The sequence below is a fragment of the Spirosoma endbachense genome (genome assembly GCF_010233585.1).
In the GTDB taxonomy this organism is placed as follows: Bacteria; Bacteroidota; Bacteroidia; order Cytophagales; family Spirosomataceae; genus Spirosoma; species Spirosoma endbachense.
Genome location: NZ_CP045997.1, coordinates 2,218,250 through 2,270,658, shown reverse-complemented (window position 1 = coordinate 2,270,658; position 52,409 = coordinate 2,218,250). Strand labels below are relative to the sequence as shown.

Below are 52,409 nucleotides of genomic sequence, written 5' to 3'. Positions count from 1 at the left end.
TGGTTATCAACTTGTTAGGGCGAAAAAAGCCCAAAAATATGGTTGCTCAACTAGAAGACTTTGCCGACAAATTCCTAACATTGATTCAGTTCATGAATCAAGAACTGGTTTTATAAGAAAGCCCTGCCTAAACGTATACAGATACAGGGTTAGTGATCACGATTTAATCGACCGTTCTTCTTGGGGCAAGATAGTCCAGATTTATAGTAGAGCGAAGCTTAGAAATACGCGCGTAAGCGGGTTCTGCTACTAAATCAGGCGCAACAGCTCTTTTGTTCTTGAATAGGCGGGCATTTTGCCGATCCATACGAACAGAATACGCAACAGTCGCCCGCAAGCGGCTTTAAAAGCATTTGGCAGGATGTGCATTCATAAAAATAGGTACAAGCGTCAGTCGGCATTACCTCCGCTGCCTGGTGACCACAATTCGGGCATGTAATCACTGATTCAGTTATTACGGTCATAGCTTAGAGTCCTAATTGAAAAGGTATAGGTCTACATGCTTTATTTAGGTAGGTTGCGTATGAAAATAACGATCAAGCCATTCTCCCTTTGAAACTGTTCCCCATTCTTGTCATTGATGATGATCCATTGCTTACTGATGTTGTAGTCCGAAGTGCCAAAAAAGGATTCCCGGAAGCAACTTTCACGCATATGCTTACAGCCACAGAAGCTATAAGTTATATCAAAAACCTGAATGGACAGGGGCCTAAGTTAATTATTCTGGATTTAAACCTCAGCGATACGCTGAGTGGATTTGACTTTCTAACTTTTTTGCAAGGCCATTCGCAAGCTCGGTTGGTGCCCGTAATTGTCCTTACCGTCAGTCAGGCATCTGAGGATATAGAAGAAGCCTATCAACTCGGGGGGACGTCCTTTACCAACAAACCCTTTAGTTCTCAGGAGTGGATCATCTATTTTGATGTCTTACGGAACTACTGGTATAAGACGGCAAAGATGCCTGATATCGTATTCCATAAAGTCGAGTAAGTATAGGTAAGAACAAGCTTATAATTCACTTTAGTAGCTCTAAGGACGTTTCATCCGAAATACCAACGGTCGGTTACTGCTGGCTGTGTTGCAAAACAAACCGAACGCCGTCGCTACGTCGATGCATCCTATTGACAAAACCATGACAATCAAAGTTGCCATTGTAACCGGAGCAGCCCGAGGGATCGGCCTAGCAACAACCAAATTATTTTTGGAGGATAGTTGGCGTGTTGCTATGGTCGATTGTGATGACGAAGAATTACAAAAAGCATCGAATGCACTGCCAGGAACAGTACCAATCTATTGTGACGTGTCTAAGCCGGATATGGTTCAGGAAATGGTGTCAAGGGTACTCGATGCCTTCGGGCGCATTGATGCCCTTATCAATAATGCCGGGGTCGCTATGTTCACACCGCTTGAAAAAACGGATTTTGACACGTGGCGAACGATTATGGCAACCAATTTAGATGGTGTTTTTCTTTGTACACAGACCGCTATACCGGCTTTGAAAGAAAGCCGGGGAGCGGTGGTCAATATAGCCTCCATTTCCGGGCTCCGAGCCAGTACTCTACGAGTCGCCTATGGCACCTCAAAAGCTGCCGTTATTCATCTGACCAAGCAACTGGCCGTCGAACTGGGGGATTATGGCGTACGGGTAAACTGCGTATCACCGGGTCCTGTAAAAACTAAGTTAGCGGAAGCGGTCCATTCCCCTGAAATTATTAAAGCTTATTACGACGGTATTCCATTGAATCGCTCGGCGACTGAACAGGATATTGCCGAAACGGTCGTCTTTCTGTGTTCTACAAAGGCTTCCTATATTACCGGACAGATGATTGCCGTTGACGGAGGGTTCGATGCTTCGGGTATTGGTCTACCAGCCCTTCGAATATCAAGACAATAACTGATTGACAATGAAGTAAGTGGGAGCTTAAGCAACGTTAATAGTTCTGGATAGTTACGTTAAATTAGCCGCTTGTTCAGTGAGCAGGCAATGCGTCATGCCCCACGTATGAAGCGTTTCCAGAACAGGCCGTAATGGCTGCCCATACGCACTTAGGCTATACTCCACACATTTGGGAACTTCGGCGTATACCTGCCGCAGGATGAGGCCATCCTTTTCCAATTCTCTCAATTGCTGGGTTAGTACTTTTGAGAGATCTCAATGGCTCGCTGCAATTGGCTAAAGCGCATCGCCCGATCACGCGGGTTCAACAGTATACTTGTCTTCCATTTCCCGCCAATTAGTTCAACACTTGCCTCTATGGCACACGTATACTGTTTCTTTGGTTTCGACCCCTTCATAACTCATTGATTGTTAGTGCTGGTTACCTTTAGGGAACAATATAACAAAAGGGGGCCTATTTGGCTATATGATACCCAATTACTCACCTTTGTCATCGACCAAATCCTTGAAACCAGTTGAGCAAATGAAAGCGAAAATAAAAATAAGAGTGACTTTTTTTCTCGTTGGGTTCATCGCCTGTACCCTCCTGAGTTCCTATTTAACGATAGCTCAAACTAAAAAAAATCACTGACAACATAGGCAAACGACCCCGCCAATGACCTGTTGAAAAATGCCCATTTCGCCGGATTTAGTAGTCATTATTTTCTCACATCGGATGGGGTAAAACTGCATTATATTCATAAAGGAGCGGGTAAGCCGCTGATTATGGTTCATGGATGGAGCGGAACCGTGAAGGATTTCGCTATGTATGCGCTGCCGTTAAGTAAACACTTTTCGGTCTACATGATTGAGATGCGCGGGCATGGGTATTCCGATGCCCCTACATACGGGGCCAGGATGTCCCGTCTGTCTGCCGATTTACATGAATTTATCACTACCCTGAATCTCAAAAAAACCAAATTGATGGGCTTTTCCATGGGGCCAGTGTACTCTGGGGTTATCTGGAACTGTTTGGAGAAAACACCGTTGACAAACTGATTTTTGTTGATGAGGCCCCAATGTTAGCCGCCAATCCTAAAGACTCTCCTGAGGAAGTACTTGCCTATGGTGGCAATCGAATGGACACCTGGGATTTAGCTAATTCCTTTGCGCCTGGAGGATCAGGCGGTAAATTCGGGAAGTATTTTACTCGTGGTAAATTTACTGTCAATGAGGCCGTTAGTAAACAATTGGCTACAATTCCAGAACCGTCAAAACACTATGCGTTTTTAGCGCCCCTGGTACGGGATCATCTGAATCAGTATTGGCGCAGTGTGTTTCCCCGGATCACGGTTCCCGTACTCATGCTAAGTGGCGATATCTCTCTTGCAACGACCGTAGAGAGCAATGAATGGATGAAACGTACTATCAAAAACGGCACCTGGGTTCGCTTCTCGGAGCAGGAATATGGCACACATTTTCTGCTTCAAAATGCATCCCCAAAGGCGAACGATGCCATTATCAAATTTTTAGAGACTCGCTAAGCGCTTTGGATCGAACGACTGTTGGCCACTCATAACAAATCCTACATGGATCAGTTAAATCCATAGGCAGAGCACTTTCCAAAGTGTTCTTCTTATTCGCCCAGGTGCCCAGTTGGGATGACAACTTGTTGACGGACCCGTGACAACCGGTTGTTGTGATCCGATCCAGGGGGTGGGGAGATAACCATACCTTCGGCAGCCAACGCGTTTATGAATAAGAACGGACCCGTCATCGTCATCGAAGATGATGAAGATGACCAACTGTTATTACAGCTGGTCTTCCAGAAACTGAACTACCCCAACAAAGTCGTTTATTTCCCCGATGGCCAGCAAGCCCTGGAGTTTTTAGAAACAACCCCTGAAGTACCCTTTCTGATCTTATCCGACATAAACATGCCTAAATTGGATGGGTTTGCACTCCGGGAAAAACTTCATTCCGATGCTCAACTAAGCTTAAAGTGCATCCCTTATCTTTTTTTCTCAACGGCGGTTGATCAACGGATGGTAATTGATGCTTACAGCCTATCGGTGCAAGGTTTCTTTATCAAGCAGTCGAGTCTGGCCGAGTTAGAAAAAACGATTACGGCCATTATGGAGTATTGGAAGCGTTGTGCGGCCCCGAATAACTTTTGACAACATGGTTTTGACTGTTTTCTGATCAGAGGTATATGATACAGTAGGGCTGTTGGGGATTAAACCGATAATCTCCCTTTCTTAATCAAAAGTCGTTCGTTTTTTTTATTTGCAACAGTGGTTTCCGAACATTATTGTATAAGTATAGGCCTTCATGCCTTATTAGGTTGCGTAGGCAGAATAATGATTAAACTACTCTCCCTTTTCATGAGACAGTTCCCTATTCTTGTCATTGATGATGATCCATTGCTGATTCATTAAACGGTACTTTGTTCATTCTTTCGAATGTATACCCTAGAACAAGATCAGCCAAAGCTAATGCTTTTGTCCTAACACATTGGGCCGTTTGTATTGTGACAAGTCATCCAGAATAAAGCATGTTCAATCTGCCACAGACAACGTGTCGTTTAAAATCGCAGTGATTTTGCAATGGTCGGGGCAATCGGCGGAAAACTAAAATAGATTTTACAACGGTTATCAGTATCACTTTTTAAACTAGGAAGTCTTTGGGATGAAGTTAGGGAAACCGCAAAGTAGTTACTCTTTTTCTGAGTTACTAGGGTCGAATCTTCTACAATTCGGCAATACTGATCAATGTTGAACCTAATCTTACAAACGTACCACCCAGGTCATACGTTTGTAAGATTAGATTGCGCGTGTCTCGTGAAAGGAGATTCTTATGCCCTAATTACTTATTCTTTCCACTCTGCAATTATTCGCTATTTACTAATCAAATCTCTATAAGCTGGAAAGGTCATTTTTGACCTCTAGCAAGACCACAGTAAGCAAAACACTAGAAAAATAAGCGTCGTACTCTGCCAGCAATTCACTTGATAAATTTAGAAATTTATAAACATCTTTCGGAGATTTCCCCAGGAAGCCGAAACGAGAATCGATTGGGTCGCGAATCGGTTGAGTTAAGCAATTAATACTTGGTACAACATCAGAAACCCTCCAGCAATGGGCGGGCTTTGTTTTTGTGTAACAGGCATTTACGACCCCAAATGCTACCGTTTAGTTATTTCGCTAACCGGCTTTAGGAAGATCTTAAACTCCCTAGTACTTTACAACTTATAAAAAGGTTCGCCAAACAAATTACGGAACTACCAATAGCTGATAAATTGAGCTTTATCGATCCATGATGTTACATACAATACGATGTTGGGTGGAATGCCCAGGTAGAAAAAGGCGCGTGTTTATTCGTGCTTTGGCAACCGGTTGCGACAGGGCGGTTTAGGATCGTTGGGCAGTTTCCGGAAGGCGAACGCCCTGATTAGTCAGGATTCAGTCGGTTAATAAGCGTTTAATCTTATTCTTCTTTTTATGAAACTACCTTCACGACGTTCGTTCCTAAAACAGGGCACCACCGCCTGCGCTCTTTCGCCCTTTCTGGTAGCAGAACTACCCCCGTCTGCTCTGGATGATGAATTTTCCCTCAAAGAGGTCCACTTACTTCAAGGTATGAGTGGCTGGGAGTATAAATCGCTTTGGGGAAATTTAAAAGGAATTACAGAAAAGGAAGCCGACTGGAAGCCCAATCCTGAATCAAATTCTGTGCGGTGGGTAGTGGGACATCTGTGCTGGTTTGAAGAATGGGTAGCTGATGCCATCGAAAACAAGGGCCGTTACCTGACTGATAAAAAGCCTGTGTCAATCGTAGAGCCGACTATGGAAGCGATGAAAGCGCGGTTTGATGCGGCCAAAGCCCGCTCAACACGGCTGATCGAAGGCTTGACTGCGGAGACGTGGACTCGGAAAGTTATTTTCGTTGGTCGTGTTGAGGTACCTATTTTTAATTTGATTCAGTCCCTTGTTTCGCATACAGCTGGACACCGGTATCAGGTTCGGTATATTCGCGGAACCTACAGTCGGGTTTTCCACATCACCAATAAAGCCGATTTTGACCCTTGGTGAGCCTTATTTTGGTTATGCCATGTCACGGCGACAGAGTACACGTACCGAAGGCAGGGCGCTTTGGGCTCGTTAGTTAGTTGCCTGCCAACAAGGCAAACGCTCTGGAAGATAAGCGGATTTCGACACCAGATGATTAGTTAAAAGATAGGGTATTCTATGAAAGATCTCCTTAAATGCGTTGGTGCTTTGTTTCTCTCCTTAATCTTCGCCGGACACAGTTGGGGGCAGGTCAAACCTTATACGGCTTCGTTCATCGGAACTATGGGACCCGACACGGTTTTTGTGGAAACCTACAACCTCATTAACAACCACCTTTACGGGAAAGTACTATTCCGGATGTTTGAAAACCACGTTGGTGTGTTCAACGTGCATTTTTATCCGGACGGTACCATCCGGGAATTCAACATGATGGCGATGGACCCTATCAATAGTTCACTCCCTTATGAGGCCAAAGTAGCCTGGCGATTCCCGTACAACCGTACGATGATTTGTACCAATGATACCTGCACGATTTTAATTTCCAGAAGAGATAGTCCGCAGGAAGTCGTTGTTAAGCAAGCTACCAGCAGCATGGATTTTTATGGTGGCACCAATCCGCTATTCTCCCTGATCGAATGGAATTGCATGCGGCTGGCTAAATCCGGTAAACAAGTACTCGGACCGCTTACCATGACCAATACCAGTGCAGTAAGTAACATTAGTGTTCGTTATACCGGAGAGAACGCAATGGTTTTTGGAGGGCCTTTTATTGAATATACAAAAATCAAGGTAGACGCTAATGGTAGAATTATCAACACAGATGGCACAGGTACCGCCTATAATTTCCTGGTGACGAAGCATGCACCTATTGATATTGACGAATTAGCTAAACGCATGGTCAAAACGATTGGCATTGGAGATCCTTCGCCCAGAGATACCGTGACGGCAAGCATTCAGAAAAGCAATATAAGTATTGATTACAGCAGACCCTCCAGGCGAGGACGCAAAATCTTTGGCGGTGTGGTCCCGTATGATTCGGTTTGGCGTACGGGGGCAAGTAATGCCACTGTTTTAAGCTTACAGCATCCCATTCAGATTGGAAAAACAGTACTCCCCGCCGGAAAATATAGTCTTTACACCATACCTGGTCCTCAGTCTTGGCGCTTAATCTTCAATACAAACACAACAAAATGGCCTACTGACCCTGATAGAAGCAAGGATTTCGCCCAGATCGCTCTCCAGGTGAAAAGTCTGGACACGCCCAAAGATCAGTTTACGATTGATATTCAGGAGACCAAAGTAGGTGGCGTACTAAAATTTCAGTGGGACAATGTAGAAGCTTATACCGACTTTAAAATAATCAGGAATTAGCGTTTACCTGTCACTGAAAGATCAAGCCAACATCAACAAAGCCTGTTCAGCAATGGACGGGCTTTGTTGATTAATGGGGTAGGGGTTTACTGCTCCAGGGTAGCCAGCCTTAAGGCCGTTTGGGGTGTTTCAGCCGACAGACGAACTGCCCGACAAGGCAAAATAATTTTTCATGAGCTGTCACCTCGGCAGGTTCTGAAGGGATGAAGACATAGTTAGACTAAAGTATGGGTGTTATTGGCCGCTCGGCATGGACCGGTCGATGTGAACGCTCCGGTTCAATGAGTTCAACTAAATAATCAATCCATATCAAACTCATGAAAAATAGCACACACGAGATAGGAATAATGCTGATGTGGGCTCTGTTGCTCACGTTGTCATCTTGTGGTCCTTCTGAAGAACAACTAAGGCACGAACGTCAGCAGGCTGAGCAACAGCGCATCGAACAGGAACAGGCTGAACAACAGCGTATTGAGGAGGAACAGGCTGAACAACGGCGGATCGAACAGGAGCAAGCCGAGCAAAGACAAAAAATTGCTTACATGAGTGCAATCAATTCGGTTTTACAATTAGACGCTAATACGTCGAATATTAGTGACTATACAAGTCGAGCGGCTGCTATGAGAAACATAGAAATAACACAATGTCCACAAGACTTTGCCGTCGCTTATCTGGATCATGTTCATGCCTGGGAAGACAGAGCTAAAATTAAAAGCGCACAAAATGAATTAAAAGAATATGGTGGATTAGCGGCTGCGGCTGGGCTGATAGCAACACTAACTGATTCTGATAGTACACCTTTCAGTGATTATGTTGAAGCAGAAAATAAATTACAAGCGCTTGCGAATGAGAAAATAGATGAAATACATCGGACTTGGCAACTTGTTGAACGCACTGCTGTAAGTTATGGTGCAACCCTTCCTCATTAAATCAAAAGATGAAATCACTACTAATAGTCGTCCTGTTTGGGGGAATTATCTGCTGTTCTATGACCCGAGTAGGTCTAACAGTTGACAATATTCATACTACTATTTCAAGACCCGTACTGACAAAATATATTCTGACAGGGACAGTCACTAACGCAACTGTGAATAAGACGGGCAGTGTAGAAATGGAACTTACCGAGATAAGCGATAAAACCTACCGGTGTTCAGGGAAATTTGATGAAAAAATACTCTTTGGTCGTTTCGATCTATATGGCAGAGCATTTGTCGATTTAAATGCACCATCTGCTTTAAGTATCAAATTTGAAGGCGTGTTGAAGTTTGGGAATGGCGATGGGTCAGGTTTTGCCCCTGATACAAAAGCCGCTTTCTTAACTACATTGAACATATTCTCTGACAACGTCACCGGGAGTTACCTAATTGGTGAAATTCCAAATAGTAGCTACAGCAAACTAAAACAAAACGGCCTGTATAACTTAAGGATTAAATCAAAAGTCAGACTCAACCCCAATTAGCCCTGACAGCTCCATCGTAAGATCCATTCATGTTTCGCTTCGCGTGGGTTGCTATTGATTCTGGTCTTTGGTTGCCAACCAGGAGAAACTATTGTGTCAGTAGAAAGGTATTGCCTGGTTCAACCCGTTCAATGATAAACGCCCGACCATTGGCCGGGCGTTTATCATTGAACGGGTTGAGGTTATCGCTTTAAAATACCGTTGAAAAGAACAATTTGCCGTTCCAGTTTGCCCGACAACGAATTCTCTTTAATAAGATTCAGCGAGATAGCCTTTTAAAAAAATCGACCATTTTCATGTATACTTTATTAGAGCCAATAAATAAGATTACGTATCAGTTTTTTTAAGTGTAAATTTTTTCGAAAAACAGTAAGCAAATAAAATGGGTTAATAGTCAGCACTTTATGCGTTTTTAGCTGTATGTAGAAGCTTGCTAGCGGGTCGTATAGCTTACGGAGATGGGTGTAGGAAAAATACAGTTTCCTCCTTATTCATTACATTATTCCCCAAAAACTATCGTTTACTTTGTAGCGTATATGACACAAACAATCAACCAAATCAATTTCACCATCATGAAAAATCTGATTGCAGTCTTTAGTCTCCTGTTTGCCCTGGTATCACTGGCGCAGGCACAGGACAAAAAGCCGCCAGTAAGTCCGAAGTTAACTGTAGAAAGCCCCGATAAGAATATCAAAATTGTATATGGCCAGCCTTCTAAAAAAGGCCGGGTTATTTTCGGACCAGAAGGATCGGCTAGTTTAGAGAAATACGGTAAAGTCTGGCGGACTGGTGCCAATGAAGCTACCGAAATTACGTTCAAAAGCGACGTCATGTTCGGTGACAAAATGGTGAAGGCAGGTACCTACACACTCTTCACCATTCCCGGCGAAAAAGAGTGGAGTGTTTTGCTGAATAGCACACTGGGTCAGTGGGGTGCTTACGACTACGAAAAAATCAAAGGTAACGATGTGGCAATGATAAAGGTACCTGTATCGATGGCTAAAACGCCCATCGAAAAACTGACCATTACGCCCTCTAACAGCAGCATTGCCATTGCCTGGGATAACATGACGATATCAGTGCCGGTAATGAAACACGGCTCGTAAGTTTAACATTGGTAGGTCAGCAACCTGGTAATTTCCCGAATAAAGAATTCCCGGCTTGCTTGGTTTACCTAAATAATTACTTAGCCCGACCTCCGACTCAGGGGTCGGGCTAACTTTTTTTGAGTAATTAATGGGTAAATTCCACCTTTTTTGGTGTGGATTGGGTCTATCTTGCAACAAACGCATTAAAATTTGCGTAAAAAGTTAACAGACAATCAATTAAGTGTGTTATTTTGGGTGACAAAACCAGCTATATTGAATGATGAAACGCTACTTTGTTTTTTTGCTTGTAGTATTGGCCAGCTTGCCTGCTTTGGGGCAGGAATCGGCCGACTACTACCAAATTCCAGACCAGCGTCATCAATATGACCGGTTACTGGCTCGCTATGGTGGTGCGTATACCCGCGATCGCTGGTATGTTTCCCTGAACGGTTTTGTTCGCACAGACCGTGCTAAACTCGATAACTCATTTAATGACCTGATCGGAAGCAATCGGGTAACAAAATTGGGGTGGAGTGCGCTCATTGGCTGGGCTTATCGGGAGCGGTGGGCCGTAGAAGCAGGTTATGTTAGTTCGCCTACTCATACCGAAGTGCTTGTAAATAGCGGTGTTTACCCCTATACCTTCCGATTTTCCAATGACAAACAGGGGCTTGTGCTACGTGGTAAACGGATGATCCTGTCAACCAGCGGCCCCTGGAACAGGTCAGGCTTTTGGCTGACTGGCGGGTTATGGATAACCCCGAACAGCACTCAGGATAAGGGTAAGTTTGCGCTTTCGGGATATGGCTATCGCGATTGGCGTAGAGAGAAGTTAGACACACTCCGATTGAGTGGTCAGACAATTACGAATGCGGTTCCAACAGCCATGGCCGAACTCGGAGTAGAATACAACGTTCGCCTGAACAATCAATTCGATATGGGCTTTTCAGTGCGTAAGCTCTGGGGTTTAGGAAGCTCCATTAAAACGGACGTTACGTACAACATTAATGGCCGGGAAGCGCACCATGCGCAATTTGATGGGACCGGCAGCGGTATGACCTATGGACTAACCCTGCGTTATACCTTTGCACTCCGGCAGACATTGTCGAATGTTCTTGATATTCAGGGGAAGAAGCCCACAGGAAGGAGTAAATTAACGCCGTTTAAGGAACAAATCAAGTATTAGTCTATCGGGATTAGGGGTTGATCTTCAGGGGATTACTAGTAAAAATAATGCAGTTTTTTGCTTAAAAAATTTGCGTAATAAAAAAATACTTTCCACCTTTGCCTATGAACTTAGTCGACTGATCCGTCAGGCAGTTATTTACACTCATGAATAAGCAAGCATCCCAACCGGCTCTCTCTCTCGAAACACCTGTTTCCCGGTTCCGAATGCGCACCATGTCAATGCTGACGATGGCCTGCTGTTGTTGAGGTTAAGTTCTTCTTCTTTTACAAATGCCGTCGTTGAACGGCAAGCAACTAACCCATTAAACATTAACCCGCTGTCGATACTGACTAAGGGATGTAATCGACTCACTGATTTGTCGTGACTCGTTACAAAACAAAACAAGTAATTCATTTATATTATTACCCTATTTAGTATATAGGATAAATATTTTAAAGAATAATCATTTCGGTTTAACACGACATAAACGCAACTACTCATGACACTTGAATTTCAAAATGAACTCGGCGATTTCCGCACATTCACCACAAAGCCACGCCAAAAGAACGTCGATATTCAACCGTTAAAAACAGGAGATACGGCTCCATTTTTCAGTCTGGCGGGCGGTTCGGGCGATTGGCGGGCTTCCATCTTCAATTACCCGAAATCAGGATCCGGTCAATCCGTATCGCTTCTGGATTTAGTGGCCGAAAAGCCGGTAGTCATTAGCTTTTATTGCCCATGCTGGGGGCGTTATGCCGGTCCTTACTTGGATTCGCTGATCCGCCTGAACGATGCCCTTCAGCAAGTTGGCGCTGAATTAGTTGTACTCTCCATCGAATCACCAAAAGTCCTCGCCAAACAGGGTAAAAATCTGGATTTTCTGTTCGCTCATGATGCTGATCAACAAGTGTCGCGTCAATTCGGAGTTTACAACGAAGACAGTCCGGTTTGGGATCGGGTATCAGGCATTTCCGATGAAGCCTTTATTCCGGCCGTGTATGTAGTCGGTCCAGATCGGCAGATCGAATACCATTTTCTGGATGAAAACTTCGATACACCAATCGACATCGATACGATTGTTTCGCATGTTTGGGCCCTGAGCCCGGTGGATACTGACTTTATCGATAAGCCGGTTGGCCGACAGAATGTGTATGCGCAGGGCTTTTTTGCGCTTTGGCTGTTGGGCTTTCTGGCTGCTGCCGGTTCACAATTCATCAATCCCTAAAAACACGTTTTATGAAACTCAATCAGGTCGCCGGCACGGCATTCCTCACGGCACTCACCAGTACCAGCCTTTTTGCTCAAACGCCAGCTCCATTACGTGAGGGCGTGTGGCGGGGTGTTTTTCAGGCTGGCCAGGAAACTGTTCCGTTCAATTTTGAAGTGAAAGCTGGTAATTCGGTGGCTACAACAAAGCTTTATCTGCTTAATGCCCGTGAGCGTGAAGAGTTGACCGACCTGACGCAACAGGGAGACTCGGTGTTCGTTCCGATCCCGCTGTATGACGCTACGCTTCGTTTTAAACGAGAAGGAGCGGATAAACTGACGGGCGTATACCGCAGTAACTCAAGTGGCCGTGACCTTCCGTTAACGGCTGAATATGGCAAAACCTACCGGTTTGAACCGGGTGTGGCTCCTGCCGTCAATTTGTCGGGCAAATGGGATGTCAATATTGAGCGGGCCCCCGGTGATGTCAATAAAACGGTTGGTGTATTCGAACAGAATGGTAGCCGAGTTACAGGTACTATTCTAACCGTAACGGGCGATTACCGCTATCTAGACGGTCAGGTATCGGGTAACGAATTTGTGTTGTCTTCGTTTAGTGGCTCGTCGCCGTCCGTTTTTCGGGGAAAGTTTACCGAGGATGGGAAATTCGCGGGTGAATTTCGTTACGTGCGGGGCGGTTTTACCGCAACAGGTGTAAAGAACGAAAAAGCCGCATTGCCGGATCTATATTCTTTGACGAATCTGAAGCCTGGTTATGCTAAACTTGATTTCACATTTCCAGACCTCAACGGTAAATCTGTTTCGCTCAATGATCCGAAATACAAAAATAAAGTCGTGATCGTAACGATTTTAGGTAGCTGGTGTCCAAACTGTATCGATGAAACTGCTTTTCTGGCTCCCTGGTACAAAGCCAACCGAAAGCGGGGAGTTGAAATAATCGGTCTGGCCTTCGAGCGAAAGAATGATCTGACTTTTGCCAAAACCGCCTTATCACGACTGCTTAAGCGGTACGATGTTCAGTACGATATTTTGTTTGCTGGAATAGCGGATAAGAAAGTGGCCTCCGAAGCGCTTCCGGCGCTGAATAAAGTACTCGCTTTCCCCACCACCATTATCATTGATAAAAAAGGCAATGTTAGTCAGATTCATACGGGTTATACGGGCCCGGCTACAGGTGCCTATTACGATGAATATGTGCAGGAGTTCAATAGTCACATCAGCCAGTTGCTTGGCGACACCCCTGCTCCTCAAGCATCCCGGCAAACGGGTAAGTAATCAAGTTTCGTGAATTGACCTTTCTTCAGATTTCGTTGCCTGCCCGTTTTTTGACGAAAGGAAATGCTATTAAAAACCATGATTAACAGTAAAGCAAGAAAGACGGTATCCGAATTCGGTGGATTACCGTTTGCCGAGCAGGCGGCAATTATCTGGCAGAAAGGCCAACCGGTTGCTACCCGGCATTTACCCGATTTTCGGCTACACTTATACGCCGTTGACCATTTTTTTGTTGAAATGTGGGTGTGTCGACGCCGATTTATCGTTACGCTGTTCCGGCCAATAACGGATACCGACGATTTACTGCCTTACGTCAATCTGGGATTGCCAGTTCAGAACAGTATATGTTAAGTGCCTGACAGTTGGCCTGTCGTGACTGAAGGATTATCGCAAAAACGCTATGGAGCATAAATCTAGATACTAAGATGCTGTGGGTATAGAATCAGGGTTATTCGCCTTATCTTTAAATCCCGTTAGGCTGCGTGTTTGAGGGCATTTATTTGTCCTGAATTGTCCGAAAACACACCATTCTGACGAACTGATTTAACAACCTAAAAAACGCATGAAAAAGCAATTCAGTATTCTCCTCTTTTTTGCCCTAAGTTCCCTGTTGAGCAACGCGCAGACTCAACCCAAAACCGTTGGCCCCGAAAAAGGCGCACTCGTTATTGTAGGGGGTGGCAGCATGGCTCCCGAACTCTGGAGTCGTTTCGTTGAATTAGCGGGTGGACCCGCCAATGCCAACATCGTTATCGTGCCTACGGCAGGCGAAGATTCTTCGGCTACCAAAGCGCCCCGCGAAACCGAAAGACTCCAGAGCCTGGGTGTGAAAAACATAACCATTCTGCATACCCGTGATCCGAAGGTTGCCAATCAGGAATCATTCGTTGCTCCGTTGAAAAAAGCAACGGGCGTCTGGTTCGTGGGCGGCCGTCACTGGCGGCTAACCGACTCCTATCTGAACACGTTGGCGCATAAGGAATTCAATGCTGTACTGAGCCGGGGTGGGGTCATTGGTGGCACATCAGCCGGGGCTACCATTCAGGGGTCATTCATGGTGCGGGGTGACACGAAAGGGAACTCGATCATGATCGGTGATCACACGGAGGGGCTCGATTTCATCCATAACGTGACTATCGACCAGCACGTTCTGCGCCGGAATCGCCAGTTTGACCTCATTGATGTCATTAAAGCACGGCCCGAACTGCTCGGTGTCGGCATTGACGAAGGGACCGCTATTGTCGTTCAGAAAAACACGTTTGAGGTGATGGGCGCATCGTATGTTGCTGTATATACCGCCGACCAGATTGCCAATAATGCCAAATACCCATCGGGTCAGAACAGCACAGGTGGTCCGTTTTTTTTCCTGGGAAAAGGACAGAAATTCGATTTGCAGACGCGTAAGGTACTGAACCAGCAGCCATCGCGACCGAACGAACCCGCTAAATAAGTCGATTTATTGAATGCATCGCTTCTGATTTACTCAACGCTTACATTTACCTATCAACCCCTTAACAAACCAATAACGCAAGATGAAATTTGAAACACTTCAACTGCACGCCGGTCAACAGATCGACCCGGCAACCAATGCCCGTGCGGTCCCGATTTATCAAACGACTTCCTATGCCTTTAACAGCACCGAACACGGCGCAAATCTGTTTGCGCTGAAAGAGTTTGGCAACATCTATACCCGCATCATGAACCCGACCGGCGATGTCTTTGAGAAGCGCATTGCAGCTCTGGAAGGGGGCGTCGCGGCTCTGGCCGTTGCGTCGGGTCATGCGGCTCAGTTTATTGCCATCAACAACATTACGACGGTTGGCGACAATTTCGTAACCACGACCTATCTGTACGGCGGATCGTATAACCAGTTCAAAAATTCGTTCAAAAACATTGGTGTTGAAGCCCGGTTTGCCGACGGCGACAAGGTCGAAAGCTTTGAACGACTGATCGATGAACGGACCAAGTTCCTGTATCTGGAAACCATCGGAAACCCTGGCTTCAACGTTCCCGACTTTGACGCCTTTGCTCAGCTGGCCGAAAAATACGACCTCCCGCTGATCGTAGACAATACCTTCGGAGCAGCCGGTGCAATTTGTAAACCCTTCGACTACGGTGCTCATATTATTGTCGAATCGGCTACCAAGTGGATTGGCGGACATGGGACAACCATCGGGGGTGTAATTGTCGATTCGGGTAAGTTCAATTGGGGGAATGGTAAATACCCGCAATTCACGCAGCCATCGCCGAGTTATCACGGTCTGGTATTGAACGATGTGTTCGGTGTAGGCGGCCCATTCGGCAATATCCAGTTTATTATCCGGGCCAGAGTGGAAGGCTTACGGGATTGGGGGCCATCGCAAGGGCCGTTTAACTCGTTTTTGCTGTTGCAGGGTCTGGAAACACTCACGTTGCGCATTGAGCGGACATCCGAAAATGCACTGGCGCTGGCTCAGTGGCTTGAGCGGCATCCAGAAGTAGCATCCGTAAATTACCTGGGCTTGGAAAGCAGTCCCTATCACGAATTAGCCAAAAAATACCTGCAACGGGGTTTTGGTGGCGTCCTTTCCTTTGAACTGAAAGGAGATAAGGCCCGCGCTGAAAAATTTGTAAACAGCCTGAAACTGATAAGCCACCTGGCCAATGTCGGTGATTCGAAAACCCTGATCATTCATCCCGCTTCAACTACGCACTCTCAACTGAACGAAGAAGAGCAATCGGGAGCCGGTGTTGCGCCTACAGGCCTGCGGATTTCACTCGGTATCGAACACATTGACGATATCAAAGAAGACATCGAACAGGCAATTGCCCAATTGTAATCAGAGTACTGTTTACGGGAGCCAGAATTCTAGTATCTGGCTCTCGTAAACCAAAAACAAAGTTCAATTTTGAGTAAGCCAGATTATGATGCCGTTGTGGTTGGCTCTGGACCGAATGGCCTGAGCGCAGCGATCACGTTGCAACAAGCCGGTCTATCGGTACTGGTGCTGGAAGCCAAAGCCGAAATTGGGGGTGGATTGCGTTCGGCAGAACTGACATTGCCTGGCTTCATGCATGATGTCTGCTCGGCAGTTCATCCGTTGGCGGCAGGTTCCCCATTTTTTCAGAGCCTTCCGTTGGCCGAACATGGGCTGGAGTTTATTTACCCGCCCTTGTCTGCTGCGCATCCCTTCGACGACGGCACAGCGGCCTCACTGCGGCCGTCGGTTAGCGAAACGGCCCATGCTCTGGGCATCGATGAGCGGGCCTATCTGGATTTGCTGGAACCACTGGTGCGCCATTGGCCAACAATGGCTGCGGATGTGCTGGGGCCGTTACGCTTTCCAAAGCATCCATTCGACATGGCTCAATTTGGTTTGGATGCATTGCCATCTGCGGTGCAATTGGTTAAACGATTCAGGACAAAAGAAGCCCGTGGTTTGTTTGCCGGAATGGCTGCCCATGCCATTCAGCCGTTATCGAATCTGACAACGTCGGCCATTGCGCTGGTCCTGATGACGGCGGGGCATCTGCGGGGCTGGCCAGTTCCTAAGGGTGGTTCACGAGCTATTGCCAATGCGCTGGCGTCGTATTTTCGGTCGATTGGAGGCAAAATTGAAACGAATACACCGATTCGGTCAATGAGTCAGTTGCCGTCGGCGAAGGTTGCCGTATTTGATGTGACACCGAAACAATTGCTTTCTATAGCGGGTGATCGATTCTCTTCCGGAACCGCAAACCGGCTGTATCGCTGGCAGTTGGAGAACTACCGCTACGGCATGGGCGTGTTTAAAGTCGATTGGGCGCTGGACGGGCCAATTCCGTTTACGGCTCCGGAATGCCGACAGGCTGGCACAATCCACCTGGGTAGTACATTCGAAGAAATCGCTGAAGCAGAACGGCTTACATCGCAGGGGCAGCACCCAGATCGACCTTATGTGTTGCTGGCGCAGCAAAGTGTATTTGACTCGACACGTGCACCGGAAGGGAAACATACGGCCTGGGCGTACTGTCACGTTCCAAATGGCTCGACGGTCGACCGAACGGAGGTTATTGAACGCCAGATCGAGCGGTATGCGCCCGGTTTCAGGGACCGGATTCTGGCGCGGCATACCATGAACACCGCTCAACTGGAGATGTACAATCCAAATTACGTAGGGGGCGACATTAACGGCGGGATCATTGACATCCGTCAGTTGTATACCCGGCCAGTTGTTACGCTATCGCCTTACCGGACATCAGTTCCCGGAATATACATCTGCTCATCATCTACGCCACCCGGTGGCGGGGTGCATGGTATGTGTGGGTATCATGCGGCCCGCGTTGCCCTACGCGAAGGATTTGCTCTGCCCATAACAGTGTCACTCGCAACAGGTTAAGGTGTAGCCCTGCTCATGCAGAAGACTGTAGATAGTTTCTGCTTCGGTAGTTTATAAACTACAAATACTATAGAATATATTGGTTTTAGGATTTCCTGGAAAATTGGCGGACCATACCCATTAAACGCACTTTTCATTTGTTCAAGCCTACTCGTTTGTATTATGTTGACAGCAAGTATAGTTTCGGAAATAACCACAAGCGATTTTCTCACAGAGCAGCAGATTACGTTTTTCAATAAAAACGGCTATCTACACATAAAGGGCTTCGTCAGTCGCCAGGATGTGCAGCTTTTTCTGGTCGAAATGCAGCGTATAGAAGCACATTTCATTGCCGAAAACGTGGATAAAATAAATGGAACCCCCATCAAATATGGGAATGATGAAACGGGTCAGCGTATCGTTCAGCGGTTTGCCTTTTCGTCGTTGTTTAGCCCGGTTCTGCATGAATTTCTACAGGATAGCCGCTTTCAGGATCTGACGCAACTGTTACAACCTTACGAAGGACGTATCGGTGAAGAAGAAAAGGATGGTCTGGTTATCAATCATTATGTACGAACGCCCGAGAGCAACTTCTCCCGCATGGGCTGGCATACCGATAGCCCGCGCGATCTGTTTCTGGGGCAACGTATTCGGCCAATGCTCAACGTAGGTCTGCACCTGGACGACTGCCCGATGACAAACGGTGGTCTGCGCGTTTTGCCCGGTACCCACAAACAGAGCACTTTATTGACCCTGTTCCGCAAGCGGCAGTTTGTCGATCATCGCCCAGACCCGCGTGAGGTTGGATTTGATATTGAAGCAGGCGATCTCACGATCCATAATGGTAGTTTATGGCATCGGGTGCAGCAGTCACCACACGTCGGTGCGTTGAGCCGTCGTCGGGTAATGTACATTCCGCTCGTAACGGGTGAGTATCAGCGGAAAACGGCCGACAGTAAAACCCCATTTTACCACCGGTTCGCCAGTAAAGTAATTGGGTAAAAGCATTTAATTCGCAGGCAGCATGAACAGTTGGCTAGTTGTACATGCTTTAAAAATAGAAGTCTTTCGTCCAGGTAACTTTTTGTGTTGACTGGGCAAAAGACTTCTATTCTGACTGTCTACTGCTGTTCGTTATCTGAACAACATGGGCGTGTATTCATTGAGGTATTGCCGCCAGTTAACCCATGTGTGGCCGCCGGAACTTTCTTTGTATTGGTATTTAATGTTGTGTTTATCGAGCAGAGCCAGCGTTTTTTTATTGGCTTCCATCACGAAATCATCTTTACCAATGCTCACCCAGAATAGCTTCTTTCCCTTGTTGAACGATGGATCGTTCAACACCTTCGCATATTTTGTGTCGGCTTCATCGGCGGTTGCGCCAAAGAAACCTGAACTAAATACCCCAACGTAATTAAATAATTCAGGATGGGTCAGAGTCACGTCCAGTGTTTGAAAACCCCCCATCGACAGACCCGCAATGGCCCGGTTGTCGGGGGTAGTCAGGGTGCGGTAATTTTTCTCGACGGTAGGCATTATCTCTTTCAATAGTTCGGTGGCAAACAGATCCCGCAACCGGTTCATTGTTTGCGCATCGGGCGTACCTGTTTGAGGAGGCAGTGGCATACTGCCATTGGGCATTACGACAATCATCGGTTTTGCTTTTCCTGCCGCAATCAGGTTATCGAGAATGAAGCCCGATCGACCGATGGTATTCCAGCCGGAATCATCATCTCCTCCGCCATGCAGTAAATAAAAGACCGGATATTTACCAGTACCTTTTTCGTAACCTGGTGGCGTATAAACGTGCATCCGGCGCATCATGCCCAATGTGTTCGATGAATACCAGACGGCCCGCACCTCGCCGTGGGGCACCGCCCGATTATCCTCAAAAGCCGTTTCGGGACCTGGCACTGCCATCATATTTTCCAGGCTGCTAATCCCCTGTTTGACAACCGGGTTCTTAGGGTCCATTGTTCGCACACCATCCACGGTTAAGGTATACGAATAATAATCGGGTTTCAACGGGCCAATCGCTACCGACCAGACGCCCTGCTCGTTTTTGGTCAGGCTAAGGGGTTTCTGGCCGGACAGGAAGTCTCCACCTATCGTTACCTCACTCGCTTTAGGCGCATAAATCTGAATGATTACCCGCTTATCGCCCAATACCTTAGGCGAATTGAGGGTGTCGTTGGGGGTTGGTGTCCGCTGGGGCATTTGAGCCATGGCTCCCACTGAAATCAGGGTAGCACATAGAAGCAGAAAACTGCGGGCATTGATCGACTTTTTCATCTGTTTAGGAACTGGTTTAGAAGGAATGACTGACGAATGGGAAAGGGTAGAGAAAAGCACCCGATACTCCGGAATTACCACGTAAAGGTTACTTAAATTTGCTGGCATCCAACCGGAAAAAGCGAACGGCATTATTGAATAAAATGTCGCGTTTCTGGTCGAATGACAAGTAATCTGCATTCTCAATTACGCTGAGTGACGTTTCAAATAATTTGGGCCAGATCATAAAATCCGTGCCATACATAATCCGTTTACCGAATCCAGCCTGTACCAGCCGTTTGAGGTAGGCATGGATTTCGGCCTGTGGATAGCTCCAGATGAAACCGGCCAGATCTACATACACATAGGCATTTGCACCCATAAGGGCAATCATTTCATCGATCATGGGATAACCTGCATGCATAACCCATATTTTCAGTTTGGGATGGCGAGCCAATAAATCTTCAAGCAGAAACGGTCGGCCGAGTGAGGCCCGGTACGAAGCCTGCGTAAGATTGGCCATGCCGTTGCCGCCCGTACCCATGTGAATACCCACCGGAACATTTTGCTTTTCAGCTACGGCAAAATAGGCATCAAGCGACATATCGCTGGGCGAAAGACCCTGATATTGAGGAGCCACTTCGCCCATTACCTGATAAAAGCCCGAGGACATTGAATCCGTAAACGCCTGTACGGTCATCTGATTGGGCGAGCTAACGCCAATGCCTGCAATTACCCGGTCTGGGGCCGCTTTTTTCCATTGCCGTAAAATCTGAGGATCACCATACGCAACAATGGTCATGTTGAGTCGCTTCATGGTTTCCAGCACGGATGCCTGCATTTCCGCGTCGGATTTGGCCGGTTGCAGAGGATCGACACATTGGGCATTCAGGAAAGCCCTCATCTGTTGATTTGGGTCGCCCCCCGGCATATCTCTCAGAAACCAGGGGCACATCTCAACCGCGAAGCTGGTGTTAACTTTCATGGCGTGTACGTGCACGTCGATGATGGGTAGTGGTTGGCCGGGGGGAGTCGTTTGCGCTTTTGAGCGAGCGGCTACCAGTAAAAAGAGCAGGAGTACTAATCGTGTTTTCATCAATAAAAGAGTAAGGAAATGTAGGATTCAAATAACAGTAAGTGGAGCAGTCTCGCGTGAATAGAGTTATTTACCCATCCATTCTTTGAAACTGGTCACCCGATCAACGCTGACAAATACTTCCTGACGGGGTGGAGGAACAAGTTCTACCTTGAGTTTGCTACCGGTGTAGGCATAAACAGATTTGATGGCCGATGCGCTGACCAGAAACGACCGATTGACACGATAGAAGCGATCCGGATCGACGAGTTGCCCCAATCGGTCCAGACTATAATCGATCGATACGGGAATGCCTGAATGGGGTGTCACATACGTTGCTTTATCTTCGAAAAAGAAATAAGCGATTTCGTCGGTTCGAATCGTTCGAAGCCGAGGCCCGATACTCACCAGAAACCGATCGCGGTAGGCGGGCGGGTCCAGTTTTTTCATCAACTGATTTAATGCCGTCGTATCCAGCAGGGTCATCGACGGGTTTTGCCGAACCAGCTTAAACTTGTCAATAGCAGCAGCCAGCTCTTCAGTCTCAATCGGTTTAAGTAAGTAGTCGATACTGTTAGCCTTAAAAGCCTGTAGGGCATACTGGTCAAATGCCGTAGTGAATATGATTGGGATCGTCAGATTCAGCTCTTTAATTAAACTGAAGCCCAGGTCATCTTCCAGGTGAATATCCAGAAAAATCAAGTCCGGCTGAAGAGGCTGCGGAGCTTTAAACCATTGGACCGATTTGCTGACTGATGGTAGCTGAGCGAGCACACGAATCTGGGGATCATACTCATACAGAAGTAGTTCCAGATTCTGGGCTGTCAGGGGCTCATCTTCAATAATTAATACATTCATTCGAGCAGGGGGATTTTTATCAGAAACACATTCGCCTGATCCTCAATTAGTACGGGCCGATCCGTCAGCAGTTGATAGCGTTTGATGATGTTTTTTAAACCCAGCCCCGTCGATACTTCGGTTTTGGGCCGAAGTCGAATCAAATTGGTGACCAGTAAATAATCCTGCTCCATATCGATCGTGACCAGCAAGGGCACTTCACTCGACATTTGATTGTGTTTTACGGCATTCTCAATCAATAACTGTAGGGTCAGTGGAGCGATGCTATATTGATCCACTTTTTCCTGCGGAATATTCGTTATGACCCGAAACTTGTCGCTGAAGCGAATATGGAGCAAAAACGTATACGCTTTCACGAAGTCTAATTCATCCCGGAGTTTAACACATTTGGCATCATGTTGCTCTAAAACATAGCGGTATGATTTGGCCAATTGCCCCACAAACTGGATAGAAAGTTTGGGGTTTACCGCAATGAGCGAAGAAAGAATACTGAAGCTATTGAACAGGAAATGCGGATTGACCTGATTCTTCAGGGCAACAAACTGAGCCTGCGCGGCCTCCTGTTTCATTTGCTCCGCTTTCACACGGATGTCTTCTAACTGCTTGTAGCCTCTACGGTTAGCCGCCAGGTAAAAGGCAGCGAGCATGGCCATGATCGTCAGTCCATTATCAACTTTTTGGTGCTGGCCACCGTCCGCAAATCGGTTCGCTCGGCGTAGGTTTGCTGGCGACTGAATCGAAGTTGAATTCTGGATGGGCTCCAGCCGGGCCATGACTAACCACAAGCGATAGAACCCCATGTTAAACAAAACCGCTAGTCCAACCGCAATAAGTAACGTAGCCAGTTGAGCAGGTAAATTGAATTCAATGAGAAAACCTTTATTGAACAGCCTGAAAATCCGTTGATGAAACCAGTCGGTTACGGTAATCCAGAGGTAAAAGAAAAGAATCGTAACGATAATTTCCATGATCCAGAAAGGCCATACCTTTCTGAAAAGCGTGAGTGAGAACTGATTGATGGCTACATACAGTCGAATGGGCCAGTAAATAGCGAAAACGGTCGTTGCCAGTTGCCACCGTTGCCGATTCGTTAGGTAGCTCCCCGCGATTTCTGCCATTGTTGATGACCTGTTTATGGCTGATAAATACCAACCGTCCGAAAAATAGTCATTTCGACCAGTTGGTATAAAGAACTCTATAAGACAATTGATTACTACGCTGTAATCTAAATCTTTTCGTGTCTGCCAGGCAGATGTGTTTGTGGTGTCGGGTTCTTCAACCCGACACATGCATTGCTGACGCGAATTTATCGGGTTTGAGAACCCGACATCACAAACAGAACATAAATTACCTAAGGCAGGCGGGGAGAGGAACTGGTTGCCAGGGCCTGAATCTCTTTGTCGGGATGGTTTTTGATCACGCACTGATTGTCGAATAACATCGTTGTGCCGGTTGCTTCCGTATAGGGTTGCCAGTTGGGTAGCTCTTTGTAGTTTGGATTACCGGTACGGGCGAAACTCACCCACGATTGACTCATTTTATGGGCCAGATCATATGCCTCCTTACCACCGCCCGTCATTTCTTCGCAACGGGCAATGTTGTTGAACACAAACGGAATCTCCATGCAGTGAACAGCTTTATAAGCCCCGTCCATCACCGGAGATTGCCAGGTGAACAGATAGACGTAAACCGGTGCGGTGGTATGAGCCGATTTTAAATTAGCCAGCTTGAGCGTATTACCTCGGAATCGATCATCGATATCTATCAGATCACTGGCTCTGGTGTCTTTGGGATACGTCTTTTTAACGGCGTCAATATAGGCGTCTGTTTTATCGCCAAAGCGTTTTTGCAGTTGCGCTTTCGCCTGCTCGGGCGTGGCATCCCGCAGGTTGCCACTGAGCGAAGCCATGAATTCGTTCTTGGTCGATCCTACCAGAAGTGGTACGTCACTGGAGAGTGCCAGCGCTTCGGGCTGAGTGGGTTGGTAGGGTAAAAACGTACCATCACGGGATGGGCCCCAGCCCAGTCCCAGGGCCGATTTACCTTCAGCAGCCAGTTGTTGCCGAACTTTCTGAACGGCACGATTGCCAGCCGCGGCCAGTTTTTCGTAAGGAACCGTCTGAATCGAATCAATCTGGCTGGCAGTCAGGCCAAGTTCTGCCAGAACGGCCGCACCCACCCGGTGCGTCATATCGCGTTCCTGGAATTGTGGGGCAGTTCCACTCTCTGCTATGGCTTTATGAATCAGCCCTTTAGCCGAGGGGGTGTACATGAGCGTCGATACCTTGCCACCTCCACCCGATTGACCAAAAATAGTAACGTTGGATGGATCACCCCCAAACTGATCGATATTGGCATGAACCCATTGCAGAGCGGCTACCAGATCCATCATGCCCACATTGGCTGATGCTTTATAGTTAGCACCATAATCGGATAGGTCCAGAAACCCCAGCACATTGAGTCGGTGGTTGACCGACACCAGTACCACATCGCCCGTACGGCTCAAATTTTCCCCGTCATAGGATGGTAATTCCTGAGACGAACCCGCAGAATAGCCACCTCCGTGCAACCAGACCATAACCGGGCGTTTACGGGCAACGGCACTTCCGGAGGTGGCTACCTGGGGCGACCAGACGTTTAGCCGCAGGCAATCTTCATTGCTATAACCCCAGTCGTGGTGATAGACAAATTCGCTCTCGTCGTTAACCTGACTGGTCGGGGTCATTAAAGGGCAAACCGGGCCGTAAGCCAACGACGAGCGGACTCCTGTCCAGGAGTCAGGTTTCGTAGGTGCCATAAACCGTTTGGCTTTGGCGTACGGAATGCCTTTATAGGTGTAAATGCCATTGTGAATGAAGCCTCTGACAGAACCGGATTCAGTTGTGACAACGGCCGTCTTGCTGCCCGTAACCAAAGGCAACCCGGCCGGAGCCGTTTTTTGAGCGGTAACTGGTAAAGAACCAACCAGTAAAATGGCTAGTAAACGGGTAGGGTTTAAGTTCATGGATTTAGGTATTTGTTTAGAAGTCAGGTGTTTGCTTTGGTCAGGCTGCTATAAATGCTATTCTAGCTGCCAGAAACGTTGTGGTGAAGTTGATAAACAGTCATTGGCAACGAAAAAAAAAGATGACCAATGACGTGTTTGTGAGGTTGGAGGAAGGATTTTGTGGGTTAAATCCAATTCTTAACTCCTTTAATGAAAAAATAGACGATAAACGGACCTTTTTAGCTGGTCAAAATGGGGGAGCGTACTATTGATCACGCATCCAAACCGAACGATTATCGGTGGCAAACTGCCTGAATGTGATCGGAGGACGGCCCAGCAATTGTTCGGTCTCGGTCATGAGCCCGGCAGCCTTTTCTGTTCGGGCCACGGTATACAGGGATGTCATGATCAAGACGTAATTCAGAGGCAGCTTTTCCCTACGCCATTTTCGCCAGATGAATTGCAGCACTGATGGTTTTCGATAAACGATTGGGTGTCCCAATGAATCGGTGAGTATCTGAGCGATCTCATAGTAGGTCAGGGCTTCGGAGCCTGTCAATTCATACCCTCGGTTGAAGTGTTCACTGCTTTGGCTGGTAAGGGCCCGTGCGGCTATGGCTGCTACATCGCGTGCATCGATAAAACTAGTACGACTATTTCCAGCTGGGATAAATAATTCGTTTCGCAGCCGGATTTCGTCCCGATGGGTCGTGCACAGGTTCTGCATGAAAAAACCGGGCCGAAGAAATGTAAACTCCAGGTCGGCTTCAACAATGAGCTTTTCGATCTTGTGATGCGGAGTTACGGGATTATTTTCTACGCCCTGCAACGACAGAAAAGTTACCTGCCGAACACCAGCATGCTTCGTGGCCTCGATGAACGGTTTAAAGTATTTGTCCACATCGGCCAGTTCGGGTGGCCGTACCAACAGCATCCGGCTAACACCAGTCAGGGCAGTGGCAAAGGTACGGGTATCGGCAAAATCCAGCTTTACAAACTTATCCGGCTGAACCTTCAGAAGAGGTCTTGATTTAACCGGGTCGCGCACACCGGCTATAACCTCGAACTGAGATTTTTCGGAATGATTTAGTAGTTCATGCAGAGTTTCTGCTCCCACATTTCCCGTCGCGCCGGTAATCAGAATTCGTTCGCCTGTCACATTCGTTGAGAAAAAAACTGGATAAATAAGGAAAAAAGATAAGTTAGGGCTTTTATTAAGTACGGAGAATTCGATTGGCGATGGTTAATACGGGGTTTGGTGAAAGGCCTTCATGACTTTGCTGATAAACGTTGGTAACACACGTCTGTTAGTTACAGCCTGAATCCAATGCCTGACTTTTAGTACCCATTGCTTAAAATCGAATGCTCAACAGCCACGTTTAATCAACTAAATCCTGAATACGAATGAAAGGTTTTAAATGGAGCGCTTTATTGCTGAGTCTGATGGCGATTCAGACGGCTTTGGCCGATGTACGGGTGTCGAACGTATTCGGTTCGCACATGGTACTGCAACGCCGGAAGCCTGTTCCGGTTTGGGGATGGGCTGATCCAGGCGAGAAAGTGACCGTCTCGTTCAATAGCCAGACGAAAGCCATAAAGGCGGGCAAGGACGGAAAATGGACTATTTCGCTCGATCCAATGGAAGCTGGCGGTCCGTATCAGATGACTGTGGCCGGTAAAAAGAACAGTGTTTCGTTCGACGACGTGTTGCTGGGCGAAGTCTGGGTTTGTTCTGGTCAGTCGAATATGGAATGGCAACTTCAATCGGCTATCAACGGAAAAGAGGAAGTGAAGGCTGCCAATTATCCAAACATCCGTCATTTGATGGTCAAGAAAGCAATCAGCCTTACGCCAAAGGATGACATAGAAGGCACCTGGACTGTCTGTAGTCCACAAACGGCTTCGGTTTACACGGCTGTTGGCTACTACTTTGCCCGGCAACTGCAAAAACATCTGAATGTACCGATTGGTCTGATCAACACGACCTGGGGGGGAACTCATTCCGAAACCTGGACCAGCCGTGATGCGCTCAGTCAAACGGATGAATTTCGAACGGTGGCCAGTAAGCTACCCGCAAGCTATGAAGAAGTGATCCAGGCAGGTAAGGAACGTACCCGGCTGTTAATGGAGAAACAGCAGGGAGGCTTACCGACGGCGGCTGAAGAACGCACATGGTCAGATCCGGCGCTGAACACCGACCAGTGGAAATCAATGGGAATGCCCGGCGACTGGGAGTGGGGCGGACTGCCTACGCTGGATGGGGTTGTCTGGTTCCGGCGTGAGGTGGTGATTCCAGATGATGCTACGCTCAAAAAAATGACACTCCGCTTCGGGTCGGTCGACGATAAGGATTCGACTTTTGTCAATGGTCAATTGGTAGGAAGTTCGAAAGGATTACTTCCACGCGCGTATGCCATTCCCGATGGTTTGCTGAAACCGGGCCGTAATATTATTGCCGTACGGGTTGTGGATGAAGCGGGAGCAGGGGGCTTAGCTGGAAAACCAGAAGACGTAAAACTTTCGGGCGAGAATCTGGATATTCCGCTCGCTGGCCAATGGAAATATCGGGTAGCCACGGTGTTTCCATCGTCGTTCAATCCGGGCCCCAATACGTATGCCACGCAGTTGTTCAATGCCATGCTGAATCCACTAATTCCGTATGCTATTGAGGGGGCAATCTGGTACCAGGGCGAATCGAACGCGGGCCGGGCTTACCAATACCGCAAAGCGTTTCCGCTCATGATTCAGGACTGGCGGAAACGCTGGGGTAGTGATTTTCCATTCCTGTTTGTTCAATTAGCCAGCTATAATTCGGCTAATGGTGATAGTAAGCATGGCAGTAGCTGGGCCGAACTTCGTGAAGCACAGACCCTGACCCTCCAGCTCCCCAATACGGGCATGGCTGTAACGTCGGACATTGGTGAGTCAAAGGATATTCACCCCAAAAACAAACTGGACGTTGGGAATCGCCTTGCCGCCGAAGCCATGCGGGTGGCCTATGCCGGAACTGCCAGGGGAGAGACTGCCTTGGGTGATGCTTCGCGCGGACCCATGTTTGGTAGTATGCGCATTGACGGAAATCGGGCCATTGTGACCTTCCAGAATGTCGGTACTGGCCTGATGGTGAAGGATCGATATGGCTATCTGAAAGGATTTGAAGTTGCAGGGGCCGATCAGAAGTTTTATTACGCGAAAGCCGATATACAGGGTAATGCGGTAGTCGTTCACGCTGATTCAGTCAGCAATCCCGTTGCTGTCCGGTATGGTTGGGCCGACGATAACGGCGACGTGAATCTCTATAACAAAGAGTCCTTCCCGGCCGTACCGTTCCGTACCGATTCCTGGAAAGGCATTACCGAAGCGACTAAATTTGGTGATCAATAACCTGAATTATCCGGCTCTTTCCAGCTTATGGGAGAAAGTTTCTTAGGCTAATGATAGCACAACAGCCGGACCAATTGGCCCGGCTGTTGTGCTATGTTTCCTACGTTAGCAGGATGAATTTTATATTGCTCCCGCCCTGATCTCGTCAACTACAGCCGGATCGAGCAGTGTCGATGTATCACCCAGGTTGCCCGTATCGCCCTCGGCAATCTTGCGCAGAATCCGGCGCATGATCTTACCGGAGCGCGTTTTTGGCAAGCCCGTTACGAACTGAATTTTATCGGGTTTGGCAATAGGGCCAATAACCCGGCTTACGGTAGCCAGAATGTCGCGCTTGGTCAGGTCGGCATCGTGGTCAGCTGGCATTTGATCGGTGATGACATAGGCGTAAATTCCCTGACCTTTGATGTCGTGCGGGTAACCGACCACTGCGCTCTCTACCACGCCTGTGTGCATGTTGATTGCATTCTCGACCTCTGCCGTACCGATGCGGTGGCCCGACACATTCAGGACATCGTCTACCCGGCCTGTAATGCGATAATAGCCGTCTTCGTCGCGAAGGCAACCGTCGCCAGTGAAATACAGACCCGGATAGGTCGCAAAGTACGTTTGACGGCATCGTTCGTGATCACCGTACGTGGTGCGCAGAATACCCGGCCAGGGAAACTTCATGCACAGATTTCCGCTTACGCCATTGCCCTCGATTTCCTTGCCGTTCTCGTCCACCAGAATCGGCTGAATACCGGGTAGTGGTAGTGTCGCAAAGGTCGGTTTCGTTTTGGTTATACCAGCCAGTGGCGAAATCAGAATGCCACCGGTTTCGGTTTGCCACCACGTATCGACAATCGGGCAGCGATTCTTGCCAATATTGTCATCGTACCAGTGCCAGGCTTCTTCGTTGATAGGCTCACCCACGGAACCCAATACCTTCAAACTACTCAGGTCATGGTTTTCGACTTTTTCCAGCCCAAATCCCATCAGCGAGCGAATCGCCGTAGGAGCCGTATAAAGAATATTGACTTTATGCTTGTCCGTAATGTCCCAGAATCGACCGCAGTCAGGGTAGGTGGGGACTCCTTCAAAAATGAGCGAAGTTGCTCCGGAAGCTAGCGGACCATAGACGATATAACTATGCCCCGTGATCCAGCCGATGTCAGCCGTGCAGAAAAATACCTGGGCAGCCGTGTCCCCGGCTCCTTCATACTGAAATACATTCTGGAACGTATAGGCTGCATAGACCATGTACCCTCCACAGGTATGAACAACGCCTTTCGGTTTACCCGTAGAGCCGGACGTGTAGAGAATGAACAGCATGTCTTCCGCATCCATTTCCTCGGCCGGGCAGTCGGCAGTGACTTGTTTGAGTTCCTGTTCCCACCATACATCGCGGCCTTTCAGCATCGAAACCGGCGTGCGGGTACGAGTCAGCACAATTACTTTCTCAACGCTTGGGCAACCGATCAGCGCATCATCGACGGTACTTTTCAGTGGAATTTCCTTGTTGCCGCGATACGCGCCATCGGCCGTGATAACCACTTTGCATTGGGCGTCATTGATCCTGTCGGCAATACTCTGGGCTGAGAACCCTCCAAAAACGACCGAATGAATAGCACCAATACGAGCACAGGCCAACACGGAAATGGCCAGTTCGGGCACCATGGGCATGTAAATACAGACACGATCGCCTTTAACGACGCCATTCCGTTTCAATACATTGGCAAACCGGCAAACCTGATCATGAAGCATCCGGTACGTTAGTGTTACCCCGGCCTCATTTGGATCATTAGGTTCCCAGATGATGGCAGGCTGGTCGCCCCGTTCAGCAAGGTGTCGGTCAAGACAGTTTTCCGTAATGTTGAGTTTTCCGCCAATAAACCACTTGACGTTTGGTTCGGTGAAGTTCCATTGCAGCGTTTTGGTCCAGGGTTTGCGCCATTGAAAATTCTGAGCAACCTCAGCCCAGAAGGCCTCGGGATCTTCGACACTTTTTTGGTATGCAGTTTTGTATTCGTCAAAGGTTCGGATACGCATAATCAAATAGTAAAATAGTGAAAGAACGAATAGCGCCGTAAAAGTAAAGTTTATATAGGCAAAGGCAATTCAACAAAACTATCAAGCTTAACGAATCGTGATGTTCGAAAGTGCTTTCAGGCCTGTTGAACCCACGCAATGCCGGTAAAATTAAAATTTTATATATTAAAATATTTTAAAATATGATTAAGTAATTTTTTTGTGCTCAGTTCCTGTAGTTTTTCCTCTTAGGGTTTCGCTCGGAAGCGTGCCACCGCCCACTTGTGGTATAACCAAACGGTACAACTGGTTTTCGGACGATCAGAGCAAACGGAACAATCATACTAAAACACCTACGACTGTCCTTAAGGCTTCAGGTAAAGCTTTGCAGACAGTCGTAGGTGAATGAATAAAAAGTGCGTCGGAAGGCTGAGCAACCGACTTATTCGTCGTATTCCTCTTGCCAGGCATATGTGCCAAATAGAATTAGCCCGCCAACGACAATGGGTACGAGCACACAGAGTACCACCCAGCCGAAAACACGGTCTTCGAGTTTGTCACTGGCGATTTTTGTCAGACTATCGGTGATTCGGTCGTAGCCTGCATATACACCAAGAAGAATCCAGACTATGCCCAGGTATTTTTTGATTGCATCCATAAGAGTGTGAAAATGGAAAATACAGAATGAAAAGGAGTATGAATAAGGCTAGTGCTCGATAAAATGATTCGTTATTGAGGAGCCTGTGTTCAGTCCGAAAGTCAATCGTCCGCAGTCGTGTACCGTTTGTTATTCAGGTATAATAGCCCAATCACAAAACAAACGCCAGCTACCAAAATTGGATACCAGAGCCCTTCCAGGTATGGTTTTTCGACTGATCCTGGTGCCACTTCGTTCGCTTTCGTTGCCGTTGCAACAAGGGCCGTTGCAATAAAAGGTGTAAGTCCGCCAAAAATGCCATTGCCAATGTGGTAGGGCAACGACATCGATGTATAGCGAATTCGGGTCGGAAATAACTCGACCAGAAAAGCCGCAATTGGTCCGTAGACCATCGTTACGTAGAGCACCTGAATAAATACCAGGAATATCATCAGCCAAAAGCTGCGTGAGGGGAGTACTACGGCTTTCGTCAGCTCTGGTTTGGACGGCGAATTGGGCGCCTTGCTGGTCGCAATTGTTTTCTCAATATCTTTCGCAATCAGTCCATCCGAATAGAAATGCGACGTTGTTGACGTCGTAAGTAAATCGCCGTTTGGTTGTTTCGCCAGTTTACGGCTGATGGTTTGTGCGTCTGACAACTCCTGTCTGGTGGTTAGATCAGTCAGACTATACATTTTATCGTAGATCGGGCGATAGGTGAGGACCCCTAATAACATACCCGCCAGCATGATGTTCTTGCGTCCGATCCGATCCGACAACCCGCCGAAAATAACGAAGAATGGTGTTGCGCCCAGCAAGGCTACAGCGACAATAACGTTGGACTGAACAAACTCGACATTACAGGCTTTCTGGATAAATGACAGGGCGTAAAACTGCCCCGTATACCAGATTACACCCTGACCCGCCGTTGCCCCAAATAGAGCAAGCAGTACCATTTTGAGGTTTTGCTTCTTACCGAAGCTTTCGGCCAGCGGATTTTTCGAGATTTTGCCTTCTGTTTTTAGTTTCGAAAACAAGGGTGATTCGGCCATGCGCATCCGAATGATAATCGAAACGCCGACTAACAGAATAGACAATATAAAAGGCACCCGCCAGCCCCAGTCGGCAAACGCTTCGACACCCAACAATTCCCGGGTGATCAGAATGACCCCCAGTGATACGAAAAGGCCCAGGGTGGCAGTTGTCTGGATAAAACTCGTATAATAACCCCGTTGATTTTCGGGTGCATACTCAGCCACGTATGTAGCCGCTCCACCGTATTCACCCCCCAGCGCCAGCCCCTGAATCAGTCGGAGCAATAGCACCAGAAGGGGAGCCCAGAAACCAATCGTTGCATAGCCAGGAATGAGCCCGATGGCGAACGTGGAGCCACCCATCAGTACGAGCGTTACCAGGAACGTATATTTCCGACCGACCAGATCACCTAATCGCCCAAAAACAAGTGCACCGAACGGCCGAACAATGAATCCGGCCGCAAAGGTTGCCAGCGTCGATAGAAGAGCCGCTGTGGGATTATCTTTCGGGAAAAACTGTGACGACAGAATAGCGGCCAGGCTGCCGAAAATGTAAAAATCGTACCATTCGATGAGCGTTCCGACCGATGAGGCCGAAATGACACTAAATAGAGTTCGCTTCGAAATTGCCGGTTGGACTTTGGCTTTTTTGCCGGTCATAGAGAAGAGTAGAAAGGGAGAATCTTGCCCAAGAAAGCAACCAATTGTCAAATCTTACCGTATCTGGCTTGTAAATGCGGCATGGTAGATGATCGGCATAAAAATAATCGGGTCGTCAATAACTGGTATCCAGTAGCCTACGCCCACCATTCTTTAGGGGGCTAGCCGCTCGATGAGCCAGTTTTCGGCTTCCTTCCGATAGCGAATTCGGTCGTGGAGTCGGCTGGGGCGCCCCTGCCAGAATTCAATCGCATCGGGAATGACCCGATAGCCGCCCCAATAGGATGGGCGCGGCACGGGCCCATCGGCAAACTGTGTTTCGAGCTCATGCTGGCGATTTTCCAGCACCTCGCGGCTCTCGATCACCAAACTCTGGTGTGATACCCACGCGCCGATCTGACTCCCGCGCGGACGACTGCTGAAATAGGCATCGGATTCGTCGGAACTCACCTTTACAACCTGACCTTCAATGCGAATCTGGCGTTCGAGTTCCTGATAAAAGAAGGTAAGCGTGGCAAACGGATGGTTGGCAAGTTCCTGACCTTTACGGCTTTCATAATTCGTAAAGAAGACGAAGCCATCCTCCGATACACCTTTGAGCAAAACTATCCGTCCATCGGGTCGGCCATCTGCTGTAACGGTGCTGACGTACATAGCGTTTGGCTCAGGAACCTTAGCCTCTAGTGCATCATTAAACCAGACTTGAAACTGAGCGATCGGGTCAGATAAAACATCAGTTGTATCCAAACCGTTTAGCGAATATTCTTTACGTAAGTCACTGATTGTTGATGGCATACACTTAGGGTGGTTTAACGGCTTTTCAATGGCTGGAATACAGGAAAATCCGCATATTGTCGTACTTTTGCAAAAGTAATCGGTACGTTCCCAACATGGCAAACCAAGAACAGGAAATTAACCAGCAGCCAGACACCAATAATCAGGCTACCGGCGAGCTGGCAGTTAATACTCCCGAAGATACCACGACGCAATCCACACCGGAAGTCGAGGGTACGGAAACTACGTCCGAATCGGCGGAAGTTTCAATGGCTGAAACACAGCCCGAACCCGCTGGTGCCGACGACACCAATTTAACATCTACCGACATCCCCGCTGTCAATACAGTTCCCGAGGTTGCTCCAGTTGAGGCTATCGACACGTCAGAAGTGCCTACCCCAGCTGATCCTGCCGACGTTACCGATACGTCGGCAGCCGAATCGCAGGATGAGCCAGAAGCCTCCGTCGAGAAGACGGATGAGCCAATCGCTGAAGCTGAGATAGAACCGGCCGTTGCTGAGGTTCCTGCTGAAGAGCCTGTAGCTGAACTAGCGCAGGAAGCGACTATAGACGATGCGGTTCCAGCATCCGAAGAAACAGCTGTAGAGTCGGATGTAGTGGCTTCGGAGCCTCCTGTCAGTGATGAAGTGACGGCTCAATATGCCGACATCACCGACGCAGAGGACGATGCATCGATTCATTCATCGGTAGATTACAGCCAATTCTCGAAACAGGATTTCGTCAATCTGCTGGAAACGCAACTGGCAACGATCAGTGTAGCGGCTGTTACCCCTGGCGACTTCAAGAAGGCCGATCAGGTGCTTAAAGAAGTTAAGCCGTTGTTCGACCAGATGAAACGGGCCGAACGCGAGGCTGCTTTGCAGGCATATGTTGCTGAAACGGGTGCTGATGAGGGTTTCGAATATAAATATGACGAGACCATTCAGCGGTTTGATGAGCTGTATAAGCTGATCAAGAGCCAGAAAAACACCTATTTCCAGAATTTAGATAAGGCAAAAGATACCAATTTTGCTGCGAAAACGGAGCTGCTGACCCGCTTGCGTGAACTGGTTGAAACCGACGAGAACAATGCCGGTGATCCTAAAGTAAGCTGGAACGAGTTCAAAAAAATTCAGGACGAGTGGAAAGCCGCCGGGAATATGAATTCCCCGCATAATGCTACTCTGTGGGCTACGTATCACGCGCTTGTTGATCGATACTACAGCAACCGGAATATCTATTTTGAGCTAAAAGAACTGGACCGTAAGCGCAACGCTACGCTAAAAGCGGAGGTGATCGAGAAAGTTGAGGCAATGGCAAAAGCTGCTGAGGAAACGTCGGTAACGCGGCAGACCATCGACGAAGCCAACGCCTTGTTCGAAGAATATAAGCACATCGGTCCGGCTCCTAAGGCTGAACAGGAAGTGCTATGGGGCCGGATGAAAGTTGCTCTTGATGTGCTGTACGACAAGCGTCGGGATCAGACCAATGAGCAACGGAAAGAATCCGCACAGCTATACGAAGAAAAATCGGCGATTTACGAAGAACTAATCCCTCTTACGTCGTTCAGCTCGAACAGCATTAACGACTGGAACGATAAGACGAAGGCCGTAATGGCTCTTCAGGATCGCTGGAATGCCATAAAAGGACCAATGCCCCGTGATGAGGGCAAAGAACTGAGCAAAAAGTTCTGGGCTGCGCTGAAAACGTTCTTCCACAACAAAGGGGAATTTTTCAAGCAGTTGGAAAGCAAGCGGGAAGAAAACCTGCGGGCTAAAACGGAGCTTTGCGAACAGGTAGAAGCAATCCTGGCTTCGGGTGAAGAGTCGCCCGAAATCACGCAGACGGTAATCGAACTGCAACGCCAGTGGAAAAACATCGGTCAGGTGCCTGAAAAGCAAAAGAACTCGATCTTTGATCGGTTCAAGGCTGCCTGTGATGCTTTCTTCAATAAAAAACGCTCGAAAAATCAGGAAACGGAACGCGAGTTTGAAGCAAATCTTGCGAAGAAAATAACGTTGATTGAGCGTATTGAAGCCGCTGCCAATGAAAATGCTGACCTCTCTGAACTAAACGAGTTCAAAAAAGAGTGGAATGCTATTGGATTCGTACCGAAGAAAGACATGCAGTCTACCCAGAAACGCTATATCAATGCAGTCAACGCACTGGTTGGGTCGACAGGTAAAATTCCGGCTAAAGACAAAGAGCGGGTTATGCTCCAGAACGAAGCTGAAGTGACGCGTTCTGGTGGTCGCGACCGGGGGGATTTCAATCGGGGTGGTGATCGCGATAGCGGAGGTAACAAGCGTGAGAACGATATTCGTCGGCGCATTACATCCATTGAAAACGACATTGCTACCTATCGGAACAATATTGAGTTTTTTGCCCGTTCGAAGAATGCTGACAAACTTCGGGCTGAAATCGACCGTAAAATTGCTGATGCTGAGAAGCAACTAGACGATTTACGCCATCAGTTACGAGTAGCGCAGGCGTAAGTGTCATTTAGTGTTCCAAGGTTTTTTTCATTGGAACACTAAATTTGAGACTGGAACTTGCAGTTTACATTCGAAAGCACTACTTTTGCATCACAATTCGGAGATAGGCCATCTGGCCGCTGAATTTAAGAGGATTGCCAGTGTCGGATAGCGGTCGATTCCGCCTGATTTGTAATCAGGATGCGCAAGCGCGTCGGGGGTTCGAATCCCTCCACTGGCTCAGTAAAAATCAACTGGTTAAGCCGCCTTCAGTCATGTTGGCGGCTTTTCGTTTGCATACATATTTGCCTAAAAATGAGCGGATCACATCTGATATAGGGGTGAATGGCAAACCATTTTGATCATTTGGCCCGCCTGCCTGATTTACTACTTTTACTTTTGATCAGGTAGCCAATGCCCAAATCAGTACTGTAGAATACAATTTTTTCTATACTGAAAACAGGGCGAACCCAATGAAACCAGAGCCGTTGACACAAGCCCAATATGCACCTTAAATTAACTTAAGGCGTTTTGGTCCCGCATTCGTAGCGTATCCCGGTAACACAGCTTAACGGCTTCTACAACCCGGTAAAAGCCGCTGGCCCCTGCAGGTTTTACCATGTATAAATGAATGCCATGTTCATAGGCTTGCTGCTTGAGCGGTTCGCTTATTGACGAAGTTAACAGGACCACAGGCATGTAAGCCAGATCTCTCGTGTCGCCTAAGGATTGCAGTGTTTCCAGACCTGTTAGCTTAGGCATATGCATATCCAGAAGAATGATGGTCACCAAAGCACTCTCCTTACGCATCTCCGTTGAAGGCAGGCTTCTTCGATGTGCCAGCCATTTTATTAGCTCCTCTCCAGTGGCCATTTCCTCAATCAGGATATGATCAATAGCCGTAGTTAAAGCTTCGCGAATCAGTTGGCGATCCTCGTCATCATCATCGACTAACAAAACCTGTAATGGAAGCATTTTCATGACTAGATTGTTGATCATTCAAATCAACTACCAGTACAATGAAATAGCGAAATTGTTCTATAATTCGCCCTATTTGCTTTAAAATGAGGCTACGGGCAGGAGGTAGTTTACTGATCTTTTTCTTGTTAAATAATCTATTGTATATTTCCTCTATTAAGTAACTATGTGAGAGTGTGATCCTGTTCTAACATACCTGCCAGCCTTACGAATGGTATACGGATAGAAAAAGCCTGGCCTATAAGTCTTCATGCCCGGCAACTTTAGTCGTGTAACGAAATTTACCGATTAGATACACGACCCTTTGTCGTATGGCGAATGATCCACATCAGGGATCGGAGTGTCTAACTCACAAAAGAAGCTTTAGATTACTGGTATACCAATTTTATTGGTAAGGGAGGAGTATTGCGTCTTGGTTGCCGGACCTGGAATCGAACCAAGGTCTGCTGAGTCAGAGTCAGCTGTACTAACCGCTGTACGATCCGGCAATATGAATGCTTACCTGTCAATGGCTAGCCAATCCAGTAACAAGATATTATTTGTAGAGGTTCGTCCCGGATTCGAACCGGGGATGGAGCTTTTGCAGAGCTCTGCCTTACCACTTGGCCAACGAACCATTGAATGAGCTTAGTATGGTTCGGACGGCAACCGCCAACCCTCTACTCAGCCTTAACTAACAGATTTGCCGTCTGCTCTAACTGTAGGGATAGCGAGCGTCGAAATCACCGCATCTTACTCCCCAAGCGAGACCATATTTCTGTATGCAAAAGCCCCCACCACGGATGGCAGGGGCTTTTATGTTGTTGATCTATCCGTTAGTCAATACATAGCCTGCCCTGCCATTGGCAGAGTAAACAACAGGACTGATATTGATTAGTTGAAATCATAGCACAAAGGTAACGCAATGGGTTTCATACTTACAAGAAGTTCAGTAAAAAAAGCGAACCGACAAAGTAAGTTCGCTTTCTGGTTTCGATCTAATCTCATTCATTAGAGACCTGAATTTGCACTTATTATCAATTCAAATAAGTGCAAATAGACAGACTGACCAAAGACACCGATTAGTTGGCCTTACTAATCGATACGTGCGAAATTAAGCCTGATCTGACCCAACAAACGGATTGATAGTTTCCCCTCCCTGTACTTTACTAATATACCAGTGATTTGAGAACCTGAGCAACCTGTTTATCCATTAAAACCTGTGTTTTATATTTTGAAATCTATATATTTTGCGAATAATATTTTTATATTTGATAGTAATGTAAAATTAAATTTTAAGTAAATGTGGTTTTTTAGGATAATCACAAGAGTTTACTCAGGTTGATTGTCCTACCATTTATCGTTCGCCTATCTAGTCAACCTAAATCGCAAGAACCGTTACCTCTAACAACTTAACTCACTTCATGGGATGACTTTTTCAAACGAAAGTATTTTGCTAAATCAGATTTCTGTTGGCGACGAAAAAGCATTTAATAAACTGTACGACTTTTATCGACCTGGTATTTATCGGTTCATCTACAAGTTCATAAAATCGAGTGAGCTTTCGAATGACATCTGCCAGGAGGTATTCATGAAAATCTGGGAAGAGCGATGGGCAATACAGGAAATCAATTCGTTTAAGTCGTACCTGTTTACGATTACCAAAAATCACACCTTTAATGTGCTTAAACGTGCGGCCGTAGAAGACCGCATCAAAGGGGAAGTTCTTCGGAGTTATTGCGTGTCGAAAAATGATACGGAAGAAAAACTGCAGGTAAAAGAATACCAGCAATTTCTACAGACCGTTCTGGATTCATTGCCTCCGCAAAGCCGTGCCGTATTTAAACTGTGCCGACAGCAGGACAAGAGTTATGATGAAGCAGCTCAGATTTTGGGCGTATCCAGTAGCGCGATCAAGAAACACATGGTCCGATCGATGAAGGTGATCAAATTCGCCGTAGAGAAAGACATGGGCATTGCCTTCAGCGTATTTATGGAACTAGTAGTACAATCCGGCGATCTGTTACTGGTCGTGTAATAGGGCCGAAAATAGCGTAAAACAGGGAATCGTACGGTTGTGATGGCTACAAACCAGTAAAGCCATCACAACCGTACGATTCCCTGTTTTATTGAGTTGATCACTTCCCTTGCTTCGGGAAGTAGCTGGCTTCGATAAGTTCTTTTACGTCTTTAAATTTCTTGTTGGGCTTCAGGTATTGCGCCAGGAAATCATAGATTTTCATCCGGCTTTCTTTAGCTCCGTACGAATCGATCCGGTTAAATGTGTGGCCGCCCGGCGCTTCTTTATAGATCTCATAGTCAAACTTTTTCCCTTCGGCTTTGAGCGATTTGATCAAATGTTCGACTTCCAGCACGTTTACATCCTCATCATTCGTGTTGGTATGAATGAGCAGCGGTGTCTGGAGTTTCTGGGCATTCCAGGCCGGAGAACGTTTTCTGTATTCTTCGACGTTCTGATCGGCCGACTTGCCAAGGTGGTAATCCGCCGAATACGCATCGCGATAGCTCTGGCCTTTATAGCCCATTCTGGCGATGAGATCGCTTACGGGTACACCCGCATAGCCCACTGCATAATCGGAAGGGTAATTGAATAGATTGAGCAGCGTGATCATACCGCCGTGGCTCCAGCCCAATATGCCAACCCGTTTCTTGTCGATGAAATCGTAGTTTTGCAGCATGTAATCCCGACAGCTTTTGGTGTCTTCTACTTCCAGTCCGCCGTAATCGATGAGCTGATAGAATCCCTGGCCGTATCCAGTACTACCCCGGTAATCGGGCGCAATAACTACATATTCCTGAGCGGTAAGTTCTTTGATGATGTGTGCATAGGCCGTATTGAAGTTGCTATGTACTCCGCCGTGCGGTAGCACCAGTAACGGATATTTTTTCGACGGGTCAATCCTGGAAGGAATGAACACATAGGCCGAAAAACGAACCGGATTTTTCGCTCCCTGGCCAGTCGGGTTTTTGATGACGGCTGGTGGTGGACCAGTAATAATGACTTTGTCGACCAGAACGGCGTCGCCCAGACGTTGGCTCCAGGTAAGATCGTCGATCGTTTTATCGAGGGCATCGAATTGATGCTGCATACCGGCGATTTGCCGTTGCAACGCGGTAATCTGAGACGCTTCCGGGTTTTGAGCCCTCGTCTGGCCATAAAGCATCGTTCCTGCAAACAACGACAGGACTAGTCCGGTAATTTTTTTCATTGGTAATAAAAAGAGAAGGATTGATAAAGAGTGAGTTAAACCGCGTCGGAAAGGCTGCTGAACGTAAAGTCACGAATTCGCATGGGGGGAACCATATTGCCCCGCGTACGTTCCGGAATGCCGAGGGCTTCCAGGTTGTTGAGCATGATAACCGGACTTTCGTTGAATCGGAAGTTTTTAACGGGATGTTTGATCTGGCCTTTGTCGATGTAAAAGGTCCCATCGCGGGTCAGGCCGGTATACAGCAACGTTTGCGGGTCCAGCCAGCGGGTGTACCAGAATCGGGTGACCAGAATGCCTTTTTCCGTCCCTTTAATCAATTCGGCTAAGGATTGTGTACCGCCTGTCATGACAAATCCCGACGGCTCTGGTAGTGGTTTTGCCCCTTTTTGCTTCGCCCAGAAGGCTGAATACGACAGATTTTTTACGACTCCTTTATCAAACCACGTTACTCTTTCGTGGGGGTAACCTTCGGCCGAAAATGGAGAGCTTGGTATCTGCACATCTGTAGGGTCGGAATAAATGGTTACCCGCTCATCGAGCAGCTTTTCGCCGAGCCGGGTTCCACCCCCTTTTTTACTCAGAAAGCTCCGGCCTTCGTCGGCGGTGCGGGCATCCATCGCACGGATCATAAATTGGACCAACTCACCGGCAGCCAACGGTTCCAGAATGACCGTATATTTTCCTGGCTCCAGCGCTGCAGCCTTTTGCGATGCTTTTGCTTTTTGAATAGCAATATCAGTCAACGAGCCTGTATTCAGTTTAGTAGCATCGTTGTAGTCACCGGCCGCATAGCCAGATCCGGTGCCATCGGGCGTTCGGATGGTCAGGGAAAAATTGACACTGGTATTTTTATGATAGCCGAATAACCCTTTGCTATTCCCAATGGCATTAAAACTGGACGAATCTTCCAGAAATCCGGCACCACTCAACTGGCTGGCCATGATGGATTTGATACTGGCACCGGCCAGCTTGGCGCGATCCGGTGCTTTCATGTTGGCCGTCGTCTCCACAAAAGCCTGGGGTTTTGCGTAGGTTTGCGGCCCCGGCATGGGCATGTATTCCGGGTTTTCGGGTGCCAGCCGGGCCATTTCCTCGGCCCGGCGGACCGCTTTTTCCAGCGAGGCATCGTCAAACTCATTGATGTCAGACGTACCGATTCGTTTGCCTAACACCACCGTTACGGACAACGAGAGGTTATTGGTTGCGCCAGCGGTGGACACCGAGTTACGAGCAAAGCGAATATTGCCCGATCGTCCTCCGGTTAATTCAACTTTCATTTCGTCGGCTTTGGAATAACTCAAAACCTTGTCAATGATTTTCTTGGCTTCTTCCTGCGATAAAATAGCCATGTGCTAGTTTTCAGTTTGTGGGTTTATGCGTTTTCTGCGAGGGCGTTTACAATACTTGTGGGAAACCATTTTGTATGCTGAAAATAGGCTCGTTGAAAACCGTGAACAAGTTTTAAATCTTCCGTCCGGTATTGATTACGTTCACGCCATTAAATCGTGTAGTGGGGCAGCCGTGTGAGACGGCACTGACCTGACCCGGCTGTCCTTTACCATCGAAGAAGGTGCCGAATAACCGATAATCGTCTTTGTCGCAGATGCGGGCGCAGGAGTTCCAGAATTCCTGCGTGTTCGACTGGTAAGCTACGTCATCGAGCATACCGACAATGGCGCCATCCTTGATTTCATAGAAAAGCTGACCGCTGAACTGGAAATTGTAGCGTTGCTGATCGATGGACGAAGACCCCCGACCCAGAATGTAAATACCTTTCTCGGTATCCTTGATCATGTCGTGGATGCTGTATTTATCCGGGTGTGGCTGGAGCGAAACATTCGGCATCCGCTGAAACTGCACGCTATCCCAACTTTCGGCAAAGCTGCACCCCTGCGATTCTTTTTCGCCCAACAGATGAACCTGATCGCGCGTAGCCTGGAAATTGACCAGAACGCCATTTTTGACCAGATCCCACTGTTTGCAGGGAACACCTTCATCGTCGTAGCCAACCAGCCCCATCGTATTCGGCTGAATTTTATCCGCTTTCAGGTTGACAATCTTGCTTCCATACTGGAAACTTTTCGATTGTAGCTTTTCCATTGTGGCAAAGCTTGTACCGGCCAGATTGGCTTCGTAGCCGAGTACGCGGTCGAGCTCCAGTGGATGCCCGACCGATTCGTGAATGGTCAAACCCAGGTTAGATGGGTCCAGAATCATGTCGTATTTCCCGGCGGGTACCGATTTGGCCGTAAGCTTTTCTTTTGCCTGTAAGGCCGCTGCGGTGGCGTCTTCGATCATGTTATATGCATACCGGTAGACCGTTGGGCCATTTGGGACGATAATTTTTTCGGCAGGATTGTCCGATAGGTATTCGTAACCCATGCCGATGGGCGCACTCAGCGCGTCGCGGGATTTGAAGCGGCCAGTTTGCTTGTTGATGGCCGAAACCGTAAACGTAGGCCACATCCGGTGTACGTCCTGATCGATATACGAGCCATCGGTAGATGCAAAATATTTCTGCTCATTGACAAAGAAGAGGTTGGAGTTAACGAACGACGCACCATTTTTCAGCGCGGCTCCGTTCACTTCCATCAATAGGTCGATCTTCTCTTTGACCGGGATTTCAAAGGCATTTTTCTTGATGGGTGTCTTCCAGACTTGTTCGCCAACACCTTTCTGCGGAGCCAGTACAACCGGCTCCAGTTGAATCTCGGCATTGGCATTTGCCATCTCAACCGCTTCTTCGGCGCACCGGGCAATGCTTTCGGGTTTCATCTCGTTTGTTGACGCAAATCCCCAGGTGCCGTTGGCAATCACTCTGATTCCGATGCCATACGACTCGGAATTGACAATGTTTTGAACCTTGTTTTCACGGGTAAACAGATACTGGCGGAGATACCGGCCAATGCGTACATCGGCATACGTAGCGCCTTTGCTTTTGGCCGCATTGAGCGCCACGTCGGCCATGCGCTTCTTGACGGCTGCGTCTGGCCCCGAATTCAGTAGCTCTTCGGCCGATATTCGGTGACCAGCCACCAGCCCGGCAGGCAGTAGCGTAGCGCCCATACCTAAACCGGATAATTTCACAAAATTACGTCTTTTCATAGCGAACAAGGGACTGGTAAGGTTGAGGTTTGGTTACTGTATATCGCCGGGATGGTAGATTTTTTCAGCGTGTTTGTACACGTCTTCTTTATAGAAATAAATCTCCTTGTAGGTACCATCGATGTAGCCTTTCACCTGATCGAGGTAGTGGGGAGACGCCGGATCAGAACTGGCTCCACCGGTCAGAATGGTTTTGGCCCGGAGCTTATCGCCAAACTCTACCGCAGCCACAAAAGTGTTGCCGGTAATGCCGTAGCGTTTATGCGTTTTGGGTGATTTTTTACTGACATAGGCGTTCAGTGAACCCATAAAGCCGGGAGTCGCGGGAACGCCCCAACTGAGTTTGTCATCACTCGGCTCTTTGTCCGTCGTTCGTTGAAAACGATTGTCCATTCCCCAGCCAACCTGCCAGGTGCCAAATTCCTTTTCAAGTTCAGCGACGGACTGAGCCAGCGCCGTGAGCTGCTCCAGGGGCGAAAGAAATTCGGTCGTGACCGCAGCTCCGTTAGTAAGTGAGTATTGTTCTTCCGTGGTGGCGGGTTTCGCCAATCGGGCCATGTCCAGTTGAATGATTTTTTCCAGCCAGTGTACGGTCAGCGTGGTCGCTACCGAATTCGTATCGGTTTTAAAGTCCCATTTTTTCAGTGTTTCGATGGGTTGGGCCAATTTCGCTTTCAGCGAGTCGTTCGCGGTTGAATTGTAAGATGCGATCAGACCCGGAATAAACCGTTCGCCACTCGGCAGATAGCCATCGTACGAGGCTTTAATGACATCGTCCATTGTCGCGTTTTTCAACGGCGTCAGTACCCGAACCGCGTGAACCGCGCGCGGAGTATGCCCATCGGGCAGCATGTAGGTGGGCAATTTCAGCATCACCGTATCCAACACGCCTGTGGCATACAAAGGCGTAGAGTTACAGTTCTGTATCCAGCCGTTAGCAGGGTTGATGTACTGCGGAATTTCTTTTAAATCGTGTGTGCCCTGCCATTCGGTGGCCGATGTCGTACCATCAACCGGACGTCGCCAGTCGAGAAGTGGGTTTTTCTTCGGAACGAAGTTGCCATGCCAGTAAGCAATGTTGCCATCTTTATCGGCATACACGATATTACTGCCCACCATGGCCCGTGCGTTGATGGCACTGCTAAACTCCTTTATGTTCCGGGCCTTCATTTTCAGCCAGTGCATGCCCAGTAGCTCGATATTGGGTTCGTAGGTTTTCAGCGCAATCCAGCGGGTAGCCGTCGCATAGACAACCGGGCCGTGGTGTGTGCGATACGTTACGAATTTTTTGGTTGCCCAGGTATCGCCTTTTTTATAGCGAAGCTCATGCGTCGTGCTATCGACCGGTTTCCAGGTACCATTGTAGCGATACAGTAGCTTCCCTTTTTTCCATTCGACGTTTTCGGCGTATAAGTCTTTCGCGTCAGAAAGGGAAACGGGGTGCATCCAGCCGCAGAATTCGTTGAAACCCTGAAAAATATTGAATTGGCCCAGAAAAGGAGCACCGTATGAATTCAATCCCTCGTCGCTAACCAGATGAATTTCGATCCGCCCGTAGTATTCGGCATGGGGGTTAATGAAAAGCATCGCTTTTTTACTCTGAGTGCGGGAAGGGGCTAAGGCAAAACCATTGGACCCATCATTTTTAGGCGGTTCTGCCGTGAAACTCCGACTACCCGTACTGAGCTGGGCGGCTTCTTTCAGATAAAATGCTTTAAAATCGGTTTCGCTGACGTTGCTCCCTCCCATAGCGGGTACGTTGTTCATCAGAATCATCCAGGGTTCTACGCGGGTAAGCAGTTTGGGCTTGACGGCCGGATGTGTAATCAGGTAGTAGTTGATACCGCCAGCGTAGGCATCACAGAGCTTTTTGAGCCAGTCGGGCGTTTTCTGATACAACTGAACGGCCTGGGCCGAATCAATGAACATGCGTGTCCAGAGGTCTTTGTAAATAGATCCTTCTCCTTCGGTTTCCGACAGCCGACCCAGTCGCGTAATCAATGAGTTTTCTACCTTATCGAAAAACTCATCGCATTGGATGTACATCTCCCCGAATACCGCATCGGCATCCGTTTTGGCATAGACGTGCGGAACGCCGTAGGTATCTTTAACGATTTCAATGCCTTTTGCCTGCTTTTGCAGCGACTTGACTTCCTGGGTAGAAAAGGGTGACTGCGCAACGGCTGAGCTGACCCATAGGGCAAAGAAGATAAACAGAGAATAGACTTTATTATGCATTTCTTTCCGGTATTAATTTCAGCAGATCCAAGCAGGAATATAGCTAAAACGGTGGCTTGACAACAATTTGCCGATGTCTCCCCGGCGTTCTCATAAACTGAGAGATGACAACTCTGGCACCGATTAAACGAAGCTCTCTTTCTGACAGGCTACCGGCTGAGCAGGATTCAAAAGTCCTGCTCAGCCGGTAGCCTGTCAGCGTATTCAGTACATCACATCTACTTATAGATGGATACCGCATCAAACAAACTTGGTGCTGAACGGGGACTGTTGGGGTTCGAATTCAGTTCATTCTGGGAGTAAATGAATCGCCCCGGCAGCTGACTGCCATTATTGGGTTTAAGCTTAACGCCTAATCCCTCGGCGCGGGCGCGACGCTCATCGTCCCAACCAATGTGCTGACCGTAGAAGGTGACATACCGCTCTTCCAGAATTTCCCGCAGCAGTGCCTTATCGGCCGCGAGGCCATCTTTGTTTTCGATACCACCAGCCGCAAAATCAGCGGCAACGTAGGGGTCATATTTGTAGGTGCCTGCCACTTTATAGGTCGCGTGCAGGTATCCACCACTATTTAGGAAGCTCCGATACGCATTCAGGTGGGCGAGCGCCACGTCAACTCCCTTTCCCGAACGAAGGGCCATTTCGGCCAGGGTCAGAATATTCTCCTGATAAGTAACGAGCGGAAAACTGGCGTCGCGCGCAAAAAAACCACGATTGGCGGTAGTGGTCAGCGTATTCGGTTCGATTATACCCGGTGCATTGACCCCATTTTCAAGGTAGTAAAATTTGAAGCGGGCCGTTTCGTTCGTTTTGGCATTCCCGCGATACGTAGCCGCTTTGGCTGGGTTCAGCAGTTCCGCATTATAAGCACCTTCGGCGGTTATACTTCCCGCCCGAATGTTGGTCAGGAAACTGTAATTCTGATTTTCATTCACACTTGCCGTTGTGCCATGCGTGGCATACATAGAGTTTGCATACGTACTGACGCCCGCCGTAGCCGCCGTATAGGCCTCATTGTACTGTTTTAAATCGAGGTAAAGACGTGCTTTCAGCGTATTGGCTACCTGCTTCCATTTCGTGATATCGCCACTAAAGAAGATGTCTTTGGTACCGACGGTTCCAATTCCCGATTCCAGATCCGCAATGCCATCATTGAGTTGCGCAATGAGCTTCGGAATCATCTCCGCCTGCGTTTCGAAATGGGGATTCTTGTAGGTAATCGTATTTGCCGTTTCGGTAAATGGCGCATCACCCCAAAGTTCAGTGACTGTACCCGCGCTGTGCGCCTGAATGATTTTGGTGATCCCAGCCATGACGCGGTTGCCCAACTGATTCGCTTTGTCGAGGGTTCGTACCGCATTTTTATTGACGCCGGTATAGAAAAGATTCCAGTCGTCGTCAAAATTAGCGGCAGTGATCTGGTACTGCCCCCAGGTGCCGAACTGCTGGAAACTCCCGAATCCGTAGCCTGTCCAGACAATGGTGAGTCGGCTGGCCATGCCTTCCTGAGCCGCAATGTGCGCTATCTCAGTACCCGTAAATATATAGTCGGCTGACGCGTCGGTTGGATTGTTTGGGTCCTGGTTCATGTCGGACACCAGCGACTCGCAGGAAGACGAAGCCAGACCGATTAGTACAGCAAAAATGGCTTTATAGCGTAGTTTCATTGGATTGCTGTTGGTTAAATTAGTAGTTGATTCGCAGGCTGAAGACCAAGGATTTTGTACTGGGATTGTTGAAGTAATCCACCCCACGAGCATTCCCAACTCCCGATACGTTGGTTTCGGGGTCGATACCCACCACTTTAGTCCAGAGGACAGGGTTCCGGGCAGTAAGGGAAAAATTGACGGATTCCAGCTTCGTTTTCTTGCGGAAACCCGGTGTGCTTAACTGATACCCAAGAGTGATTTCACGGATTCGTGTCCAGCTGCCATCCCGAACGAACTGTTCGGTTAACTGACCAGAGTGGCCTCCCAGTGAGGTATAAAACGACTGGTCGAGCAGAACAGGTCCTCCGCCGTAATTGGCAACGTTACCACGCAGGGTCGTTCCGGCCTTGAACAGGGTTCCGGCGTAGTTGTACATATCCTGGGCCAGCGTCACTTCATTGCCTACATCAGCATAGGTGCCAAAATTGACCAGCACCCCACGTGTTCCCTCGTAAAAATCGCCACCCTGGAAGGTTTCAAACAGGACATTCAGCGACAGTTTTTTGTAGGAGAGATTCGTGCCGAATCCACCCCGCCAATCGGGGTTCGGATCGCCCACAATGCCCAGCGTTGTGCCTAACTTTGGAAAACCAGTTTCTGTCAGATCCATCGTACCATTGGCTTTCCGCTGGTATACCCCACCATAAAAAGCCGAAAGCGCGTCGCCTACGTGCGCAACAGTACTCAGGGCTCCACCCGTAAATGTGATAATGTCGGTACCTCCCAAATCAGTCACCCGGTTGCGGTTACGACTCCAGTTTGCAAAAACATTCCACTGGAAATCCTCTTTCTGCAACACATTCAGGTTGAAGTCAACTTCCATACCCTTATTTTCCATACTACCAGCGTTGGTGTATTTCTGGCTGTATCCAGTTGAACCGGCTGACGATACCTGAAGCAGCAAATCCCGAATGTGGTTTTGGTAATAGGTATAGCCAATGGAGAGCTTGTTTTTGAATAGCCGGAAATCAGCGCCGATTTCCCACTCGGTTTTGCGTTCAGGAAACAGGTTCGGATCGCCCTGGGTAGCGCTTTCTACGTAAGCGCCACCATATCCAGAACCGGTCAGCGTAGTTGCCCAACTGGTGAAGGAAGCGGTTATGTAAGGAGTCGTATTTCGATACGGTTCAGGCTGGATACCTACAATACCGTACGATGCCCGCAGTTTACCAAAGGAAAGCGGACTGCCCCGAAAAATTGGTAACTGGCTGAACTGCCAGGCCACGTCGGTCGATGGATAATAGAACGTCGATTTAGATGCACTTCCGAATGTAGATCCTGACTCGCTGGCAAGAGACCCGTTGACGTACAGCTGGTTAAATAATCCCAGATTCAGGGTAGAATACAGTCGGGCCGTCCGACGGTGCGATTCCGTATTGTAGGGATAGTTGTTGGCTGCGGTGGAATTGGCAAAATTGGCGGGTGCTTCTTCGAGAATAAAGTTGTTCATCAAGCCCCCTAAACTGTTGTACTTACGATCATTGACGTTGAATCCAACGATCAGCGTGCTTGTCAGATTTTCGCCAAAATCTTTGCTGGCCCGGCCAATCACATCCAGATTCAGCTCAGTTTCCTTGATGATTTGCTGCTCATACTGACCCGCTCCCGAGTTGACTACCGAAGACACCGGGTTGGTGGTTACCCGGCGGTCATTATACGTATCCAGACCACCCCGAGCTGTAATGCTGAACCAATCTTTCGGTGTAATCACCAATTCCGAATTCATGATCAACCGATCGACTTCAGACAAGTTAGTCAACTCATTGATGGTCCAGAGCGGATCGTTATAGCTTGGATTCGCTGAAGCGCCCAGATAGTTCCGATACGACCGCTGGCGATTCCGAATGGCGGCTGCGGTAGGCGATGCGAAATAGCTTCCTTTCCAGTAGCGACTGTCGAAATCGGGAGCCGACCGTAGCATGCCGATGTAGAGACCACTGGTGTTATCGCCCTTCTGAATCCGGTTAGATGTGGTGCGGATAAAGTTGGCATTCGTTGACGCCCGGACGATGTTGTTGAACTGGCGGGTGGAATTGAACCGAACCGAATTTCGCTTGTAATCGCTTTGCCCCGCAAAAATTCCTTTCTGATTCAGATTACCCAGACTTAGGTAAAAGTTGCCCTTATCATTTCCGCCACTCAGGCTGATATTGTTGTCATAATAAGTACCAGTCCGAAAAATAGCATCCCGACGCGCATCGTTATATGTCTCTTTTGAGTTTTTCGTAATGATCGGGTAAAACGTTTTTCCCTGATACGACTCAAAACGGGCTCCGTTCATGTTCAGGACGTCTTCACCACCCGTACGATTGGCGATTTTGTCGCCCCAGGAGTATTGGGTGGTCGCATTATAAACTCCGCCTGAACCCTGACCGTAAGCTTCCTGCAACGGATGCACTACGTTGACTTTGTCGAAGGAAACCGTGGAGCTAAAATTGACATTCAGTTTATTGTCTGTAGCTCCCCGTTTTGTCGTAATGACAATAACGCCATTGGCCGCGCGGGAGCCCCACAAGCCAGCTGCCGAAGCACCTTTTAGCACCTGCATGGTGGCAATATCTTCCGGATTGATGTCATTCAGGCGCGACTGTTGCGCTACACCCGAGCGTGAATCACCACTGGTACTGTTGCTGATCGGTATGCCATCAATAATAATCAGCGGTTGGTTCGACCCCGTAATCGTATTCTGGCCCCGGATCTGGATATACGAACCGGCACCTGGGTCGCCCGTCGAACGGGAAATCAACACCCCCGCAGCTTTACCCGCCAACCCGTTGATGACCCCCGTTTCGCCGGAACGTTTGATGTCTTCGGCTTTGACGGTCGACAGGGTAGAACCCAGCCGATCTTTTTCTTCTTTAAACCCTAAAGCGGTAACGACTACTTCGTTAAGCACTTTAGAATCTACGGCCAGTGTTACGTTGATGGTCGTTTGATTGCCGACCGGGATTTCCTGAGGGATGTAGCCCAGAAACGAAAAAATCAGCGTGCTTTCCTGAGAAGGAACGTTGATCGTATAATTTCCATCGGCATCTGTGGTGGTTCCGGTTGTCGTACCTTTCACCGAAATATTGACGCCTGGCAACGAAATCCGATCCTCCTGCGCAATTACTTTTCCTTTGATCGTAATGGCTGCCCGTGGTCTGGTGGTTTCTGAGGATTGTGTTCGTCGGGGTGTTTTATCGGATTCAGTTCGCGGGCCGATATACCGGTGGCCGTCTTTGTCAGCGAATCGGTTCCGTGCCTCGGCTGTCGTTATCATCGACGCCAGGACCGCCAGACAACCTAAGATTCGCACTCTCCTGTGTAGCGATAATCTCATTGCTCTTAATCAGTTAGTTAGTGGTTGTATTGAGGGGAAATCGTTCCAATGCTCTTTGGGCGAAAGAGCACGGATTAGGGTAATTAAATCAATGTAATGTGCCTATCAGTCAGCCCTTTATCGGTCTGTTAACTGATCAGATTTTGTATCCTGTTATCGAAAACACAAGTCCCGATAGCGGAGCAGTCACGTCCGTTGCACGGGTTTATCAACGGCAAAATGCCCGGTGGTCCGTACCGGCTAAGTCAGTTCCACAGGGCATTCAATGACGCTGAATCCGGAAAAGCTACAAAAGACCAGAGATACCGTAGCTGCTAGTTCCAGCCAGTGCTGCCAGATTTTTGAGACGCTCGAGATCGATGATTCTGAGATTGGTTTCTCAAAAGACTCATCTTCCCGGTCCATGTAGGATTTGATGATCTCATCCAGTTTCCCTTGCTTAAGTAAATCCATAAATACCTCCAGCTCATTCTCCGTTGCCCGATTGGTGAGGTACCGTTCAACCAGGTTTTCCATGAATTGGCTTTCTTCCATAGGACTTTCGATTAGTATCCATAGGACAATCGTGCCGATAGCAAGGGTACCCCCAGAGGCAATTTTTTTTTTACGCTTGAGTGTTGGAAACAGGTACGTCTCGATCAGGCCACTTTCTAAACCGGGCGGGCGAAGAGGTTTGCAGCGTGTGAGATTTCTACTTTCGCGCTGCTGCTTGTAAGGTATGGGAACTGACCTATTAGCTATCCAGCGACTTGAAACGATGGAAATAGAGCAGGAAGAACGAACAAATCAGATTCGACACGATCAACACCCATAAGCCGCCAAACAGTATGGCTAGTGATAAGACAAGGAATAAACAAAAGATGAGCCGTAGATAGTTACTCATCCCTGGGGCTAATCGGTAAAGGAGGGTTCGAAATAATAAGGCAGTGCTTAACCCTAACAGTAAGATCGTCGTGCTGGTAATGGGATCGTAGACAAGAAAAACCCAAACGAATTCAGGTACTAGTAACAGGAGAAAGAATTGTATGAACTGACAATATAAACGACTGGGGCTATAGGGAAAGTTACGGGCAAAGCGTAGATAGGTGAGATCAAACTCATTCGCCTGATAAATCAATACCATATGCGTCAGAATTACACTTATAATAAGTAGTTCTGGAATACGGATGTCGGACTGTAAATCCAGAAACAATACATAGATAAGGCTGATAATCAGGCCTGAAATAAACTTGGTAACGCCGAACGTAAGTTTCCGGCTATCTATGATCTCATAAAGAAACAGGCTAAAAAAGGGCTTCGGCCAATGTCTTATAAATTGGGGTACGGTCGTTTTTTGATCCTCGTTGGCCAGGTTATTAACTAAATGGGTGAAGTAGAGCGCATTACTGAAAATGAGCGCCACTAAATAAAAGGGAATAAGAAACGAAATAAGATAGTGATCGAAAGCCACTCCGATCGTAACTGCAAACAAGCCCAACGTAATGATTGGGATTGATATAATAAGCTGGACGATAAACCAGGTTTGTAGTTGCTTACTACGGGCTAAGGCATTGCTGCTGTAAAATAAAAACTGGTAGGGGGCAAGTTTTAATTGACTGGCAACATACTTACTGCTTTTAAGCGTATAGAGCAGCCAGATGACGAAAAGAAGCAGCATACCAACTGGGTCGCTAACCGAAGTAAGTACTAGCTTTAGTGCATTTAGTATAATCTGGTCTTTGGTGAGATGGGTTTGATTTAGAACACTTGTGTAAAAGAAATTAATAAAAAAAAACAGGAACAGGGTAAGTATAAGTCCGGTATGGACT

General features: G+C 47.9%; 41 protein-coding genes, 3 tRNA genes and 1 pseudogene (1 of these 45 cut by a window edge). 22 read left to right on the top strand and 23 right to left on the bottom strand.

Annotation, left to right across the window (positions count from 1 at the left end; all coding sequences use genetic code 11):
• Nucleotides 1–254: 254 nt before the first annotated feature.
• Complete coding sequence (locus GJR95_RS42030; RefSeq protein WP_232541123.1) at nucleotides 255–464, bottom strand: GDCCVxC domain-containing (seleno)protein; 210 nt, start codon at nucleotides 462–464, stop codon at nucleotides 255–257.
• 88 nt (nucleotides 465–552) lie between these two features.
• Here GJR95_RS42030 and GJR95_RS08840 point away from each other — a divergent pair, with 88 nt between their 5' ends.
• Nucleotides 553–990, top strand: coding sequence for a response regulator (locus GJR95_RS08840; RefSeq protein WP_162385530.1), 438 nt, complete (start codon nucleotides 553–555; stop codon nucleotides 988–990).
• A gap of 142 nt (nucleotides 991–1,132) precedes the next feature.
• On the top strand, nucleotides 1,133–1,894 hold the full coding sequence (locus tag GJR95_RS08835) for an SDR family NAD(P)-dependent oxidoreductase (protein ID WP_174260197.1): 762 nt from the start codon (nucleotides 1,133–1,135) through the stop codon (nucleotides 1,892–1,894).
• Between the two features lie 54 nt (nucleotides 1,895–1,948).
• On the opposite strand, the pseudogene GJR95_RS41790 reads toward GJR95_RS08835, so the two are convergent.
• A pseudogene (locus GJR95_RS41790) lies at nucleotides 1,949–2,184 on the bottom strand (winged helix-turn-helix transcriptional regulator).
• 376 nt (nucleotides 2,185–2,560) lie between these two features.
• Here GJR95_RS41790 and GJR95_RS08825 point away from each other — a divergent pair.
• The 16 genes from GJR95_RS08825 to GJR95_RS08750 all read left to right on the top strand — a co-directional run bounded on the left by GJR95_RS08825 (nucleotide 2,561) and on the right by GJR95_RS08750 (nucleotide 18,876).
• Nucleotides 2,561–2,935 (top strand): alpha/beta fold hydrolase, encoded by a 375-nt coding sequence (locus tag GJR95_RS08825; protein WP_162385529.1) that lies wholly within the window; start codon nucleotides 2,561–2,563, stop codon nucleotides 2,933–2,935.
• Nucleotides 2,936–2,955: 20 nt separating this feature from the next.
• Complete coding sequence (locus tag GJR95_RS08820; protein ID WP_162385528.1) at nucleotides 2,956–3,420, top strand: alpha/beta fold hydrolase; 465 nt, start codon at nucleotides 2,956–2,958, stop codon at nucleotides 3,418–3,420.
• A 210-nt stretch (nucleotides 3,421–3,630) separates the two neighbouring features.
• Complete coding sequence (locus GJR95_RS08815; RefSeq protein ID WP_162385527.1) at nucleotides 3,631–4,053, top strand: response regulator; 423 nt, start codon at nucleotides 3,631–3,633, stop codon at nucleotides 4,051–4,053.
• Nucleotides 4,054–5,376: 1,323 nt separating this feature from the next.
• Complete coding sequence (locus GJR95_RS08810; protein WP_162385526.1) at nucleotides 5,377–5,967, top strand: DinB family protein; 591 nt, start codon at nucleotides 5,377–5,379, stop codon at nucleotides 5,965–5,967.
• Between the two features lie 156 nt (nucleotides 5,968–6,123).
• Nucleotides 6,124–7,317, top strand: coding sequence for a DUF2911 domain-containing protein (locus GJR95_RS08805; protein WP_162385525.1), 1,194 nt, complete (start codon nucleotides 6,124–6,126; stop codon nucleotides 7,315–7,317).
• 317 nt (nucleotides 7,318–7,634) lie between these two features.
• Nucleotides 7,635–8,246: a hypothetical protein gene (locus GJR95_RS41780; RefSeq protein ID WP_198424820.1), complete on the top strand. Its 612-nt coding sequence runs from the start codon at nucleotides 7,635–7,637 to the stop codon at nucleotides 8,244–8,246.
• Between the two features lie 8 nt (nucleotides 8,247–8,254).
• Nucleotides 8,255–8,776, top strand: coding sequence for a hypothetical protein (locus tag GJR95_RS08795; protein WP_162385524.1), 522 nt, complete (start codon nucleotides 8,255–8,257; stop codon nucleotides 8,774–8,776).
• Between the two features lie 572 nt (nucleotides 8,777–9,348).
• On the top strand, nucleotides 9,349–9,882 hold the full coding sequence (locus GJR95_RS08790) for a DUF2911 domain-containing protein (RefSeq protein WP_162385523.1): 534 nt from the start codon (nucleotides 9,349–9,351) through the stop codon (nucleotides 9,880–9,882).
• A gap of 259 nt (nucleotides 9,883–10,141) precedes the next feature.
• The gene (locus GJR95_RS08785) at nucleotides 10,142–11,050 is read left to right on the top strand and encodes a hypothetical protein (RefSeq protein ID WP_162385522.1); all 909 of its coding nucleotides are present in this window, start codon (nucleotides 10,142–10,144) and stop codon (nucleotides 11,048–11,050) included.
• A gap of 481 nt (nucleotides 11,051–11,531) precedes the next feature.
• Nucleotides 11,532–12,260, top strand: a complete 729-nt coding sequence (locus tag GJR95_RS08780) for a redoxin domain-containing protein (protein ID WP_162385521.1) — start codon at nucleotides 11,532–11,534, stop codon at nucleotides 12,258–12,260.
• An 11-nt stretch (nucleotides 12,261–12,271) separates the two neighbouring features.
• The gene (locus GJR95_RS08775; RefSeq protein WP_162385520.1) at nucleotides 12,272–13,537 is read left to right on the top strand and encodes a TlpA disulfide reductase family protein; all 1,266 of its coding nucleotides are present in this window, start codon (nucleotides 12,272–12,274) and stop codon (nucleotides 13,535–13,537) included.
• Nucleotides 13,538–13,615: 78 nt separating this feature from the next.
• Nucleotides 13,616–13,888, top strand: a complete 273-nt coding sequence (locus GJR95_RS08770; protein WP_162385519.1) for a hypothetical protein — start codon at nucleotides 13,616–13,618, stop codon at nucleotides 13,886–13,888.
• Nucleotides 13,889–14,099: 211 nt separating this feature from the next.
• Nucleotides 14,100–14,987, top strand: a complete 888-nt coding sequence (locus tag GJR95_RS08765; RefSeq protein WP_162385518.1) for a cyanophycinase — start codon at nucleotides 14,100–14,102, stop codon at nucleotides 14,985–14,987.
• A gap of 82 nt (nucleotides 14,988–15,069) precedes the next feature.
• The gene (locus GJR95_RS08760) at nucleotides 15,070–16,356 is read left to right on the top strand and encodes an O-acetylhomoserine aminocarboxypropyltransferase/cysteine synthase family protein (protein WP_162385517.1); all 1,287 of its coding nucleotides are present in this window, start codon (nucleotides 15,070–15,072) and stop codon (nucleotides 16,354–16,356) included.
• Nucleotides 16,357–16,392: 36 nt separating this feature from the next.
• The gene (locus tag GJR95_RS08755; protein WP_162391629.1) at nucleotides 16,393–17,895 is read left to right on the top strand and encodes a phytoene desaturase family protein; all 1,503 of its coding nucleotides are present in this window, start codon (nucleotides 16,393–16,395) and stop codon (nucleotides 17,893–17,895) included.
• A gap of 162 nt (nucleotides 17,896–18,057) precedes the next feature.
• A complete protein-coding gene (locus GJR95_RS08750; RefSeq protein WP_162385516.1) occupies nucleotides 18,058–18,876 on the top strand; it encodes a phytanoyl-CoA dioxygenase family protein in 819 nt (272 codons plus the stop codon).
• A 132-nt stretch (nucleotides 18,877–19,008) separates the two neighbouring features.
• Here GJR95_RS08750 and GJR95_RS08745 read toward each other — a convergent pair whose 3' ends face one another.
• The 6 genes from GJR95_RS08745 to GJR95_RS08720 form a co-directional block, all read right to left on the bottom strand.
• On the bottom strand, nucleotides 19,009–20,166 hold the full coding sequence (locus tag GJR95_RS08745; protein ID WP_162385515.1) for an esterase: 1,158 nt from the start codon (nucleotides 20,164–20,166) through the stop codon (nucleotides 19,009–19,011).
• Nucleotides 20,167–20,254: 88 nt separating this feature from the next.
• Entirely contained in the window at nucleotides 20,255–21,241 is a 987-nt protein-coding gene (locus GJR95_RS08740) for an amidohydrolase family protein (RefSeq protein ID WP_162385514.1), read from the bottom strand.
• Between the two features lie 66 nt (nucleotides 21,242–21,307).
• A complete protein-coding gene (locus GJR95_RS08735) occupies nucleotides 21,308–22,078 on the bottom strand; it encodes a LytR/AlgR family response regulator transcription factor (protein WP_162385513.1) in 771 nt (256 codons plus the stop codon).
• Nucleotides 22,075–23,196: a sensor histidine kinase gene (locus tag GJR95_RS08730; protein ID WP_162385512.1), complete on the bottom strand. Its 1,122-nt coding sequence runs from the start codon at nucleotides 23,194–23,196 to the stop codon at nucleotides 22,075–22,077. The genes GJR95_RS08735 and GJR95_RS08730 overlap by 4 nt, the downstream gene beginning before the upstream one ends.
• A 233-nt stretch (nucleotides 23,197–23,429) precedes the next feature.
• Nucleotides 23,430–25,082 (bottom strand): carboxylesterase/lipase family protein, encoded by a 1,653-nt coding sequence (locus GJR95_RS08725; RefSeq protein WP_162385511.1) that lies wholly within the window; start codon nucleotides 25,080–25,082, stop codon nucleotides 23,430–23,432.
• 247 nt (nucleotides 25,083–25,329) lie between these two features.
• Nucleotides 25,330–26,223 carry an SDR family oxidoreductase gene (locus GJR95_RS08720; protein ID WP_162385510.1) on the bottom strand — a complete coding sequence of 298 codons (894 nt, stop codon included), beginning with the start codon at nucleotides 26,221–26,223 and terminating at the stop codon, nucleotides 25,330–25,332.
• A gap of 245 nt (nucleotides 26,224–26,468) precedes the next feature.
• Between GJR95_RS08720 and GJR95_RS08715 the strand changes: the two genes are divergently transcribed.
• Complete coding sequence (locus GJR95_RS08715) at nucleotides 26,469–28,448, top strand: sialate O-acetylesterase (protein ID WP_162385509.1); 1,980 nt, start codon at nucleotides 26,469–26,471, stop codon at nucleotides 28,446–28,448.
• Nucleotides 28,449–28,568: 120 nt separating this feature from the next.
• Here the strand turns inward: GJR95_RS08715 and acs are convergent, their stop codons facing one another.
• The 4 genes from acs to pdxH all read right to left on the bottom strand — a co-directional run bounded on the left by acs (nucleotide 28,569) and on the right by pdxH (nucleotide 33,584).
• Entirely contained in the window at nucleotides 28,569–30,479 is a 1,911-nt protein-coding gene (gene acs, locus GJR95_RS08710; RefSeq protein WP_162385508.1) for an acetate--CoA ligase, read from the bottom strand.
• Between the two features lie 421 nt (nucleotides 30,480–30,900).
• The gene (locus tag GJR95_RS08705) at nucleotides 30,901–31,116 is read right to left on the bottom strand and encodes a DUF6814 family protein (protein ID WP_162385507.1); all 216 of its coding nucleotides are present in this window, start codon (nucleotides 31,114–31,116) and stop codon (nucleotides 30,901–30,903) included.
• A 101-nt stretch (nucleotides 31,117–31,217) separates the two neighbouring features.
• A complete protein-coding gene (locus tag GJR95_RS08700; RefSeq protein ID WP_162385506.1) occupies nucleotides 31,218–32,789 on the bottom strand; it encodes an MFS transporter in 1,572 nt (523 codons plus the stop codon).
• Between the two features lie 153 nt (nucleotides 32,790–32,942).
• Nucleotides 32,943–33,584, bottom strand: a complete 642-nt coding sequence (gene pdxH, locus GJR95_RS08695; RefSeq protein WP_162385505.1) for a pyridoxamine 5'-phosphate oxidase — start codon at nucleotides 33,582–33,584, stop codon at nucleotides 32,943–32,945.
• Nucleotides 33,585–33,679: 95 nt separating this feature from the next.
• Here pdxH and GJR95_RS08690 point away from each other — a divergent pair, with 95 nt between their 5' ends.
• Together GJR95_RS08690 and GJR95_RS08685 are read left to right on the top strand one after the other, a co-directional pair.
• The gene (locus tag GJR95_RS08690) at nucleotides 33,680–36,058 is read left to right on the top strand and encodes a DUF349 domain-containing protein (protein ID WP_162385504.1); all 2,379 of its coding nucleotides are present in this window, start codon (nucleotides 33,680–33,682) and stop codon (nucleotides 36,056–36,058) included.
• A 136-nt stretch (nucleotides 36,059–36,194) separates the two neighbouring features.
• Nucleotides 36,195–36,278: transfer RNA gene (locus GJR95_RS08685), tRNA-Thr, on the top strand.
• Between the two features lie 275 nt (nucleotides 36,279–36,553).
• On the opposite strand, the gene GJR95_RS08680 is transcribed toward GJR95_RS08685, so the two are convergent.
• The 3 genes from GJR95_RS08680 to GJR95_RS08670 all read right to left on the bottom strand — a co-directional run bounded on the left by GJR95_RS08680 (nucleotide 36,554) and on the right by GJR95_RS08670 (nucleotide 37,631).
• Nucleotides 36,554–37,018 (bottom strand): response regulator, encoded by a 465-nt coding sequence (locus GJR95_RS08680; RefSeq protein WP_162385503.1) that lies wholly within the window; start codon nucleotides 37,016–37,018, stop codon nucleotides 36,554–36,556.
• 410 nt (nucleotides 37,019–37,428) lie between these two features.
• Nucleotides 37,429–37,503, bottom strand: a tRNA-Gln gene (locus tag GJR95_RS08675).
• A gap of 57 nt (nucleotides 37,504–37,560) precedes the next feature.
• Nucleotides 37,561–37,631, bottom strand: a tRNA-Cys gene (locus tag GJR95_RS08670).
• 792 nt (nucleotides 37,632–38,423) lie between these two features.
• Between GJR95_RS08670 and GJR95_RS08665 the strand changes: the two genes are divergently transcribed.
• Nucleotides 38,424–39,032, top strand: a complete 609-nt coding sequence (locus GJR95_RS08665) for an RNA polymerase sigma factor (protein ID WP_162385502.1) — start codon at nucleotides 38,424–38,426, stop codon at nucleotides 39,030–39,032.
• 100 nt (nucleotides 39,033–39,132) lie between these two features.
• Here GJR95_RS08665 and GJR95_RS08660 read toward each other — a convergent pair whose 3' ends face one another.
• The 8 genes from GJR95_RS08660 to GJR95_RS08625 form a co-directional block, all read right to left on the bottom strand.
• Nucleotides 39,133–40,224: an alpha/beta hydrolase family protein gene (locus tag GJR95_RS08660; protein ID WP_162385501.1), complete on the bottom strand. Its 1,092-nt coding sequence runs from the start codon at nucleotides 40,222–40,224 to the stop codon at nucleotides 39,133–39,135.
• Between the two features lie 35 nt (nucleotides 40,225–40,259).
• A complete protein-coding gene (locus tag GJR95_RS08655) occupies nucleotides 40,260–41,576 on the bottom strand; it encodes a TldD/PmbA family protein (RefSeq protein ID WP_162385500.1) in 1,317 nt (438 codons plus the stop codon).
• Between the two features lie 112 nt (nucleotides 41,577–41,688).
• The gene (locus GJR95_RS08650) at nucleotides 41,689–43,332 is read right to left on the bottom strand and encodes a TldD/PmbA family protein (protein ID WP_162385499.1); all 1,644 of its coding nucleotides are present in this window, start codon (nucleotides 43,330–43,332) and stop codon (nucleotides 41,689–41,691) included.
• A 33-nt stretch (nucleotides 43,333–43,365) separates the two neighbouring features.
• Nucleotides 43,366–45,570 (bottom strand): penicillin acylase family protein, encoded by a 2,205-nt coding sequence (locus GJR95_RS08645; RefSeq protein WP_162385498.1) that lies wholly within the window; start codon nucleotides 45,568–45,570, stop codon nucleotides 43,366–43,368.
• Nucleotides 45,571–45,788: 218 nt separating this feature from the next.
• Complete coding sequence (locus GJR95_RS08640) at nucleotides 45,789–47,237, bottom strand: SusD/RagB family nutrient-binding outer membrane lipoprotein (RefSeq protein ID WP_162385497.1); 1,449 nt, start codon at nucleotides 47,235–47,237, stop codon at nucleotides 45,789–45,791.
• A gap of 19 nt (nucleotides 47,238–47,256) precedes the next feature.
• Nucleotides 47,257–50,601: a SusC/RagA family TonB-linked outer membrane protein gene (locus GJR95_RS08635; protein ID WP_232541121.1), complete on the bottom strand. Its 3,345-nt coding sequence runs from the start codon at nucleotides 50,599–50,601 to the stop codon at nucleotides 47,257–47,259.
• Nucleotides 50,602–50,841: 240 nt separating this feature from the next.
• Nucleotides 50,842–51,135, bottom strand: a complete 294-nt coding sequence (locus GJR95_RS08630) for a hypothetical protein (RefSeq protein ID WP_162385496.1) — start codon at nucleotides 51,133–51,135, stop codon at nucleotides 50,842–50,844.
• Between the two features lie 199 nt (nucleotides 51,136–51,334).
• On the bottom strand, nucleotides 51,335–52,409 hold the 3' portion of the coding sequence (locus GJR95_RS08625) for a hypothetical protein (protein WP_162385495.1). 56 nt of this gene lie beyond the right edge of the window; 1,075 of the gene's 1,131 nt are visible here — the last part of the coding sequence; its start codon lies off the right edge, out of view; it ends in the stop codon at nucleotides 51,335–51,337.

Bases quoted from the DNA above. Each gene is read 5' to 3' on its own strand.
- GJR95_RS42030 (WP_232541123.1), bottom strand. From the start codon at position 464: ATGACCGTAATAACTGAATCAGTGATTACATGCCCGAATTGTGGTCAC.
- GJR95_RS08835 (WP_174260197.1), top strand. From the start codon at position 1,133: ATGACAATCAAAGTTGCCATTGTAACCGGAGCAGCCCGAGGGATCGGC.
- GJR95_RS08820 (WP_162385528.1), top strand. From the start codon at position 2,956: ATGTTAGCCGCCAATCCTAAAGACTCTCCTGAGGAAGTACTTGCCTAT.
- GJR95_RS08815 (WP_162385527.1), top strand. From the start codon at position 3,631: ATGAATAAGAACGGACCCGTCATCGTCATCGAAGATGATGAAGATGAC.
- GJR95_RS08810 (WP_162385526.1), top strand. From the start codon at position 5,377: ATGAAACTACCTTCACGACGTTCGTTCCTAAAACAGGGCACCACCGCC.
- GJR95_RS08805 (WP_162385525.1), top strand. From the start codon at position 6,124: ATGAAAGATCTCCTTAAATGCGTTGGTGCTTTGTTTCTCTCCTTAATC.
- GJR95_RS41780 (WP_198424820.1), top strand. From the start codon at position 7,635: ATGAAAAATAGCACACACGAGATAGGAATAATGCTGATGTGGGCTCTG.
- GJR95_RS08795 (WP_162385524.1), top strand. From the start codon at position 8,255: ATGAAATCACTACTAATAGTCGTCCTGTTTGGGGGAATTATCTGCTGT.
- GJR95_RS08790 (WP_162385523.1), top strand. From the start codon at position 9,349: ATGAAAAATCTGATTGCAGTCTTTAGTCTCCTGTTTGCCCTGGTATCA.
- GJR95_RS08785 (WP_162385522.1), top strand. From the start codon at position 10,142: ATGATGAAACGCTACTTTGTTTTTTTGCTTGTAGTATTGGCCAGCTTG.
- GJR95_RS08780 (WP_162385521.1), top strand. From the start codon at position 11,532: ATGACACTTGAATTTCAAAATGAACTCGGCGATTTCCGCACATTCACC.
- GJR95_RS08775 (WP_162385520.1), top strand. From the start codon at position 12,272: ATGAAACTCAATCAGGTCGCCGGCACGGCATTCCTCACGGCACTCACC.
- GJR95_RS08770 (WP_162385519.1), top strand. From the start codon at position 13,616: ATGATTAACAGTAAAGCAAGAAAGACGGTATCCGAATTCGGTGGATTA.
- GJR95_RS08765 (WP_162385518.1), top strand. From the start codon at position 14,100: ATGAAAAAGCAATTCAGTATTCTCCTCTTTTTTGCCCTAAGTTCCCTG.
- GJR95_RS08760 (WP_162385517.1), top strand. From the start codon at position 15,070: ATGAAATTTGAAACACTTCAACTGCACGCCGGTCAACAGATCGACCCG.
- GJR95_RS08750 (WP_162385516.1), top strand. From the start codon at position 18,058: ATGTTGACAGCAAGTATAGTTTCGGAAATAACCACAAGCGATTTTCTC.
- GJR95_RS08745 (WP_162385515.1), bottom strand. From the start codon at position 20,166: ATGAAAAAGTCGATCAATGCCCGCAGTTTTCTGCTTCTATGTGCTACC.
- GJR95_RS08740 (WP_162385514.1), bottom strand. From the start codon at position 21,241: ATGAAAACACGATTAGTACTCCTGCTCTTTTTACTGGTAGCCGCTCGC.
- GJR95_RS08735 (WP_162385513.1), bottom strand. From the start codon at position 22,078: ATGAATGTATTAATTATTGAAGATGAGCCCCTGACAGCCCAGAATCTG.
- GJR95_RS08730 (WP_162385512.1), bottom strand. From the start codon at position 23,196: ATGGCAGAAATCGCGGGGAGCTACCTAACGAATCGGCAACGGTGGCAA.
- GJR95_RS08725 (WP_162385511.1), bottom strand. From the start codon at position 25,082: ATGAACTTAAACCCTACCCGTTTACTAGCCATTTTACTGGTTGGTTCT.
- GJR95_RS08715 (WP_162385509.1), top strand. From the start codon at position 26,469: ATGAAAGGTTTTAAATGGAGCGCTTTATTGCTGAGTCTGATGGCGATT.
- acs (WP_162385508.1), bottom strand. From the start codon at position 30,479: ATGCGTATCCGAACCTTTGACGAATACAAAACTGCATACCAAAAAAGT.
- GJR95_RS08705 (WP_162385507.1), bottom strand. From the start codon at position 31,116: ATGGATGCAATCAAAAAATACCTGGGCATAGTCTGGATTCTTCTTGGT.
- GJR95_RS08700 (WP_162385506.1), bottom strand. From the start codon at position 32,789: ATGACCGGCAAAAAAGCCAAAGTCCAACCGGCAATTTCGAAGCGAACT.
- pdxH (WP_162385505.1), bottom strand. From the start codon at position 33,584: ATGCCATCAACAATCAGTGACTTACGTAAAGAATATTCGCTAAACGGT.
- GJR95_RS08690 (WP_162385504.1), top strand. From the start codon at position 33,680: ATGGCAAACCAAGAACAGGAAATTAACCAGCAGCCAGACACCAATAAT.
- GJR95_RS08680 (WP_162385503.1), bottom strand. From the start codon at position 37,018: ATGAAAATGCTTCCATTACAGGTTTTGTTAGTCGATGATGATGACGAG.
- GJR95_RS08665 (WP_162385502.1), top strand. From the start codon at position 38,424: ATGACTTTTTCAAACGAAAGTATTTTGCTAAATCAGATTTCTGTTGGC.
- GJR95_RS08660 (WP_162385501.1), bottom strand. From the start codon at position 40,224: ATGAAAAAAATTACCGGACTAGTCCTGTCGTTGTTTGCAGGAACGATG.
- GJR95_RS08655 (WP_162385500.1), bottom strand. From the start codon at position 41,576: ATGGCTATTTTATCGCAGGAAGAAGCCAAGAAAATCATTGACAAGGTT.
- GJR95_RS08650 (WP_162385499.1), bottom strand. From the start codon at position 43,332: ATGAAAAGACGTAATTTTGTGAAATTATCCGGTTTAGGTATGGGCGCT.
- GJR95_RS08645 (WP_162385498.1), bottom strand. From the start codon at position 45,570: ATGCATAATAAAGTCTATTCTCTGTTTATCTTCTTTGCCCTATGGGTC.
- GJR95_RS08640 (WP_162385497.1), bottom strand. From the start codon at position 47,237: ATGAAACTACGCTATAAAGCCATTTTTGCTGTACTAATCGGTCTGGCT.
- GJR95_RS08635 (WP_232541121.1), bottom strand. From the start codon at position 50,601: ATGAGATTATCGCTACACAGGAGAGTGCGAATCTTAGGTTGTCTGGCG.
- GJR95_RS08630 (WP_162385496.1), bottom strand. From the start codon at position 51,135: ATGGAAGAAAGCCAATTCATGGAAAACCTGGTTGAACGGTACCTCACC.